Raw genomic sequence first — 57,671 nt, forward strand, 5'->3', positions numbered from 1 at the left:
GTTTTGCGGTGATGGTGGGTTTGGCGGCGGTGTGGTTGTCGGTGGGTGTTGAGCCGGATGTGGTGGTGGGGCATTCGCAGGGGGAGATTGCGGCGGCGTGTGTGGCGGGTGTGTTGTCGTTGGGGGACGCGGCGCGGGTGGTGGCGTTGCGTAGTCAGGTGATTGCGGCGGAGTTGTCGGGGTGTGGGGGTATGGCGTCGGTGGCGTTGGGTGAGGACGAGGTGGTTGGGCGGCTGGAGCGGTGGGGTGGTCGGGTGGAGGTGGCTGTGGTGAATGGTCCTTCGTCGGTGGTGATCGCGGGTGATGTTGAGGCGTTGGATGAGGTTGTGGGTGTGTTTGAGGGTGAGGGGGTTCGGGTTCGTCGGGTGGCGGTGGATTATGCGTCGCATTCTCGGCAGGTGGCGGAGGTCGAGGGCAGGCTTGTTGACGCGTTGGCGGGGGTTGAGGCGCGGGCGCCGGTGGTGCCGTTTTATTCGACGGTGACTGGTGGTTGGGTGGAGGACGCTGGTGTGTTGGATGGTGGGTATTGGTATCGGAATTTGCGTTCTCGGGTGCGGTTTGGTCCGGCGGTGCTGGATTTGCTCGGTCAGGGTTATCGGGTGTTTGTGGAGGTGAGTGCGCATCCGGTGTTGGTGCAGTCGGTGAGTGAGGTGGTTGAGGGTGATGTGGTGGTTGTGGGGTCGTTGCGGCGTGATGACGGTGGTCTGCGGCGGTTGCTGACGTCGATGGCCGAGCTGTTCGTCGAGGGCGTACCGGTGGAGTGGGGTGCTGTCTTGCCGGAGGCGGTTGGGCGGGTGGATTTGCCGACGTATGCCTTTGACCACCAGCACTACTGGCTCCAGCCCACCGAATCGGCGACTGATGCTGTGTCATTGGGACTGGCCGGGGCGGATCATCCGATGCTGGGTGCGGTGATGCAGTTACCGCAGTCCGACGGTCTGGTGTTGACCTCGCGCCTGTCCCTGCGGTCGCACCCTTGGCTGGCTGATCATGCGGTCCGCGGCGTCGTGATCGTGCCGGGGACCGGATTGGTGGAGTTGGCGGTGCGGGCTGGTGACGAGGCCGGTTGTGCGGTGTTGGACGAGTTGGTGATCGAGGCGCCGTTGGTGGTCCCGGAGCGTGGTGGGGTTCGGGTCCAGGTTGCGGTGGGCGCGCCGGGTACGAACGGTTCGCGCACAGTGGACGTGTACTCCCAGCGCGAAGAAACCGCTGGTGCGGACGCGTGGACTCGGCACGCCACCGGAGTACTGGCGCCCGCAGGCAAGCCGGATCGTGGCGGCGCCGAATTCGACTTCACTGCTTGGCCGCCGGCCGATGCGCAGCCGGTGGACATCAGCGGCGCCTACGGCGTGCTCGCGGAGGTCGGGTACGGGTACGGACCGGTGTTCCAGGCTGTGCGGGCGTTGTGGCGGCGTGGCAGTGGTGCAGACGCCGAGATCTTCGCCGAGGTCGCGATGCCCGAGGAACAGCGCAAGGAAGCCGGCCGGTTCGGCATCCACCCCGCGCTGCTGGACGCGGCACTGCATTCGACGATGGTGAACGCAGCGTCGGCCGTCGGCGATGGCGAGGCGGACGAGCAGGAATTGCGGTTGCCGTTCGCGTGGAACGGGTTGCGATTGCACGCGGCCGGTGCGTCGGTGTTGCGGGTGCGCGTGGCGAAACCCGAGCGTGACGCACTGTCGCTCGAGGCTGTGGACGAGGCCGGTGGTCTGGTCGTGACGATGGATTCGCTGGTGGGCCGTCCGGTGTCCAATGAGCAGCTGGCGACGGCAGCGGGACCGGCGCACGCGGGTTCGCTGTTCCGGGTCGACTGGACCACACAGTCCGGTGTGGACACTGGACTGCCGGTGCCGTCGTGGGTGCCGGTGGAAACTGCGGAGCAGGTCGCGACGCTGGCCGACGACGTGCTGTCCGGTGCCGATGCCCCGGCGCTGGCCGTGCTGGACGCCGTCGGCGTTGACTCGCCGTTGGCGTTGACGTCGCGGGTGTTGGACGTGGTGCAGTGTTGGTTGGCGGGTGTTGGGTTGGAGGGGTCGCTGTTGGTGGTGGTGACTCGGGGTGCGGTGGGTGCTGGTGGTGGTGTGGTGGGTGATCCGGCTGGTGCTGCGGTGTGGGGTTTGGTGCGTGCGGCGCAGGCGGAGAATCCGGGTCGGATTGTGTTGCTGGACCTTGACCCGGCGGCGGCTGCGGCTGCAGGCGCGGAGTCGGCGGATGCCGATGCCGAGTCCGCTGGCGCGGCGGCGGGTGTCGGTGCGGAGTCCGTTGACCCGGGGGCGGCTGCCGGTGCGGAGCCCGTTGACCCGGCGGCGAGTGTCGGTGCGGAGCCCGTTGACCCGGCGGCGAGTGTCGGTGCGGAGTCCGCTGACCCGGCGGTGGCTGCGGGTGCGGAGTCGGCTGGCGCGGCGGCTGCGGGTGCGGAGTTCGTGCTCGGTTCGGTGCTGGCGGCGGGGGAGCCGCAGGTTGCGGTGCGTGCAGCGGGCCTGTCCGTCCCGCGTCTTGCGCGTGCTGCTCCGACGGATTCGCCCGCTGTGTTCAGTTCCCGCGGAACGGTTCTGGTCACGGGCGGTACCGGGTCGCTCGGGGCGCTGGCGGCCCGGCACCTGGTCGAACGGCACGGCGTGCGGCAGTTGCTGCTGGCCAGCCGGCGGGGTCTGGCTGCCGAGGGTGCGCAGGAACTGGTTGCCGACCTCACCGCCCAGGGTGCGGAGGTCGCGGTGGCGGCCTGCGACGTGTCCGATCGGGAGCAGGTGGCGGCCCTGGTGGCGACCGTGCCGGAGGAACACCCGCTGACCGGTGTGGTGCACACAGCCGGCATTTCGGACGCCGGGGTGATCGGGACTGTAGTGCCGGAACAGCTGGCCGAGGTGTTCGCGCCGAAGGTGGATGCTGCGCGGCACCTCGACGAACTGACCCGCGGCATGGATCTCGACGCCTTCGTCGTCTACTCCTCGGTTTCATCGGTGTTCATGGGTGCCGGCAGCGGTAGTTACGCGGCGGCGAACGCCTTCCTGGACGGGTTGATGGCCCAGCGGCGCGCGGCGGGCCTGCCGGGTCTGTCACTGGCGTGGGGTCTGTGGGACCAGAGCACCGGCATGGCGGCCCAGACCGACGAGGCCACCCGGTCCCGGATGAACCGCCGTGGTGGCCTGGTGGCGATGAAACCCGCAGAGGGCATGGCACTTTTCGACGCCGCCCTCGGCTCGGAGCAGGCGTTACTGGTACCGGCCAAGCTGGACCTGCCCGGATTGCGCGCCGGTGCGGCAGGGGGCACCGAAGTGCCGCCCTTGCTGCGCGGACTGGTGCGGGCGGGCAGGCAGCAGGCCTACACCGTGGGCAGCGCGGAGCGTGCGCAGTTGACCGACCGGCTGGCCGGGCTCACCCCGGACGCGCAGGCGAAGGTCCTGCTCGACCTGGTGCGGGCGCAGGTGGCTGCGGTGCTGGGCTACCACGGCGCCGACCGGATCGACGAGGACCAGGGGCTGTTCGAAATCGGTTTCGACTCGCTCACCGCGATCGAACTCCGCAACCGGCTTCGCACCGTCACCGAACGGAAAATCGCGCCCAGTGTCGTCTTCGACCATCCGACGCCGAGGCTGCTTGCCGCGCATCTGCACGAGCTGCTCCAAACGGCCACCGCGGCGATCTCGGTCTGAAAGAAGGTGATGAATGTGTTCGACGTGAGTACCTACCTGCAGCGGATCGGTTGCGACGGAGAAACCGGCGTGAACATCGAGACGTTGCGGAAGCTGCAGAAACGTCACCTCATGGCGATTCCCTACAGCAGCGTCACCTACGAACTCCGGGACGCGATCAACGTCGTCGAAATCGATGACGATGCCGTCTTCGAGACCAGCATCGCCGAGGGCAGGGGCGGCGCCTGCTACCACCTGAATCGGCTTTTCCACCGGCTCCTGCGCGAACTGGGCTACGACGTCACGCTCATCGCGGGCAGTACCACCGAAGGCAGGGAAACCTTCGGAACCGACATCGAGCACATGTTCAACCTGGTCACCCTGGACGGCGGGGAATGGCTGGTGGACGTGGGTTACCCCGGCCCAGCCTGCCTCGAACCGCTGCCGGTCTCGGCCGAGGTGCAAACCCAGTACGGAAGCCAGTTCCGGCTGGTCGAACGCGAATCCGGATATGCACTGCAACGCCGGGGCGCGGTCACCCGCTGGAGCGTCGTCTACACCTTCACGACGAAACCCCGCCAGTACCGCGACTGGAAGGAACTGGAGGACAACTTCCGGGAGCTCGTGGGGGACCCGGAACGCACCGACACCCAGGAAATCCTGTGCGGCAGGGCCACCGAGAACGGGCAGGTCTTCCTGCGGCAGCGCCGGTACCTGGTGGTCAGCAACGGTCGCGAGCAGGTGCGCACGATCACCGATGACGACGAGCACCGGCGGTTGACGGCCGGCATCCTGTCCGGCGATCTCGGCTGAACCAGAAAGGGAAACCGATGGCGAACAAGGACGGTCTGTTCGCGAGGCTCACCAGCTTCTACAAGACCGCAGATGGGCAGCACGACATCCCGCACCTCTATTTCTTCTACGGCGGCGAATACCTCCACTACGGCGGTGATCCGGTGCCGAGGATTCCCGAATTCCCGTCGTGGACCTCGCGAGAATCCCGGGAGAAGGCGCCGTGAGAACCACGATTCCGGTGCGCTTGGGGGAGCGTTCCTACGACGTGCTCGTCGGGCCGGGGGTGCGCACCTCGCTAGCCGAGGTCATCGAACGGCTCGGTGCCAACCGGGCCGCCGTCGTGTCGGCCCGTCCGGAGGAATGGGTACCGGACACCGGTGTGCCGACGCTGCTGTTGCCTGCCCGCGACGGTGAACCGGACAAGCGACTGTCCACAGTGGAGTCACTGACCGGCGAGTTCGCGCGCTTCGGGCTCACCAGATCGGACGTCGTCGTGTCCTGTGGCGGGGGCACGACCACCGATGTGGCCGGACTGGCGGCCGCGCTGTACCACCGGGGCGTTGCGGTGATCCACTTGCCCACTTCCCTGCTCGCCCAGGTGGACGCCAGCGTCGGCGGGAAGACCGCGGTGAACCTGCCTGCGGGTAAGAACCTCGTCGGTACGTACTGGCAGCCCAGCGCGGTGCTGTGTGACACCGACTACCTCTCGACGCTGCCGCGGCGGGAGATGCTGAACGGTCTCGGCGAGATCGCCCGCTGCCACTTCATCGGTGCACCGGACCTGCGGGGGCTGCCGTTGGCGGAGCAGATCGCGGCGAGCGTGACCCGCAAGGCGAGCATCGTGGAACAGGACGAGCGGGACACCGGGATGCGGCACCTGCTCAACTACGGCCACACACTGGGCCACGCGCTGGAGATGGCAACCGGTTTCGCCCTGCGGCACGGCGAGGCGGTGGCCATCGGCACGGTCTTCGTGGGAAGGCTGGCGGGTGCGTTGGGCCGGATCGATCAGCGGCGGGTGGACGAGCACCTGGCGGTCGTCCGCCACTACGGCCTGCCCGCTGCGCTGCCCGCCGACGTCGAACCTGCGGTCCTGGTCCGCCAGATGTACCGGGACAAGAAGGCGATCGCCGGATTGGCCTTCGTCCTGGACGGACCCGAGGGCGCGGAGCTGGTGCGCGATGTGCCGCCCGAGGTGGTCACGCGCGTCCTCGACCGGATGCCCCGCGAAAGCCTGGAAGACCTCGTCGGCACGCCCGCCCCGGCAACCGATGCGGCGCCGGTATGAAACGACTCGGAAGCCAGTGCGGTGAGCCGGCCGGCGCACTGCACTCCCGCGTGGTGGACCGGACGCTGGCCGGTCGGCTGAGCGCGGCGTTGGCCCGGCCTGCCGCGCAACAGCCGGACTGGCCGGACCCCGAGCGGGCGGGTGCGGTGATCGGACTGCTGCACGACGCCGAGCCGATCGTGACGCCGGACGAGACGGCGCGGCTCTCCGGCCGGCTGGCGTCGGTCGCCCGTGGGGAGGCATTCCTGTTGCAGGGCGGTGACTGCGCGGAGACCTTCGAGGGCAACACCGAACCGCACCTGCGGGGCAATCTGGGCGTACTGCTGGAGATGGCCGGCGTGCTCGCCGACGCAGCCGGGCTGCCGGTGGTCAAGATCGCCCGGATGGCCGGGCAGTACGCCAAACCGCGGTCCAGCCCCGTCGACGCGCTGGGGCTGCCCGTCTACCGCGGCGACATCGTGAATTCCCCGGAGCCGACGGCCGCGGCCAGGACACCCGACCCCCAGCGGATGCTGATGGCGCACGCCAACGCAGCTGAGGCGATGAACCTGGTCCGCCGGTTCTGCGCCGGTCGCATGGCCGAAGCTGTGCTGCCGCAACGAGACCTGGTCCGTGTCGCGCAGTCCGGTGCAGACCGTGCCGCACCGGTCGAACCGCGTTTTGCCGACGGCGACGGGGGATCGCCCCCGGACGAGTTCCACGTGAGCCACGAGATGCTCCTGCTCGACTACGAACGAGCCGTGTTGTGGGCAGACGGGCGTGGTCCGCGGGCGCGGTTGTCGAGCGGGCTGGCGCACTTCCTGTGGATCGGTGAACGCACCCGTCAGCTCGACGGCGCTCATATCGCGTTCGCGGAGCTGCTGTCCAACCCGATCGGACTGAAGCTGGGGCCGAGCGTAACCCCGGAACAGGCCGTCGAATACGTGCGCCGCCTCGATCCGCACCGAACGCCGGGGCGGCTGACGCTGGTCAGCCGGATGGGGCACCGTCGCGTCCGCGAGGTGCTGCCGCCGATCGTGGAGAAGGTGGCCGCCTCCGGGCACGAGGTGATCTGGCAGTGCGATCCGATGCACGGCAACACCCGGACCTCGCGCAACGGCTACAAGACCAGGCATTTCGACCAGGTGGCCGACGAGATCGCCGGCTTCTTCGAGGTGCACCGGCGGCTCGGCACCCATCCCGGTGGCCTGCACGTCGAGGTGACCGGCGAAGACGTGACGGAATGTCTCGGTGGTTCCTCGGAAATCTCGGAAGCCGACCTGCCTGCGCGCTACCGGACCGCCTGCGATCCGCGGCTCAACGCCGAGCAGTCGGTCGAACTCGCGTTCTCCGTCGCGAAGATGCTGCGTGGTCAGGCGTAGCGGAAAGGCAGCGATGACCGGAACACTTCCCGCAGTGCCGATCAGCGGCACCACCCGGCTCTACGTCGTGCTGGGTGATCCGGTTGCCCAGGTCCAGTCGCCCGCACTGCTGAACCCGATCTTCGCGAAACTGGACCTCGACGCGGTGCTGGTTCCGGTGCACGCCAAGCCGGAATGCCTCGAACAGGTCGTTGCCGGGCTGCAGTGCATCGGCAACCTCGACGGGATTTTCGCCACCGTGCCGCACAAAGCGGCCTTGGCCGGGCTCGCCGATCGGGCCGGCCGGATGGTGGAGATCACCGGGAGCGCCAACGCACTCCGGCGGGAAGCCGACGGCAGCTGGTACGCGGAGAACTTCGACGGCACCGGTTTCGTGGCCGGGCTGACCGAGGCCGGGCACGATCCGAAAGCACGGCGGGTGGCACTCGTCGGCGCCGGTGGTGCGGGCAGCGCGATCGCGGCCGCGCTGCTGGCGGCGGGTGCCGACGAGCTGTCGGTGTGCGATCCGGACACCGCGAAACTCAACCGGCTCCGGTCGCGCCTGGATGCGCACTGGCCGGGCCGGACGCACACCTCGGCCGAACCGCATCTCGACGGTGCCGACATCGTCGTGAACGCCACGCCGCTCGGGCTGGCTCCGGAGGATCCACTGCCATTCCGGCCGGCGCGGGTGCCCGCCGGCGGCGTGGTCGCCGACATCATCATGAAACCGCGGGAAACCCGGCTCCTGCGCGAGGCCGCGGCACTGGGCCACCCCGTTCATCACGGAATACACATGCTCGGCGGACAGCTGGACTCCTACCGCGATTTCTTCGGTCTCGGCTGAGTGCGCCGACGACTACCAAGCCGGGGGATGTGTGCCGGCGCAGGCCAACCATACTCTGGTCAAGACGCGGACGTACGTATTCTCTCGATATCGCGGCAGCAACTCGTGTCAAATGCCGATATCCGATCCGTTCCGGTGACGGAACGGTTGTTTCATTCGACCTTTCCTGAATTCGATCCAAGCGGAGATGCGGAGAAACATGAACGCGCGACAGGCACCGGAATTCCCCGCGTGGCCGCAGTACGACGACGCCGAGCGGGACGGCCTGGTCCGCGCGCTCGAACAGGGTCAGTGGTGGCGGATGGGCGGGGACGAGGTGAACTCCTTCGAACGCGAGTTCGCCGGCCACCACGGCGCGGCGCACGCGCTGGCGGTCACGAACGGCACGCACGCACTGGAACTCGCACTGCAGGTCATGGGCGCCGGACCGGGCACCGAGGTCATCGTGCCCGGCTTCACTTTCATCTCCTCTTCCCAAGCGGCCCAACGGCTCGGCGCGGTGACGGTACCGGTGGACGTCGACCCGGACACCTACAACATCGACCCGGACGCAGTCGCGGCCGCGATCACGCCGCGCACCAAGGTGATCATGCCGGTGCACATGGCCGGGCTGATGGCGGACATGGACGCACTGGCGAAGATCTCCGCGGACAGCGGTGTGCCGCTGCTGCAGGACGCCGCGCACGCGCATGGCGCGCGCTGGCAGGGAAAGCGCGTCGGCGAACTGGGCAGCATCGCCACGTTCAGCTTCCAGAACGGCAAGCTGATGACCGCGGGCGAGGGCGGCGCCGTGGTGTTCCCCGACGGCGAGAGCGAGAAGTACGAGACGGCGTTCCTGCGGCACAGCTGCGGCCGTCCCCGCGACGACCGCCGGTACCTGCACCGGATCGCCGGGTCCAACATGCGGCTCAACGAGTTCTCCGCGTCCGTGCTGCGGGCGCAGCTGGCCCGCCTCGACGCGCAGATCGCACTGCGCGACGAGCGCTGGGCGCTGTTGTCCCGGCTGCTCGATGCGATCGACGGCGTCGTGCCGCAGGGTGGCGACCTGCGCGCCGACCGCAACTCGCACTACATGGCGATGTTCCGCATTCCGGGGATCAGCGAGGATAAGCGCAACGCGCTGGTCGACACCCTCGTTGCCGCCGGGCTGCCCGCGTTCGCGGGGTTCCGCGCGATCTACCGCACCGACGCGTTCTGGGAGACCGCCGCTCCGGACGAGAGCCTGGCCGCGATCGCGCAGCGCTGTCCGCACACCGACGCCCTCAGCCAGGACTGCATCTGGCTGCACCACCGGGTGCTGCTCGCCGGGGAGCCGCAGCTGCACGCGACCGCCGAGATCATCGCCGATGCCGTGGCGAAGGCATGAGCGTCCGGGTCGCGGTGGTCGGGCTCGGCTGGGTCTGCCGGGAGCTGTGGCTTCCCCTGCTGCGTGAACACGCCGACTTCGAGGTGGTCGCCGCGGTGGACGCGGACCCGGCCGCGCGGCAGGCGTTCACCAAGGCGACCGGCATCGCCACGCATTCCTCGGTGGCCGCACTCAGCGCGCGGGAGGTCGACCTCGCGGTGGTCGCGGTGCCCAACCACCTGCACACCGAAGTGGCAGGCGCACTGCTCGCCGGTGGGATCTCCGTCTTCCTCGAAAAGCCGGTGTGCCTGACCTCCGACGAGGTCGACGTCCTCGCCGCGGCGGAACGCAGTGGCGGAATGCTGGTGGCAGGCAGCGCCGCGCGGTACCGCGGTGACGTCGAGGCGTTGCGGCAGGTCCTGCCGGAGCTGGGCGACATCCGGCACGTCACCCTCGGCTGGGTCCGGGCGCGTGGCGTGCCGCGGGCGGGCGGCTGGTTCACCCAGCGCGACAAGGCAGGCGGGGGAGCGCTGTTCGACCTCGGCTGGCACCTGCTCGACACGCTCGCGTTCCTGCTCGGCCCGGCCGCTTTCACCCGGGTGATCGGCGTGACGTCGGACGACTTCGTCAACGCAGGCGGCTGGCGTGCGGCGTGGCGGGAGGACGAACCCGACGCAGGCACCGCCGACGTGGAGGACACCGCTCGCGGCTTCCTGGTCCGCGACGACGGCATCGCGGTCTCCCTGCGGGCGAGCTGGGCCTCGCACGAGGCGCGGGACGTTTCCCTGATCAAGGTCGAGGGCAGCGCCGGTACCGCGGAACTGAGGTGCACCTTCGGTTTCAGCCCCAACCGGGAACCCGAGCCGGTGCTGACGGTGACCAGTGAAGGCACCACCAAGCGGCTTGCGTTGCCTGTCGAGCGGATCGGGGTCGAGTACACCCGGCAGCTGGCCGGTCTCGCCGGGGTGCTGGCGGAGCCCGCCAACCGTGGCAAGGCCATCGCCGAGGCCCGCCCCATCGTCCAGCTGATCGAGAACTTCTACGCGTCCGCGGGCACGGCGGGTGCCCGGCGCGCGGAGCCTGCGTACCAGTAGAGAGGTGCTCCATGGCATTCCCGATCGTCGACCGACCTGCTGCCGAGGCCGATCCCTCGGCGTCGGTCCGGCATGCGGTCATCTTCGACCTCGACGGGGTGGTCGTCGACAGCTTCGCGGTGATGAGCGAGGCCTTCGCCATCGCCTACGCCGAAGTCGTCGGTGCCGGACCCGCACCGTTCGAGGAGTACCGGCACCACCTCGGCCGCTACTTCCCGGACATCATGCGGATCATGAACCTGCCGCTGGAGATGGAGGAGCCGTTCGTCCGCGAGAGCTACCGCCTTGCCGACCAGGTGAAGGTCTTCGACGGCATCACCGAACTGCTGCTGACCCTGCGGGCCCGCGGATTGCGGCTGGCGATCGCCACCGGCAAGAGCGGGCCGCGGGCACGATCCCTGCTCGACCGGCTCGGCCTGCTCCCGTTCTTCGCGCACGTGATCGGCTCGGACGAGGTCGACCGGCCCAAGCCTGCCCCGGACATCGTGCGGCATGCGTTGCGCCTGCTGGACGTTCCGGCCGAACGGGCCATCATGGTCGGCGACGCGCCGACCGACCTGGCCAGTGCGCACGGCGCCGGGGTCGCCTCTGCTGCCGCGCTCTGGGCGCCGCCGGACGACGTGGGCGAACTGCTCGCCGGCCGGCCCGACGTGGTGCTGCAGCATCCGGCCGACCTTCTCGCGCTCTGCCCGTCGGTGCCCGCCCGCTGACGTCGTGGTGCTGCCGCACTATCTCGGCATCGACGTCGGGGGCACCAAAGTCGCCCTCCGGGTCGAGACCGACGCCGGTTGTGTCGACGAGATCGCGTTCCGGTGGGGGCCCCGGCTCGGCGCCGCACAGGATCTCGCCCAGCTCGGCGACCAGATCGCGCAGCTGCGGGCGAGACTCGGCGGGCCACTGCGTTCGGTGGGTGTCGCGATGCCCGGCACGGTCGGAGCGGACGGCCGGATCACCGCATGGCCCAGCCGTCCGGAATGGACCGGACTCGACCTGGATGCGTCGCTGCGTGCGCTGCTGCCCGAAGCGGCGCTCGCCTGGGCGGACGACGGCGACCTCGGCGCGCTCGCCGAGGCCGATGCCTCGAACTGTGCCGATGTGCTCTACCTCGGGGTGGGCACCGGGGTGGGCGGTGGCCTGGTCCTGCGCGGCGCGCTGTGCCCCGGGCTCGGCCGCGGTTCGTTCGAGATCGGGCACCTGATCGTCGAACCGGGTGGTGCGCAGTGCGTGTGCGGCCGCCGGGGATGCCTGCAGGCAATCGCCTCCGGACCGGCCACGCTGCGTCGTGCGCAGCAGCTACGGGGTGCGGCCGTGCCGTTCGACGAGCTGCGGCATGCGTTGAGCGACAAGCAATCCTGGGCCGTCACCGCGGTCGGGCAGACGTGCAGTGCGCTGGCCGCCGCGGTCACCGGTGTACAGGAACTGGTGCACCCGCAGCTCGCGCTGATCGGCGGCGGCTTCGCGGCAGGCCTGCCCGGGTTCGTCGGAAAGGTGTCCGGTCACCTCGCCGAGCTGGCCCGTCCGGGCCACCCCCCGCTGCCGGTGCGGCCGGCCACGCTGGGTGGCCTGTCCTCGCTGCGCGGCGCGGTGGCACTTGCCCGCTCGATCGCATCCGGGAAACCGGCGTGAAGACGGTGCCGGATGCGTGGCCGCCGGCCCCGATTTACTGCTCACTTGCGGGATCCACGCTGCACTTCGCTTGCGTAGGTTCGCCCGCATGGGCACTCTCGTTTCCTTTCACGCACACCCCAATGACGACACCACCACCTGCGGTGGCGTGCTGCGCAAGGCACACGAGGACGGTCACCGCGTCGTGCTCGTGCTCGCCACCCGCGGTGAACTGGGCTACGAGCCGGCGGGCTTCCTCGACGACGGCGAGGACCTTGGCCACCGCAGGGCGATCGAGGCCACGGCGGCCGCCGACGTGCTCGGCGTCGACCGGATCGAGTTCCTCGGCTACACCGATTCCGGGATGGCCGCCGTGACCGCAGGCGGCGCCGGCACCACGTTCCGCACCGCGGACGTCGAGGAAGCGGCGGCGAAGCTCGCCGCGATCCTCCGCGAGGAGAGCGCGGACGCGCTGACCGTGTACGACGAGAACGGCACCTACGGCGACCCCGACCACATCCAGGTGTACCGCGTCGGCACGCGGGCGGCCGAGCTCGCGGGAACGCCGAGGGTCTACCAGTCGACGCTCAGCCGCGAGCACATCCGGGCGAACCAGGCCGAGTACGCCGAGAGCGCCGGTGTCGAGCTGCCCTCGGGGCCGGAGTTCGGCACCCCGGAGGCGGAGATCACCTGCCGGGTCGACGTCTCCGCCTACACCGAGTACAAGCGCAAGGCGCTGCTCGCCCACGCGAGCCAGGTCACCGAGCAGTCGAGGCTGTTCACGGACCTGCCGGAGGAGAGGTTCCGGTCCATGTTCGGCACCGAATGGTTCATCCGCGCAGGCCAGGGTCCCGGAATCACCGAGACGGACCTGCTGGGATAAGTGCCGGCCGAGCCCGTGACCGGGACGCCGGTCGACCGGGACTGTCTGCTGTACCAGAACTTGTAGTACGCGCTACCGGGGAGTTCTCTTTGCGAAACGCGCACGCCACGGTGACCGAGACCCGAAATCCGCGGCGCTGGCTGATCCTTGGCGTCATTTGCCTGGCGCAGGTCGTCGTCCTGCTGGACAACACCGTGCTGAACCTCGCGATCCCCAAACTGACCGAAGATCTCGGCGCGACGACCGCCGACGTCCAGTGGATGATCAACGCGTATGCCCTCGTGCAGTCCGGGCTGCTGCTCACCGCCGGCGGCCTCAGCGACCGGTACGGCCGCAAACGTTCATTGCTCATCGGGCTCCTGCTGTTCGGTCTCGGCTCGCTGGCCGCGGCTTTCAGCCAGTCCGCCGTCCAGCTGATCGCGGCAAGAGCAGGCATGGGCATCGGCGGCGCGCTGCTGACGACCACCACGCTGGCCGTGGTCATGCAGGTCTTCGACGGCAGGGAGCTGCCGAAGGCGATCGGGTTGTGGACCGCGGTCAGCTCACTCGGCTACGCCACCGGCCCGCTGATCGGCGGGGTACTGCTCGCGCACTTCTGGTGGGGTTCGATCTTCCTGATCAACATCCCGGTCGCGCTGCTCGGGTGGCTCGCGGTGGCGAAACTGGTGCCGGAATCGAAGAACCCGGAGGGCGAGCATCCCGATCTGATCGGCGCACTGCTCTCGACGATCGGCATGGTCGGGGTCGTCTACGCGATCATTTCCGGTCCAGGGCACGGCTGGGGATCCGCCAACGTCCTGGTCGCGGCCGGAGTGGGACTGGTCGCGCTGGCTGTCTTCGTGCGGTGGGAGCTGCACGTCCCGCACCCCATGCTGGACGTGGGGCTCTTCCGCAACCGCCGGTTCAACGGGGCGATCGCCGGTGGTCTGCTGGTTGCCTTCGGGATGGGCGGCTCGATCTTCCTGCTGACCCAGCAGCTGCAGCTGGTGCTCGGCTACGGCCCGCTGGAGGCCGGTCTGAAGACCGCTCCGCTGGCGCTGGTGGCTGTTGCGCTGAACGTGGCAGGACTCGGCGCGAAACTGCTCGAAAAAGCCGGCACCGCCATGACGATCACCATCGGAATGGTGCTGAACGCGAGCGGTCTCGCCGCAGTGGCGCTGCTCGGCACGGCCGGGCGCGGGTACGAGTGGATGTTGGTGGGCCTGCTGGTCATGGGCAGTGGCATCGCGTTGGCCATGCCTGCCATGGCCAACGCCGTCATGAGCGCGATCCCGCCTGCGAAAGCGGGGTCGGGAGCGGGGATCCAGGGCACCGTGAGCCAATTCGGCAGTGGGCTGGGCGTCGCTGTGCTCGGCGCCGTGCTCAACTCGCGGTTCGCCGCGTTGCTGCCGGTCGGGATCGGCGCCGGTGCGGCGGGTTCGCTGTACGAAGCGCTCGCCGCCGCACCTACTCCGGAGCTGAAAGCACAGGTGCACAACGCCTTTGCCGACGGGGTGCGCGACAGCCAGCTCATCGGTGCACTGGCCGTTGTCCTCGGTGGCTTGCTTGCCGGTCTGCTGTTGCGCCGTGCCGCCAGGTCGGATGCCGCGGCAGCGCTGCCGGCGGAGTCCGGCCGGGGGTCGCGCTCCGGTTCCTGAGCGCGGCACCCGCGGCCGGGCGCGCTGCTCAGCGATCGGTGCCGATCAGGAGGGGCCGATCAGGAGGGGGAGCCGATCGATTCCGGTCATGATGGCGATGTCCCTGAACGTCGGAACGTCCGCGGGGTCGGTGCGCAGGTTCGGGAACCGGTCCAGCAGCAGGTTCAGCGCGATGCGGCCTTCGGCCCGTGCCAGCGGAGCGCCGAGGCAGAAGTGGATACCGCGGCCGAAGGAGAGGTGGTGGTTGGGGTCACGAGCCGGATTGAAGGTGTACGGGTCCGCGAACGCGCGTTCGTCGTGGTTGGCGGCCGCGAGCCACACCATCACCACCTCGTCGGCCGGGATGTGCTTCCCGCCCAGCTCCACGTCTTCGGTGGTGACGCGCGAAAGGGCGGTGAACGGCGGCATCATCCGCAGGGATTCCTCGATCACGCTCGGCAGCATCGAACGGTCGGCACGTGCCTTTGCCTGCCATTGCGGGAATGCATCCAGGCAGAGCACCGCGTTGCCCAGCAACATGGTCGTGGTCACGTATCCGGCCAGCAGCAGCACGAAGCCGAAGTTCACTACCTCGGCATCGGTGAGGTGTTCGCCGTCGACCTCGGTCTCCACGAGCTTGGTGAGCAAGTCCTCGCGCGGTCGCACCCTGCGCTCGGCAACGTGCTCACCGATGTAGCGGAGCACTTCGGCAGCCCCGCCCAAGATCTCCTGCGGTGTCTGCTCGCCTTCGGCGACCGAGACCTCCTGGTGGTCCCGGAACATCATGTCCACCCACTGCTGGAACAGCGGGCGGTCCGCACTCGGCACGCCAAGCAGTTCGGCGATGACGATCAACGGCAGCGGGTAGGCCAGTTCCTGGACCAGGTCGAACTTGTCGCGCCCGCAGACGCGGTCGAGCAGTTCGCCGGTCAGCTCGGCGATCCGCGGTTCCAGCCCCACCACCGATTTCGGCGTGAACACCCGGCTCACCATCTTGCGGAGCCTGGCGTGCGGCATCCCGTCCATCTGAAGAAGATTCGCCACGTTGATCCGCGAGTCGACGGCGATCTTGCGCTGGATCTCCGACGAGAACACCGAGGGCGTGTTCAGCACCTGCAACGACTCCGCGTGGCCGTAGACGCCCCACACCTTCGTCGCCGGATTGAACGCGACCAGCTCGGGCGGGCTCTCCCCGCGCAGCCAGAACTGCGAGGGGTGCGCCCCCCGGATACCGGCGACTGCGACCATTTTGTTCTCCTCCGGATGCACTCGATTCGAAACCGCCTGAGAGCACGACCAACGGATCGCCACCACGCGGTGACCGGCATCCAAGCTTGGCTTCCGTTCGTGCCCGGGACATCCCTCGTCCTGGTGGCATTGCCAAGTACGGTCCCGCCGCGCGGCGATGTCCCCCGGCTACCCACGTTGGTGATGTCTTCGACCAGCGATCTGGGCAAGACTGATGATCCGGGAAACTGCCGCCGGTAAGACGTCGCCTGCCGAGTGACGGGGCCGTTCCGGCACTGTGTTGCCGGCGTTGACGAAGGAGTTCCGATGGAGGTCAGGGGAAGCGGCTTCCTCGCTGCCAACCTTGCGCCGCTTGCGGACTCCCATCCAGCGGTCGTGGCCGCCGCCTTCGGGGTGTCGATTGCCGCCGGGATTCCCGAAGCCGATTTCGCCAGGGAAGCCGACCGGCTGTACGAGCTGATCTCCCATTGTGTGCAGCGGCAGGAAAAACTCGTGTTCTTCTCCACCGCGTCGGCGGCCATGTACGCGGTGCCGGGGAAAGCGGGGGAGGAGGACGGCCCGGTTTTCCCTTCGACCGCATACGGCAGGCACAACCTGGCTCTGGAAGCGGTTCTCGCTGCCTCCCCCGTCGACTACCTCGTCCTCCGGCTGACCCATGTGGTCGGTCCGGCGCAGCATGCGCAGATGCTGGTGCCCAGCCTGGTGCGGCAGGTCCGGTCGGGCGCGGTGCGGCTCTACCGCGGCGCACGACGGGACCTCATCGACGTCGCCGACCTCGTCACGGTCGTGGACCGGCTGCTCACCGCGGGGGTCCGCCGCACCGTGGTCAACGTCGCCTCCGGAAGGGCCGTGCCCATCGAAGCGCTCGTGGACCACGTCGAAGCCGAACTCGGGGTACGGGCGGATCGCGAATACGTCAGCGACGTGGCGCACCAGCCGGTGTCCGTTGCCCGATTGCACCGGCTCGTGCCGGAGATCGCCCGGATCGGCCGCGAAGACTACTACCGGCGAGTGCTCAGCAAGTACCTCTGGGAGTACGCCGGTGACAAGACGGCCGTGACCGGTTAAGCACCCGCCCTCGACACCACAGGGACGACCTCCATGACATTCGCCGTTGACGCCAAGCGACAGCCCGGTGAGGCAACGCTTGACCGGCTCGAGCGCGACCGGTTCTACACGCAGCTGGGCCGGACCGGCCTGCGGATCAGCAGGCTCGCGCTGGGAACCGTGAACTTCGGCGGCAGGGTCGAGGAGCCCGAAGCCCGCAGGCTCATGGATCACGCACTGGCGCGCGGCATCAACTTCGTGGACACCGCGAACACCTACGGCTGGCGGGTCTACAAGGGACACACCGAGGAAGTCATCGGACGGTGGCTGGCGGCGAGCCCGTCGCGGCGCGACGAAGTCATCCTGGCCACCAAGGTCGGCAACGAAGTCGGCCCCGGTCCCAACGACCACGGCCTTTCGGCCCGGCACATCATCGCCGCGTGTGAGGCGTCGTTGCGGCGGCTCGGCACCGATTGGATCGATCTCTACCAGATGCACGTGGTCGACCACACCAGCAGCTGGGACGAAGTGTGGCAGGCGATGGAACAGCTGGTCGGCCAAGGCAAGGTCCGGTACGTCGGCTCGTCCAACTTCGCCGGCTGGAACCTCGCCGCGGCACAGGAGTCCGCCCGGAACAGGAACTTCCTCGGAGTGGTGGCCGAACAGTGCGGGTACAACCTCGTGACGCGGTTCCCCGAGCTGGAGGTGCTGCCTGCGGCGCAGGCATACGGCATCGCGGTGCTCGTCTGGTCTCCGCTGCACGGTGGACTGCTCGGCGGCGTCCTGCGCAAACTGGCCGAAGGGACCGCGGTCAAGTCCGCGCAGGGCCGCGCGGCGGCCACATTGGACGGCTGGCACGACACCATCGCGGAATACGAACGGTCCTGCCGCGAAATCGGCAGGGATCCCGCCCAGGTCGGGCTCTCCTGGGTACTGTCCCGTCCGGCGGTGACCGGTGTGGTCATCGGGCCGCGTACCGAAGAACACGTCGACGGCGCGATCGAAGCACTGGAAAAACCCCTGTCCGAGGCGGAAATCGGCACGCTCGACGACCTGTTCCCGCCGGCAGGCGGGGGCGGTCCGGCACCGCAAGCCTGGATTTCCTGACGTCGAAGGGAAAGCTCATGCCCGAACACAAGAACCCGCGAATCCTGCCGCATGAATCAGCGCAGGAAAAGGACGTGCGGGAGCGGCTCACGAAACTGCTGACCGAGACGCCGATACCGCCGGTGTACCTGATCGACAACCTTCCGGTGTACTTGCGCCGTCATCAGCTCGCCGACCTGCTGACGATGGATGCGCTCTACCGGGAGTTTCTCGAGATCCCCGGGGTGATCATGGAATTCGGCGTCCTGCACGGGCGTCATCTGGCGACTCTCGCCGCACTGCGTGGTATTCACGAGCCGTACAACTCCTTCCGCCGGATCATCGGTTTCGACACCTTCACCGGGTTCCCCGACCTCTCCGAGCTCGACCAGGTGAGCCCGAGTGCGGCCGTCGGCCGGTTCGCGGTCCCCGAGAACGAGGTGGACCACCTGCGTGAGGTGCTCGCCGCGCACGAAGCGGGCGATCCCGTCTCGCACGTCGAGCGGACCTTCGTCGTACAGGGAGACGTCCGGGAAACCGTCCCTCGCTACCTTGCGGACAACCCCGAGACGGTCATCGGCATGGCCTTCTTCGACCTCGACCTCTACGAGCCGACCCGTGAGGTGTTCGAAGCGATCCGTCCGCATCTGGTCAAGGGCAGCGTCATCGCCTTCGACGAGCTCGGACACCCACGGTGGCCCGGCGTGACCACCGCACTGCGCGAAACGCTTGGTCTCGAGAAGCTGCGGTTGCGGCAGCTGCCGCACCGGGAGCAGCCGGTGATCTACGCGAAATGGGGCGAATGACCGCTCGTGCGAGCTTGCGCCGCCCCGGGTCCCGCGGTCAGGGCAGGTCTGCGGGGTGGCGCCGGTCGACGGCCACCGCCGACACGCTCACGTACCCGTCGAGCAGGGCTTTCGTGTCGCTGTCTTGTTCGAGTTCCGGCGGTGGCGTCACCGGGTTGTAGGACAACTGGTACGTCCCGTCGCCCGCCGCCGTGTAGGTCACCCAGCCTTGTGCGACCCGTCCGACTGAGGTCCAGCGCACCGGCGAAGGCCCGGAGCCGGCCTGGACGTCCGGTTGGTTGATGTTCAACAGGACCTTGTCGTGCATGACCGACCACAGATGAGGTGAACTGAGGAGCCGGATGGTCACATCGGCGGCGGCCTCGTAGGTCTCATCCGGTGGCGGTGGCGCGACACGGGTACCGGCACTGACCGCGGCGGCGGCCACACCCCGCTCGGCGGCAGCCGTGGCGGCGCCGAGCGTGCCGGATGCGTTGACCTCGACATCGGTGTTCGGACCGGCGTTGATCCCGGAGAGGACCAGGTCCGGTCCCTGCGGCCAGCCGAGGCGTTGTGCCGCCACCGCGGTCAGGCCAAGCTCGACCGCGTCCGCCGGGGTGACCGATTGGCTGTCGGGACCACAGGGTGCGCTGCCCTGGCACACTCCCAGCGCCAGCCCGTGCCCCGGTGCGTTCGCGCAGTCGGAGGAGAACTCGGCAGGTACCGCGGGCGGTGCGGTGGCCGACACCGAAGCGGCGCCCGAGGAGGACCGGCTTTTCCTGCCCTGTGACGCCCACGGCCCGACGATCGCCACGTCGGCTCCGGCACCGCACAAGGCGTGCCGGAGCATGTACAGCCCTCGCCCGTCCGATCCGTCGGGCTTCGCTGCCTGGACCGAATCGTCGTTGACCAACAGGATTTTCTTGCCCGCCAGGGAGACCGGCGGTTCATCCCGCGGGGCGGCCTGCGCGGGTCCGGCCACCGCGGACAGGACCACCGTCGCGGTGACCGCGACTCGCAAAGCCTTGGACCGCATCGCTACCTCCCGATCGGGATCGTCTTCGTGGCTGCTGCGGTGTGCTGCCTACGCTGCGCGGACGAGCCATTCGATCCGGCGGACCACCTCGGAGGGCAGTGGTAACCCGGCGATCTCCTCGGCCAGTCCTGCCGCGGCTGCGGCGTAGCTCGGATCGGAGAGCAGCTCCTGGCAGCTCTTGGCGATGAGCTCGGTCGTGGCCTGTTCGGGGGAGAGCGTCAGCGCGGCGCCTGCCTCGACCAGGCTGCGTGCCATCTCGGTCTGGCGGAACTGTCCGGAATCGGGGATCAGGATCTGCGGTACTCCCCGGCTCAGCGCCGTCATCATCGTGCTGCCGCCGCTCTGGTGCACCAGAACATCGCAGGTGGGGGTGAGGACGTCGAGCGGGGCCCAGCCCACGTGGATGTCTTCGGCAAGGCGTTCCCGCAGGACCGGGGTGGCCGCGGCGGGGACCGCCACCGCCACTTCCGCGTCGGCGGCGGCGACGTTCTCGACGATGCCTTGGACGAAGTCGTACTGGTCGTAGTCCGCCACGCTCGTCCCGATGGTGACCCCGATCCGGGCGTCCGCGCCCTTGGTGTACATCCACGGTTCCATCCGGCACTGCGCGTTGCCCGGGATCCACCGCATCGCCTGCGCCGGCTTGGCATCCGGTGCGCGCAGGCTCGGCGGCGTGATGTCGATCATCAGGTCGGGTTCGGGAAGGCCGTCGAAGCCCAGCTCCGCCAGCTCCTCGCGCAACTGGTGTGCCGCACCGCCGTCGAACAGCTTCGTGGGGTGGATGTCCCAGCCCTGCCGCACGTACGGGACACCGAGGCGGGCCGCCAGCAGCGGTGCGCTGTAGGCGAGCATGCCGCCGATGACGACGTCCGGGTGCCAGCTCTCGGCGAACGCGAGCAGGGCGTCGAGCGGCTTGGTTTCGATCAGCGCGAACCACCGGCCTGCCATGTACTCGCGGTCGACGGCGTCCTCGGGCACCCCGCCCAGTCCGGCGTCGGCGACCATCTGGTGCCTGGTCAGCCCCGGCTCCATGACCGGAAGGGCGGGCAGCCCCGCCGCGGCGATGACCGGGATCACGTCGTCGTCGGCGGCGGTCACCATCACCTGGTGCCCCGCGTCCCGCAGCGCGGTCGCGAGTGAAACGTGCGCGAAGAACGTCGACGGGGCGAGCCCGGAGAGAATGATGACCTTCACAGCGTCCTCCTGCCGGCACTCTGCGCCGGCTGGTTCACGGGCTTCGCCCGCACCGTGACGGGCCTGTCCTGGCGGATCGGCAATCGGGCGATCCGCCGGGTTTGCGCGGGCGCGCTGCGGCGCCGCTGCGAACGGTAGCGAAGGGGCGGCCGGGCGGACATCCCTCAACCTGATAGGACCTGGTCGCCGCCGGACGTGCCGGTCGTCGGCTGCCGCTCTACCAAACCGGGGGATGTCGGGTGGCTCCGGTCCGGCTAATCTGACGTGCGGAAATGAGATATCGCGGGCGACCCGGGAACTGCCGGCGAACGCGCAGGCGTGCCAGGTATTTCGTGCTCGATTTCATTCCGGGGGTTGGCATACATGACCGGTGCAATTTCCTTCGACACCAACGAGCTGCACGTCTGGATACGGGGGGAACGGCCGCAGGCGAGGGTCTGGTTCGACGAGGACACCGGCATCCAGCACGTGTACGGGCATCGCGAGGCAATGGAGGTCATGGGGGATCCGGTCACCTTCTCCAGCGATTTCCAGCGCCTGTTCCCGACCAAGTTCAAGTTCGGGAAGGACCTGACCGACGGGAACATGGTCCGGATGGATCCGCCGGAACACAGCAAGCTGCGCAAGATCGTCAGCCACGCGTTCACGCCGCGGGTCATCGCCGACCTGGAGCCGCGCATCGCCGCGCTGACCAACGAGTTGCTGGACGAGGTCGCCGAGCACGACCGGATGGAACTGGTGGACCGGTTCGCCTACCCGCTGCCGGTGATCGTGATCGCCGAGCTGCTCGGCGTCCCGGCGTCCGACCGGGCCTGGTTCAAGCAGCTGATGCGCACTGAGCTGGAAAGCGCCCGGGACGCACTGGTCGATTTCGAGAGCGAGCTGGAGCGGCGGATCGCCGACATCCGGCAGATCCGTGCCTACTTTGCCGAGCACGCGGCCGAACGGCGTCGCGCCCCGCGGGCCGACCTGCTCACCAGGCTCGTCGAGGCCGAGGTGGACGGCGAACGGCTCAGCGACGACCAGGTGGTCAACTTCGCCAACCTCCTGTTGATCGCCGGGCACATCACCACGACGTCGATGCTCGGCAACACCGTTCTGGTGCTCGACGACAACCCCGCCCAGGCCGCTCGGGTCCGCGCGGACCGGACGCTGGTGCCGGGTGCGATCGAGGAATCGCTGCGGCTGTACCCGCCGTTCCAGCGGATTCTCCGGACCACCATGCGCGACACCGAGATCGGCGGGCACCGGATCCCGCGTGACCGGCTGGTCTCGGTGTGGCTGGGCGCGGCCAACCGCGACGAAAGCGTTTTTTCCGATCCGCACGTGTTCGAACCTGCCCGCGATCCCAATCCACATCTCGCCTGGGGGCGCGGCGTGCACTTCTGCCTCGGCACACCGCTGAGCAGACTGGAGGGCCGGATCGCGCTGAACATCCTGTTCGACCGCTATCCGAAGTTGCGCACCGATCCGCAACGACGGCCGACCTTCCTGCCCTCCCCGGATTTCACCTCGGTGCGGGAACTGCCGGTCCTGCTCCGGTAGCAGTGCCACCGACGGACGGCACCGGCAGCCGGCGCGGTCAGCCGCGTCCGCGGCCGCGCCGAGCGGTCTGCACGTGTTCCTGAAGGCGAACGCCTTCCTGATCGGTGAGGACGTTCGAGGTCTTGCCGTAGTCGACGCTGCGCCAGCGGTCCGGCGTCATCCGGATGATCACATGGCCGGGGTTGAACGCCTCGACGAATTCCCTCGCCTGGCGCTCGGGCAGGTAACGCGCGGCGACCGAGAGAGCGGCTTCGACGGTGGCTTCCTCCCACGCGGTGACCGGGCCGGACACCGACACGTAGCGGTAGGGCGGGTCCTCATTCTGCACGACCAGGGTGAAGGCGCCGTTCTTCTTGATCAGACGGCCCTTCAGGGTGTCCTCGCCGTCGGTCCAGAGGAGCACGTCGCCACCGGGCCGGTACCCGTACCACATCGGGACGGCGAGCGGCGGACCGTTCCGCCGCCGTACCGCCAGCACGCCGATGTGCTTGGCCGCGAGGAATTCCTGTTGTTCGTGTTCGGTCATGCTCAGGTCCACCGGGTGCCTCCCGTCGCTCCTGCTGCGATTCACCACAGGCCACTTCGGACGGATCCGATCCGTCCGAAGTGGCCTGTGGTGTGGATCGGCTACCAAGCGACCGGAAGCTCGGCCAGCCCTTGGAAAGCGTCCCCCGGCTTGACCCGGACCTCGTCGGCAGGCACCGCGAGGCGCAGGCCGGGCAGTCGTTCGATCAGCCGCTGGAAAGCGATTTCCATGATGGCGCGCGCATGGTTCATCCCCGCGCACTGGTGGGTGCCGAACCCGTAGGTCAGGTGGTCGCGGAAGGTGGGGCGGTGCCAGTCGAGGGAATCCGCCTGGTCGTACGCTTCCTCGTCGCGGTTGATCAGGGAGAACAGGAAGAATACGCCGTCACCCTTGCGGATGGTGGTGGTCGCGTCGACCTCGATGTCGTCCGCGGCCACCCGCTGCAGGCCGTCGGGGACGACCACGAACCGCGTCAGCTCGTCGACGGCGGCGGGCATCAGCGACGGGTCGGCGCGCAGTTCGGCCAGCCGCTCGGGGTGCTGGAGCAGGGTGTAGGCACCGAGCGCGATCGAGCTCGAGGTGGTGTCGTGCCCGGTCACCAGCACGATCAGGAACATCTGGAGGATCTCCTCGTGGTCCACGTCGCTGTCTGCGTCGCGTTCCGCGAGGAGGGCTTCGAGAAAGCCCTCGTCCGGGCTCTGCTGAGCCTTGTCGATCAGCTTGGCCAGGTAGGCCATGAGCTCGTCGTAGGCACCGCCTGCATCCGGGCCGAACAGGATCTGGTGTGCCTTCTTCTCGAAGTACTCCTGGTCGTCGTGCGGGATGCCGAGCAGATCGCACAACGCCATCAACGGCACCGGCGAAGCGAACTTGCCGACCAGGTCCGCGGGAGCACCGCCGGCGATCATCTCGTCGATCTGCCGGTCGACGACCTCCTGGATCTTCGGCCGGAGCGAGTCGATCCGCTTGACCGTGAACCCCGCCTGAACCAGCTTGCGCCGGGCCCGGTGCGCCGGGCCGTCGACGCCGACCAGCGCGGTGAGCAGCTTGATCACCTTCTGCTGGACGTCACTGAACTCGACGGCCGCGGCCGCGCTGACCATGGGCCACGCGGGATCGGTGCGGTCGCTGGAAATGCGCGGATCGCACAGGAGCTTCCTGGCCAGCTCGTGGCCGGTGACGGCCCAGGCCTTGCGGCCGTCGTAGAGGGTGATCTCGGCGATCGGACGGCGATCGGCCAGCGGCTCGTAGCCCGGCGCCGGTTTGTAGGGGCAGGTGCGGTCTTGCGGAAAGGCGACGGTGTCGGTCAAGGAATCCTCCTTGGGCGGCGGAGCGGCTTCAGGACGCAGGCGGGACGAGGCGCACCGGGAGGTCCTTGGTGCGGGTGAAGCCCGGCCGCAGGATCCACGGGATCTCCGCACGCGGGACCGCGAGGTCGAGGTCGGGGAACCGGGTGAACAGGCCGCGCAGCGCCACTTCCGCTTCCAGATAGGCGACGTGCTGGCCGAGGCAGCGGTGAATGCCCTTGCCGAAGCCCAGGTGGCTCTCGCTGCCGACCGCGAGCCGGTCGATCTTCAGCTTGTCCGGCTCCGGGAACTTCCGCGGGTCGGCGTTTGCGGCCATGATCAGCGGCACGATGGGCATCCCGCGCGGGATCACCGTGCCACCCACCTCGATGTCCTCGGTGGCAAACCGCGGCTGCCCGAACTGGATCGGCCCGAGCCGCTGCAGTTCGCGGATGGCCTGCGGCCACAGCGTCGGGTCCGCCTTGAGCCGAGCGAGCTCGTGCGGATGCTCGAGCAGGGCGAGCACGGAGTTGCCGATCAGGTAGGTCGTGGTCTGGTGCCCCGCCGTCACAAGGCTGAACAGGACCCCGACCAGTTCGTCGTCGGTGACCAGGCCCTCGTTCTTTTCCTGCGCCTGCACGAGTGCGGTGACCAGATCGTCCTTCGGCTCCGCACGCCTGCGCTCGATCATCCGGCGCGCGGCGGCGAGGGTGGCGCGCACCTCGCCGGGCAGCCGTTCGCCGTCCAGCGTGGCCATCGCATCGCTCCAGGCCCGCCACTGTGGACGGTCCTGCTCGTCGACGCCGACCAGTTCACAGATCACGGTGACCGGAAGCGGGTAGCAGAAGGTCTGGACGAGGTCGATCGGCGTGCCGTCACCGCCCTGCGCGGCCAGCTTGTCGAGCAGGGTCGCGGTGAGCTCCTCGACCCGCGGCCGGAACTTGCCGACCCGGTGCGAGGTGAGCGCGTAGGAGACCAGCTTGCGCAGCCGGGCGTGCTCCTCGCCGTCGGAGGCGTTGATGAGGTTCTTCAGCCAGGGGATCAGGTCCTCGGGCATGTTCAGGTGCCGGAACACGCCGTTGCGGATGTCCTCGGCAGGCGAATCCGGCAGCGGGTTGGTGAGGAACCGCGGGTCCATCAGTACCTGGCGCACGTCCTCGTAGCGGGCGGCGAGGAACATCGGCGGCCCGCCCATGAAGCCGCCGATCTGCAAGGTCGGCGCCTCACGCACTTTCGCGTGCGCTCCCCACGGGTCGGCGACCACTTCTGGTGCGAACAGGTCGACCGGTTCAGCCGAAGTGTTGGCCGTGGTGGTCATGGGCCCTCCCTTTCATGTCGAAAAGCCTGTGCTCCGCTGACTGGGGACAGGCGCGTTGCGGCCCCGTTTCGTCACGATAGGCAAGCCCGGCTCGGCTGAGCATCCCTCAACCTGATAGGTGTGCCGGTGGCCGCGTTCGATGCCTGCCGTGGGAAGGGATTCCCCCCGGCGCCCGGTCAGTGCGTTGCGACGAACTCCTTGAGCGTGCCTAGTACGTACTCGATCATTTCCGTGCTGATGCCCGGGTAGACGCCGATCCAGAACGTCTGCTCGGTCACGATGTCGCTGTTGGTCAGCGGGCCGGGGATGCGTTGTGGCCGTCCGAGGTAGGCGGGGTGGCGGGTGAGGTTGCCTGCGAACAGCCGACGGGTGCGGATGTTGCGGGCTTCCAGGTAGTCGACGATCTCCGGGACGGTGTAGCCCGCCTCCGGCTTCACCGTGATGATGAAACCGAACCAGCTCGGGTCACTGCCCGGCGTCGCCTCGGGCAGGATCAGCCCCGGCAGGCCGTCGAGTCCTTCACGCAGCTGACGCCAGTTGCGTTTGCGGGCCTCGATGAAATCGGGCAGTTTGGCGAGCTGGCTCAGCCCGAGCGCGGCGTGGATGTCGGTGCTCTTGAGGTTGTAGCCGATCTCGGAAAAGACGTACTTGTGGTCGTAGGACGCGGGCAGCGTGCCGGACTGCAGGTCGAACCGCTTCAGGCAGCGGTCGTCCTCACCCGGCTCGCACCAGCAGTCGCGGCCCCAGTCCCGGAACGACTTCGCCAGTTTGGCCAGCTTGATGTCCGAGGACAGCAGCATGCCACCTTCGCCCATGGTCAGGTGGTGTGCCGGGTAGAACGACACCGTGGAGAACCGGCCGAAGGTGCCGGTGAGCTGTCCTTGATAAGTCGAGCCGACGGCGTCGCAGTTGTCCTCGATCAGGTGGAGGCCGTGCTGCGCGGCCAGTTCGGCGATTTCCGCCACCGGGAACGGGTTGCCCAGCGTGTGCGCGATCATGATGGCGCGGGTGCGCGGTGAGATCGCCTGCTCCACCCGGTCGACCGTGGTGTTGTACGTGCCGAGTTCGATGTCGACGAACACCGGCACCATGCCGTTCTGCAGGATCGGGTTCACCGTGGTCGGGAACCCGGCGGCGACCGTGATCACCTCGTCGCCGGGTTTGAGCTGTTCGGCACCGAGCGTCGGCGAGGTCAGCGTGCTCAACGCGAGCAGGTTCGCCGACGAACCGGAATTGGTCAGCACCGCCTTGCGCCGCTTGAGTTTCCTGGCGAAGGACGATTCGAACTTCGTTGCGATCGCGCCGGAGGCGATCCGCAGGTCGAGTGCGGCGGCCACGAGTGCCTCGCGGTCGGCTGCGTCCAGCACCGCGCCGGACGACAGGATCGGCGTCTGCCCGGGGATGAACGGGACCGGTCCGGCGGACTGGGCGTCGTGATAGCCGCGAACCTGCTCCAGCAGGTGCGATCGGGCGGAGTCGACCATGTCGTCTCGGTCCCCCTACAGTCGGGTGCGGGCCGGGAAATGACGCTAGGACTGCGGCGATCACCCGGCATCCCCCAACGTGGTAAGGCCGCCGCAGCCGGTCGGAACTACCCGCGTTGGTGATGGTTGCGTCCGCTCCGGTCGGCAAGCTGGAGCCGGTACGAGCCGACACCTGGAAGGACGAATCGTGAAGGTTCTCAATCTCGCCGGGGTCGCCCCGTCGACGGTGTTCAGCCACGTCCCGTTGGCGAACGCCCTGCGCAACGCCGGGCATCAGGTCATGACCACTGCGTCGGTGGACTCGATGCTCGAGTCCATCGCCGGCGTCGGGTTGTCCGCGGTGCGGACCACCGACCCGGCGCTGTCCCCGAAGCAGATCATCACCGACAGCGGCCTGACGTACGTGCCGGAAGACCCGGTGGAGCGCGAGGTCATGGCGGGCCGCTGGTACGCGCACATGGAGTATGTGACCTTCGGTGCCCTGCGGGAGTTCACCGAGGACTGGCGTCCGGACGTGATCATCAGCGGTGTCACCTCCTACGCGGGCCCGCTGCTTGCCGCCGAACTCGGCATTCCCTACGTCCGCCACGCCTGGGACATCCACGATCCGCGGCTGATGGACGGGGGCGCGGAAGAGCAGCTGCGCGAGCAGCTCAAGGAGCTTGGCCTGGACGGCCTGCCCGAGCCGGCGATGACGATCGAGATCGCGCCGCCGAGCCTGCGTCCGAAGGACGCCGCGCCCGCGCAGCTGATGCGGTGGATCCCCGGCAACTCGCAAGCAGTGCTGGAACCGTGGATGTACACCAAGGGCGCGGACACCCGGATCGGCGTCACGGTCGGCACCGGTGTGGCGACCTACAACCAGTACGACTTCCTGCAGGGCATCGTCGAGAACATCGCCACCTTGGACGCGGAAGTGCTGGTGGCGGTGGGCGAGGACGCCGCGCCCGAGCTGCGTGCACGGCTGGAGAACGTGCGGGCGGGCTGGATTCCGCTCGACGTCGTCGCGCCCACTTGTGACGTACTGGTGCACCAGACCGGCGGCAGCACCATGATGACGGGGCTGAGCTTCGGGGTGCCGCAGGTGCTGATCCCGGACACCAGCATGTACCGCGCCGCCGACATGGCCCGCCGCCTCGCCGAGACCGGCGCCGCGGTCGTGCTGTCCCCGGAGGAGGCCACGAGCGAGGTCATCGCGAAGACCTGCCGGGAAATCCTCGACACCCCGAGCTTCGCCGCCGCGGCGGCCGGGCTGGCGGAGGAGATCGCGGCACTGCCTGCACCCGCGGAGGTGGCGCAGGGGATCGAGCGGCTGGTCCGCGAGCGGCACTGAGGACACCGGCTCGCCGCTTCGGCCGGGCGTGGGCACAAACCGGAAAGGCATCCACCGGACATGAGCACTGGCAGGGTCAGCACCCGCAGCATGAGCGTGCGGCCGCTGGACATCGACGGCGCCTTCCTCGTTTCGTCCCGGTCGTTCGGTGATGCCCGCGGCGACTTCTTCGAGGTCTACCGCGAGGACGTGCTGGCCGAAGCGCTCGGGTACCGGCCGAAGTTCCTGCAGGCCAACGTCTCGACCTCGTGCCGCAATGTCGTGCGCGGTGTGCACGGGGCGAGCACCCCGCCCGGCCTCGCCAAGTACGTCACCTGCCTGCGGGGTTCGCTGCTCGACTTCGTCGTCGACGTGCGGACGGGCTCACCGACCTTCGGACAGTGGGACATGATGGTGCTCAACGCCCACGGCGGCACCGCGGTCTACGTGGAGGAAGGGCTCGCCCACGCCTTTGTGTCACTGGAGGACGACACCTGCGTCCAGTACCTGCTTTCCGATCTCTACCGGCCGGCGGAAGTGCTCACCGTGCATCCGCTGGACCCCGAGATCGGCCTCCCGTTGAAACTGCCCGGCGAGCCCATCGTGTCCGACCGCGACGCGGCAGCGCCGACGCTGAGCGAGGCCGGCGCACTGGGCCTGCTGCCGGAGTACGACACGTGCCTGGCTCTGCGGGATGCCCGGGTACGGCTGAGCGCGGCGTCCGCCGCCTCGTAGGAGTGCACACCGAAAAGGCCCGGGACCGGAAAGTCCCGGGCCTTTTCGGTGTGCCGGCCGGTCATTCCACGCCTTCGCCGAGCCGGTCCAGTGACGTGCGCAGTGTCTCGCCGAGGAAGTCCAGATCGGCGTCGGTCGCGTTCAGCGGGGGTGCCACCAGCAGGCCCTCTCCGCCGCCGCCGGGGCGGAAGCCGACGTAGGGATACAGCAGCAGGCCGCGGCTCCTGGTGATACGCATGACGTCGCCGATGGTGCCCTTGGCCAGTTCGATGCCGTAGAAATAGCCGAGACCGCGAACGTCTTTCACCAGCGGCTGATCGCGCACCGCGGCGGTCACGAGCCTGCTGAGGGCGCCGCCGCGCACCTCGTCTCGGTCGAGGGCGCCGAGGTCGTCCAGCACCGACAGCACGGCGAGCCCGGCCCGCCCCTGCAACGGGGTCGCGGACATCGTGCCCATCAGCGGCAGCCAGGTGCCGCCGGACAGGATCTCCTCGGCCAGCTCCGCTGCGATCATCGTGGCGGCCAGCGGAACGTAGCCGGCACCGAGTCCCTTCGACAGCGTGACGATGTCCGCCGCCGAGCCCGGCGTGTGGTGCGAGGCCAGCGGGAGCCCGGTGCGGCCGAGTCCGGTGAGCACTTCGTCGTGGATGACCAGAACGCCGTATTCGTCGCAGACTTCGCGCAGTGCACGCAAATATCCTGCCGGTGGCACGTATCCGCCACCGGTCGTGCCGTTGACCGGTTCCATCAGCACCGCGGCCACGCTTTCCGGGCCCGCCTCGACGATCGCGTCACGCACCGCTTGTACGCATTCGACCCGGCAGACGGGGAACGGGCAGTCGAGGTGCTGGCCGGGGTAGGGCGGGTTGAAGGCGGGTGCGAGGCCGAAGCTGTCGTCCTCGTGCGGCCGCCGGGAGCGGTGGCCGGACAGTGCGAGCACGAAGGCGCTGTTGCCGTGGTAGCCCAGCGAGGAGGTCAGTATCTTGTGCCGGCCCGTTTCGCCCCGTGCCCGCTGCACCAGCCGTGCCAACGCAATCGCGGACTCCGTCGCGTGCGTGCCGGTGGGGGTGAACATGACCCGGTCGTCCGGCCGGTGCACAGCCCGCGCCGTGGCCGCGGCCAGTTGCTCCATCAGATCGGGTGCGAACGTTCCCGGACTGGCGTAGGTGCAGATGCCCACCTGGTCCCGTAGCGCATCGACCACCGTGGGATGGGCATGGCCGATGTTCACATTGACGATTCCGCTGGCGCCGTCGAGATAACGCGTGCCGTCGGAGGCATACACCCAGGAGCCGGCGGCGTGGCTGTAGGGGATCGGGGGAATCTGCAACCGCGCGGCCAGCAGCTGGGACGGAGCCTTGTGCACAGTCATCGTCACGATCGGGATCCTCCTGGCATCAGCCCACCGGTTCGGTGGCGTGATCGACGTAAAGCCTTGCCTTGGTGCGTATGTCGTCGACGAGTACCGCCTGCCGGAGCGCACCTTCGTTGTCCGGCAGCAGTCCCGAACGGACGGCCGCCACGAACCGCTCGAGCGTGTTCGCCACTTGGTCGTCGGGCGGCAGCGGAATCCGGTCGACGCCCGAGTGCCGTTCCAGGCGGACCACCGGGATGTGGTCGGCGGGCGGGGTGAACGCGTGCTCCAGGACGATCCGCCCGGCGCTGCCCCACAGTTCGTACTCGGACCGGTAGGCGTGGTCGTGGCCGAAAGCCACCTGCGCGCCCACCCCGTCTCCGGTGCACAGCAACGCGTGCCCGGCGGAGTCGACGGGTTGCCCGTGCCGACGGGCGAGCACTGCCGAAACGACGTCCAGCTCTCCGCCGAGGAAGGACAGCGCGGCCCGCACCGGGTAGACCCCGGTGTCCATGAGTGCGCCGCCGCCGAGTTCGGCGCTGTGGCGGATGTCGCCGGGTGGCCGCCGCGGTACCGCGAACGAGGCCTGGAACGCCCGCAGCTCGCCGATCGCGCCGTCCTCGAACAGTTCCCTGACCGCCGCGTGTTGGCTGTGCTGCAAGAACATCATGTTCTCCATCAGCACCAGTCCGGCCGCCTGCGCCGCGCCGATCAGTTCGCGGGTTCGGGAAACGCTGGTGGTCAAGGGTTTCTCGGCGAGCACGTGCTTTCCTGCGGCCAGTGCGTGTTCGATCCAGCCCGCGTGCACCGCGTTCGGCAGCGGGAGGTAGACCGCCTCCACCTCGTCGAGCTCCAGCAGCGCCGGATATCCCTCGACCGCTCGGCAGCCGTAGGCGCGGGCGGCCTCGTCGGCCTTGTCGGCGCTTCGGCTGGCAATCGCCACGATCTCGGTACCGGGCAGCGCCGCCATGGCCGGGAGGGTCTTCCGCAGGGCGATGCTCGCGCATCCCATGATCCCGACGCGCAGGGGGGTCACAGGAGCTCCTTCCCTGGCGGGCCACGATTCCGGCACTTCTCGTCGCTACGCTAGGACACCGGTGTTCTCCCGGGCATCCCTCGTTTTGATAGCGCTCCGGCCGGCCTATCGGCGGGCGAATAATCTTGTGATTATTGGTACCTTGCCGGTATGACCGCTGGGACGAAGCCGTTCAGGTTCGGGGTCGACCTGATCACCCCTGCCCCGCGCACCGCCTGGGTCGAAAAATGCCGCAAGGCCGAGGATCTCGGCTACGACGTCATCGGGGTGGGCGATCATCTGGGAATGCCCGCGCCGTTTCCGGCGCTGGTGCTCGCTGCCGAGAACACCGAACGCGTCCGGCTCAAAACCTTCGTACTCAACGCCGGTTTCTACAATCCGGTGCTGCTGGCCAGGGAGGTCACCGGCACCGATCAGCTCACCGACGGCCGTTTCGAGCTCGGTCTCGGCGCGGGATACGTCAAGGCGGAGTTCGACGCCGCCGGGATTCCCTTTCCGTCTGCCCGGCAGCGGCTCGACCACCTGGCGCGCACGATCGAGGAAATCAAGAAGCGCTGTGCCGATCCGGACCACCAGCCGCGGCCGGTGCAGCAGCCCGGTCCGCCGCTGCTGCTCGGCGGGCGCGCCGACGGCTTGCTCACCCTCGCCGCCGAGCACGCGGACATCATCGGTCTCATCGGCGCCGCCGCCTCGCACAAGATGCTGCTGGCCGACGCCACCGAGATCGCCGAACGGGTCGAGTTCACCAAGGCCGCACTCGGCGCCAGGGCAGCCGAGGTCGAACTGAACATCCTCGCCAACTTCGTCACCGTCACCAATGCCCGGCAGACCCGGCTGGCGGAGCTGCACCAGCGGATGCCGGAGCTGACCACCGAACAGCTCGGCGTGCTGCCGACCGTACTCATCGGCAGCGCCGGGCAGGTCGCCGAGCAACTCGAGGCCCACCGAGAACGCTACGGGATCAGCTACTACACCGTGATCGAACACAACCTCGATGCGCTCGCCCCGGTGATCGAACTCTTGCACGGGAAATAGCACACCGGTAGGCAGCGACACCGAGGTCTGAGCGGCACCGGCGCCGAAGGGAGCCCGCAGATGGCACACCGCCCGATGAAGTTCTCCACCTTCCACCTCTTCCACCAGTTCGCCGGGCAGAGTGCGAGGGAGGTGTACGACTACCACCTCGAGCTCGTCGAACTGCTGGAGGAACTCGGTTTCGACGGGGTGTGGATGGCCGAGCACCACTTCCACGAATTCGGCACGGTGCCCAACACCCTCACCATGCTCGCCAACCTGGCGGCGCGCACCGAAACGCTCCGGCTCGGCTGCGGGATCGTGGTGCTGCCGCTGCGCAATCCGATCCACGTGGCCGAGGAAGCGGCGATGGTGGATCTGCTTTCGGGCGGCAGGCTCGAGCTAGGGATCGGCCGTGGCTACCAGAACATCGAGTTCGAGAACTTCGGGCTCGATCTCGCCGAGTCCCGCGACCGGTTCGACGAATGCCTCGACATGCTGCTCGGCCTCTGGACCACGGATGACTTCGAGTACCGGGGCCGGTTCCACGAGACCACCCACCCGCTGACACTGATGCCGAAGCCGGTGCAGCCGCATCCGCCGCTGCACGTCGCCGCCATCAGCCCGGAGACCGTACGGACCTATGCCGCCCGCGGCATCCCGATCCTGGCCGACCCGGCCGCCCCGTTCGAGCAGATCGCCAGGGCCGCCGACACCTGGTACACCACCGCGGCAACGCACGGGGTCGACGCCGAGAACGCGGAGCTGGTCGCCAGCCGCGTCGTGTACGTGGCCGAGTCCAACGAGCAGGCCCGCGCACAGCAGGCGCGCTTCGAGGCGGCGTTCGACCGCACCCGGGTCTTCCTCGCCGGCAACGCACCGATCGACCCGCAGACCGGTGCGGCAGTAGCGGGTTACGAGTACCACCTCGACCGTCTCAAGGACCTCGCCGCGGACGAGGACTTCGGGTGGAACCAGCTGGAGGTGATCGGCGATCCCGACCGGGTCATCTCCCAGATCCGGTCCATTCAGGACATGGGGTACCGCAATCTGTTGTGCGACTTCGGTTCGACCAGGCAGATGCCGATCGAGGAGAGGAAGCAACTGCTGAAGTTCTTCGCCGCCGAAGTCATGCCCGCGTTCCGCTGACAAAACCGCTGCCCTGCTGCGCCGGTCCGTCCGGCGACCGCCACCGACGCCTGCCGTCGCGCCCCGGCCAAGGATTTGCTCGCCGGCCTTCGCCGGCTCGACGCACGGCTCAAGGCCGACGAAACCCAGATCCGTGCCGCGCTTGCGCACACGCAGAGGCGCTATCAGGTCGAGGGATGCCTGTCCCCGCACGGCTGTCCTACGCTCCGCAGGAACCGGGCACGGCGCGTGCTTCAGCTCGCATCCGAGGAAGGGAGTGTCGTGGTCTACAGCGCAACGCACATGGACGGGCGCTCCGAGGTGGTGGCGGGCGGCGCGGTCATGTCCATGGCGGACTTCCACTCCTGGTTCAACGCACGGGCCCGCGCGAACAGCTTCCGGGTGGACCGGATCCCGTTCGCGGATCTGTCCGGATGGGACTTCGATCCGGACACCGGCAACCTCGTGCACGCCAGCGGACGGTTCTTCTCGATCGAGGGCCTGCGGGTGCGCACCGACCGGCGGTGGGTGAGCGAGTGGACCCAGCCGATCATCGTGCAGCCGGAGATCGGCGTGCTCGGCATCCTCGTCAAGCGGTTCGACGGCGTCCCGCATTGCCTGATGCAGGCCAAGATGGAGCCGGGCAACATCAACGGCCTGCAGATCTCGCCGACGGTTCAGGCCACCCGCAGCAACTACATGAAGGTGCACGGTGGCGCGGCCACCAAGTACCTGGAGTACTTCCGGCCGGACTCCGGCTCCACGGTGCTGTTCGACGGTCTGCAGTCCGAGCAGGGTTCGTGGTTCCTGCACAAGCGCAACCGCAACATCGTCGTCGAGACCGAGGACGAGGTGGCGCTCGACGAGGACTTCTGCTGGCTCACCTTCGACCAGATCCGCCGTCTGCTGCGGTTGGACCATATGGTGAACATGGACTCGAGGACCGTGCTCTCGTGCGTTCCGCCTGCCGTGGCACGGCGGGACGAGCGGGACGCCGGCGACGACTCGTTCGGCGACGCGGTGCTGCGCTCGCTGGCGGGACTCGGCAGGCCGGTGCACGAACCGGCGCGGATTCTCAGCTGGCTCACCGAGGTGCGGGCCCGGCAGGAACTGGTGCAGCGCCGGGTGCCGCTCAAGGAGGTCGTCGAGGACGGCTGGCGCCTCGGTCCCGAAGTCATCGACCACACCGACGGCAAGTACTTCGACGTGGTCGCGGTGGATGTTCAGGCGAGCAACCGCGAGGTCGCCTCGTGGACCCAGCCGCTGGTGGCTCCCAAGCAGTCCGGTCTGCTGGCGTTGCTCGTCAAGCGGATCGACGGCACCCTGCACGCGCTGGTACAGGCCCGCAGTGACGCGGGCACGCTCAACATCGCCGAGCTGACCGCCACCGTGCACTGCCAGCCCGGCAACTACGCCGACGCACCGGCGCAGTACCGCCCGCCCTACCTGGACTACGCGCTGGCCGCAGCCACCTGCCGGGTGCGGCTCGACGTGGTGCATTCCGAGGAGGGCGGCCGGTTCTACCATGCGCAGAACCGCTATCTGGTGATCGAGGTCGAGGACGACTTCGCCGCCGAACCGGACGATCGGTACCTCTGGACCACACTGAGCCAGCTGATGTCGCTGCTGTCGCACAGCAACTACCTGACCGTGGAACTGCGCAGCCTGATGGCCAGTATGCGCAGCTTCTGATCTTCCGGATCTGTGCGGCGAAGCACTGGGCCGGGTCCACGGACCCGGCCCATTCCGTTGTGGACAGCTCAGCCGGCCGGAACCGTTGCGTGCAGCCGATCCCGCAATTCGTCGATCAGTGCTTCGAGACCTTGCGGGCCCTCGGCGCTGCCGAAGACGTGGTAGTCCGGACGGACGAGCAGTGAAGTCGCTCGGTACTGCGCCAGGTACGGCAGGTAGACCTCATCCACATCCACGCCGTCGTCCAGCCGGAGGACGTGCGCGTCGATCCCGGTGAGGAAGGACGAACGGTTCTCGTCGATTTCCTCGGTGGTGAGCAGGACGAAACCCCGGCCGACGACATCGTCGAACAGTCCGGTCCGGTTGTTCGTGCACACCCGTCCCTGCGGGACGACCTCGCCCGCCCCCGGGCTTTCGTGCAGCAACCCGCCGGTGAGCGGTTTCGCCGGTTCCGGGGCAGCCGGCGAGCTACCGCGGCGGCCGGCCAGCACGGTGGCGTCCCGCTCCTTGGCGGCCGCCGGATCGGTCACGCAGATGACCCTGCCGAGCTGGACCGACGCCAGAATTGCGGCTTTCGCCTGTGCCCGGCGCTCTTCCCGATAGGTATCCACAATGGACTCGTCGGCGAGACCGCGGAGCGTGAGATCCAGTTTCCACGCCAGATTGGTCACGTCGCGGATGCCCGAGCACATGCCCTGTCCGGCGAACGGCGGCATGAGGTGCGCCGCGTCGCCGGCGAGCAGGACATGGCCCACCCGCCACTCGTCGGCCCATCGGGCCTGGAAGATGTAGGTGGTGCTGCGCAGCAGCGTGGCGGTGTCCGGGGTGACGCCGAACGGCGCCATCAGCCGCCACGCCGTCTCGTCGGAGTTCAGCTCGGCCGTGCTCTCGCCCGGCAGGCGCATGAACTCCCAGCGCCGGCGCCCGGGTCCGCTGCCCACCAGCGTGGTGGGCCGGGCCGGGTCGCAGATCTGCACGTTCGTCGGCACGAACTCGCGCGGTTCGTGGAGCTGCACGTCGCAGAGCAGCCATTCGTAGGAGAAACCGAGATCGGTCACCGGCACGTCGAGGTGCTCGCGGACGAAGCTGTTGGCGCCGTCGCAGCCCACGACCCACCGTGCGGACAGAGTTCGCGTCGTGTCGTCCTCATCGAGGGTGCGCACCCGCACCTGCCCGGCTTCCTCGGCGATGTCCACGACCTCGTACCCGCGCAGCACCGAGAGACCGGGCAGCTGCTGCGCACGGGCCGCGATGAGCTCCTCGAGCGCGGGCTGGTGCATGGTGTTCGCGTCCGGCCAGCCGTACCGGCCGGACGTGCGGAAGGCGATGTCCAGCAGCGTCCGGCCGTCCGCGGTCTGCCACTGGTACCCGGTGGCCGCCGAGGTGATCCGGCCGAGGTCGGGGCCGATGCCGGTGGCGGCGAGCAGCCGGGCCGTCTCGCCGTCGAAGCTGGTCGCCCTTGGCAACCGGTAGGGCCTTGGCCTGCGTTCGAGCACCGTCACCCGCCAGCCGCGCTGCGCCAGCAGTACCGACAGGGTGGCGCCGATCGGGCCGTTGCCGACGATGAGCACGTCCGGATCGGTCACCGGAACCTCACCGGTCACGGGTCAGGCGGGTGAACTGTTCGCGCAGGCACTCGAGGCGCCCCGGCAGCGAAGGATCGCCATCGGGCCAGCCCAGATCGATGCCGATCCGGCCGTCGAAAGTGCTCAGCACGTAACCGCCGAGCGCGATCGCCTCCCGCATCCGGGAGGCGGAGTGCAGATCGGTCGCGCGCAGGCCCTCCGGCGTGCGGATCGGCGGCGCCACTCCCCAGTTCATGATGCTGACCACCGTGCGCGCAAGGTTCGGGTCCCACGGCTTGGCCACGGCGGGCCTGCTGAACATGTCCAGGATGCTGCGCTGCACGGAACCGTCGGCCAATCCGGCCTGCAACTGCTCGCCGATCGCGCGGCCGAGTGCGACCGCGGTGCGCTCGGTCCCGTCCGCTGCCTTGAATCCCACGCCGCCGAGCACGTTCGTGCCCGCGGTCGCCTCGACCGGGGGAGCCAGGCGGCTGCGAAGGTTGACTGAGTACCGGTACACCAGCTCGGTCACCGGCAGCTCGCGGATCTCGGCCTCGGCGAGCAGGATCGCGCCCGACACCAGGCCGTTGATCGTCACGTGCTCGCGGTGGCCGAGTTCGGTCAGCGCCGCGGTTTCGGCCGCGCTCAGCCGGTGCCGGGTCACGTGGCGGATCACCGGGTCCGGCGGGGACGCAGGCGGCCCCGGTGCCGGGGCGCCCGCCGCGGCCGGAGCACTCGCATGGATGCCGCGCTCGGCCAGCAGCTCTTCCAGCGACCGTGGGTACGGGTGCCGCGGCAGGTCGAGCGGCCGCCCTTCGACGACGTCGGTGTAGCAGGACCAGAGTGTGGCCAGGATTGCGGTGGCGTGGTGCGCGTCGGCGACGCTGTGCTGGATCGCCAGGCAGACGGCGGCCTCGTCGCCGTCCTGCACCACGTTGAGCGCGCTGAGCGACCGGTGCTGGTCGAGTTCCAGGCCCGCCAACGGTTTCTCGAGATCGCCCGCGGTGAACCGGATTTCCGGCCGGGCGTCGGACTCGGTGAGGAAGATGTCGTCACCGGTGCGCTCCACCCGGCCCGAAAGCTGCGGGTAGGCCTGGTGCACCGCCTCGAATGCGGTGGTCAGCGCGGCCGGATCCAGCCGTCCGGTGACCCGCACCGTGTAGCCGATGTAGGCCTCCTTGACGGCGTGGATCTTCTCGCTCGGCGACAGCGCACGCCGGAAACCGGTTCGCGTCACGAATTCGCTCCAGTCCTGGGTCCGGTCAGCGTGGCGAAAGCCAGCTTTTCGGCCATCGTCTCGATCAGGGTGGCGGCCTGCTCGCGCAGGAAGAAGTGCCCGCCGGGCAGAACCTGCAGGTCGGCGGTCCCGGTGGTGTGCTCGGCCCAGGCGCCGGCCTCCTCGACCGAAACCCGCGGATCCGCATCGCCGGTGAACACCGTGATCGGGCAGTCCACCGTCCGGCCGGGCGCGTGCCGGTAGGTCTCGACCGCCCGGTAGTCGGCGCGGATCGCGGGCAGCACCATCGCCAGCACTTCGGGGTCGGTGAGCGCGGCCGGATCGGAGCCGCCCAGCGCGTGGAGTTCGGACACCAGCCGTTCGTCCGATGCGTCGCGCACGTCCTCGTCGCGGTAGCGCGACGGCGCGCGGCGGCCGGAGGCGAACAGGTGCATGGGCGAGATCGGTCCGGTCTCGGCCATGCGCAGCACCATCTCGTAGCCGATCAGCGCGCCCATGCTGTGCCCGAAAACCGCGAGCGGACGGTCCGCGAACTGCCCCAGCACCGCCACGATCTGCTCGGCCAGACTGCCGATGCTGTCCACCGGTGGCTCGTGGCGGCGGTCCTGCCTGCCCGGATACTGGATCGCGAGCACCTCGATCTCCGGGGCGAGCGCCTTGGCCACCGGGAGGAAGAAACCGGCCGCTCCACCGGCATGCGGCAGGCACACGAGGCGCGCCCGCGCGTCCGGTGCCGGGCGGAACCGGCGTACCCACTTTTCGACCTGTTCCGCGGACTGCTGCACGCCCCGGACCTCCTTTTCCGTGTGTCGCCGGGCTCAGCCGAGGTTCAGCGGGAGCGTTCTGGTCCGGGTGAACGCGGGTCGCAGGATCCACGGGATCTCTTCCCGCGGTACCGCGAGCGACACCTCGGGGAACCGGCTGAACAGCCCTTCCAGTGCCACCTCCGCCTCCTGGTAGGCCAGGTGCTGGCCGAGGCAGCGGTGGATGCCCTTGCCGAAGCTGAGATGGCTCTCGCTGCCGACGGTCAGCCGGTCGATGACCAGCTTGTCCGGCTCGGGGAACTTGCGCGGGTCGGTGTTCGCGGCCAGCAGCAGCGGCGCGACCGGCGCTCCCCTCGGAATCGTGACGCCGCCCAGTTCGATGTCCTCGGACGGGAACCGCGCCTGGGTGAACTGAAGTGGCCCGAGGCGCTGCAGCTCGCGCACCGCCTGCGGCCACAGCGTGGGGTCCGCCTTCAGCCGGGCCAGCTCGTCGGGGTGCTCGAGCAGGAAGAGCACCGAATTGCCGATCAGGTAGGTCGTGGTCTGGTGTCCGGCGGTGACCAGGCTGAACAGGATCCCGACGATCTCGTCGTCGCTGACCCGGTTGTTGTCCTCGGCCTGCGCCCGCACGAGTGCGGTGACCAGGTCGTCCTTCGGCTCGACGCGCCGGCGCGCCATCAGCTCCCTGGACAGTTCGATGCACTTGCGCAGTGCGGCGGGCAGCCGTGGTCCGTCCATTGTGGCCATCGCGTTGCCCCACGCGTGCCAGTCCGCGCGGTCCTGCTCGTCGATCCCGACCAGTTCGCAGATCACCGTGACCGGCAGCGGGAAGCAGTACTCCTCGACCAGGTCGACCGGCGATCCGTCGCGGCCGTGCTCGGCCAGTTTGTCGAGCAGATCGCTGGTGATCTCCTCGACCCGCGGCCGCAGCTTGTGCACCCGGCGGGCGGTCATCGCGTAGGAGACCAGCTTGCGCAGCCGGGTGTGGTCCTCGCCGTCGGAGGTGTTGAGCAGGTTCGCCATCCACGGGATGAGGTCCTCGGGGAAGTCCATCTGCTTGAACACGCCGGCCCGGATGTCGGCCAGCGGCGAGTCCTCGGGCGGGTTGGTGCGGAACCGCGGGTCGGTGAGGACCTGGAGCACGTCCTCGTAGCGGGTGGCCAGCCACATCTGCGGCCCGCCCATCATCGTGCCGAGGTTCAGCGTTCCGGTGGCGGGCAACGGTTCCTCCCGCAGCCGGGCGTACCAGCCGAACGGATCGGCGACCACTTCCGCGGAGAACAGGTCGACCGGAGCGGCCGAGGTTCCGGTGGTGGCGGTCATGGCTCCCCTTTCTGGCGGCGAAGCGGGCGATCCGCACGGGTGCATGGGTACGCCGCGACCCGGTTCGGACGTTAGGGAAGCGGCGCCCGGCTGAGCATCCCCCAACCTGATAGGGCTTCGGCCGCGCGCTCCGGTCCGCAGGCGGCGCTATCAGAACGAGGGATGCCCGGCGCCGGATGCCCGGCCTAGCCTGCGAAAGAACGATGTGGCGTCTGCGTCGACCGGCCAGCGGTCACGCGAAAACGAGCTTGAGGGGTATTGGTGACGAAGCCGACTCCTGACGAAATCGGCCAGGGATATGACGCATTCGCGGATTTGCTCGACCAGCTTTGCGGCGAGAATCTGCATCACGGGTATTGGGACGATCCATCCGGCGACATGTCGCTGGACGAGGCCACCAACCGGCTGACCGACCGGCTGAGCGGGATGCTGCCCATCCGGGCGGGCAACCGGCTGCTGGACATCGGTTGCGGGATCGGTGAACCGGCGATCCGGATGGGCACCGCGCACGACATCATGGTCACCGGGATCTCGATCAGCGAGCGGCAGGTGGAGCGAGCCAACGACCGCGCGCTCAAGGCCGACGTCGACGACCGGGTGGTCTTCGAGTACGCCGACGCGATGGATCTGCCGTTCCAGGACGAGTCCTTCGACCTCGTCTGGGCGCTGGAGTCCTTGCACCACATGCCGGACAGGTGGACGGCGCTGCGGGAGGCGGCCAGGGTGCTGCGGCCGGGCGGCTGGCTTGCGCTCGGTGATTTCCTGCTTGTGCCCGGTCCGGACGGGGCACCGGCCGCCGCCGCACGGGTGCAGGAGGTCGCCAAGGGCGTGCTGTCGGTCGTCGACGTCGACGAGTACCGGGAGGGGCTGCGGGCAGTAGGTCTGGTGCCGGCGGAGGCAGAGGACGTCGGCGAGTACACCCGGACGACGTGGTCGAAGGCGGCGGCGCGCTTCGAGGACCTGCGGGAGCAGGCCTTGCAGCACATCGACGAGGCGCAGTTCGAACTCACCCTCTCGCGATTCCGCGGGTTCGGTGCCGAACCGGCGCTGGGGTACGTCCTCATGACCGCAAGGAAGCCCGGCTGAGGGAGCGCGGAAACCAATGCAGATGACAGAAGAGACACTTCGCGGTCTTTTCGCGAGGATGGTCGGCGACGAGAAGCACGGGTGGGCCGCGGCGTCCACCCTGCACGCGATCTGGGTGCTCTACGAACGCGTGCTCAACGTGTCGCCGGAGAACATCGACGATCCCGACCGGGACCGGTTCTACCTCTCCAAAGGACACGGCCCGATGGCCTACTACGCGGTGCTCGCCGCGAAGGGCTTCCTGGCGCCGGAGGCGCTGGACACCTGGCGGAAGTGGGATTCGCCGCTCGGCATGCATCCGGACCACAATCTGGCTCCCGGCGTGGAGATCAGCAGCGGTTCGCTCGGCCACGGACTTCCGCTGGGCGTGGGGACCGCACTCGCGCTGCGCGCACAGGGGCGCAGCGCACGGGTGGTCGTGCTGATGGGCGACGGCGAGTTCGACGAGGGCAGCAACCACGAGACGATGGCGATCGCGGGGCGGCTCGGCCTGGACCGGCTGACCGCGGTGGTGATCGACAACAAGTCGGCGAGTCTCGGCTGGCCGGGCGGCATCGCCGGGCGATTCGAGGCGGAGGGCTGGCACGCGAGCACCGTGGACGGTCGCGACCACGACGCACTGTACCGGGCGTTCACCGGGGAGTCCGGCGGGCGGCCGCGGGTCGTGGTGGCGGAGATCCTCCCGGTCGAGGAAGGGAGCGCGGCATGACCGCCCAGCTGGCCAGGAAACAGATGCGGACCGTCTGGGCGGACACCGTGGTCGAGTCACTCGACACGGACCCGAGGCTGGTCGTGCTGACCGCGGACATCTCGTCGTGGTTCTTCTGGGACGCCAAGAAGGAGCATCCGGACCGGGTGCTCAACTTCGGCATCCGCGAGCAGGCGATGATCGACATCGCCGGCGGTTTCGCGCTCACCGGGATGCGGCCGGTCGTGCACACCTACGCGCCGTTCCTGATCGAGCGGCCGTTTGAGCAGATCAAGATCGGTCTCGCACACCAGAACGTCGGTGCGGTGCTGGTCAGCGTCGGTGCCTCCTACGACGATCCGTCGTGGGGCCGGACCCACCAGGCGCCCGGCGATGTGGCGCTGCTGGACACCCTGCCGGGCTGGACCGTGCACGTGCCTGGGCACGAGGACGAGGTCGCACCGCTGCTGCACCAGGCGATCGCCAGTGACGAACGGGTGTACGTGCGGCTGTCCGAGCGTGCCAACAGCGAGGCGGTGCCGGTCTCCGACGGGTTCACCGTGCTGCGCCGTGGCGGCGCGGGCGTGGTGATCGCGGTCGGCCCGGTACTGGACGAGGTGCTCGCCGCAACGTCCACAATGGATGTCACGGTGCTGTACGCGTCGACGATCCGGCCGTTCGATCATGCCGGACTGCGCGCCGCGGTCGGCGCCGCCCGGCCGGACGTGGTGCTGGTCGAGCCGTACCTGCGGGGGACCTCGGCGTTCGAGGTGAGCGAGGCACTCGCGGACGTGCCACACCGGCTGCGGACGTTCGGTACCTGGCGGGACCGGGAGGCCAGGGTCTACGGCACGGCCGAAGAGCACGACCGGCTGTTCGGCCTTGACGCGGCAGGCCTGGCCGAATCGATCACCGGTTTCCTCGGCTGATTGCCCAATTTCCGGCTCCGCATCCGCTTCGGCAGCGACGGGTGCGGAGCCGTTTTTTCGGTCGCGGTGCGCAAATCTCGGGTTTGAAGAGTGCCTTCAAGAGAACACAGTGGACGGGCAGGTGCGGTGTGCACCTGCCCGTCCACTGTGTGAGGTACGGGGACTGTGTCTGGTCAGTGCGCGTCCCATGCGACCGGCAGTGCGTGCACGCCATAGGTGAGCATGTCGTTGCGCAAGGGGACTTCCTCCGGCGCCACCGCGAGGCGGAGGCCGGGCAGCCTGCGCAGCAGTTCGGTGTAGCCGACCTGCAGTTCCATCCTGGCCAGCTGCTGGCCGAGGCACTGGTGCACGCCGTGCCCGAAGGCCACGTGCGGGCCGCGGACCCTGGTCACGTCCAGTTCCGCGGGACGTTCCCAGCGCTTCTCGTCCCGGTTGGTGGCGACCACCGAGACCACCACGCTCGATCCGGCCGGAATGTGCTCACCGCAGATTTCCAGGTCCTCCTTGGCGAACCGGAAGAGCCCGGGATTGATCACCGACAGGTAGCGCAGCATCTCCTCGACGGAATCCCCGATGCCGGCGGGGTTCGCGCGTAGCGCGGCGAGCTGGTCGGGGCGCTGCAGCAGCACGAAAATACCCAGCCCCAGCATGCTCGCGGTGGTGTCGTAGCCCGCGATGAGCAGCAGGTTGGCGATGTTGACCAGTTCGTCGTCGGTGAGCGCCTGCTCGGCCTCGGGGTGGTGGATCAGCCCGGAGAGGATGTCGTCGGCGGGATTCTCCCGCTTCTGCGTGACCAGCCGCTGCATGAACGCGCGCAGGGCGTCGGCGTTCGCCACCGCCTCCTTGAGCGATGCGTCCACCTGCAGCAGGGCCGCCGCGCGCTGCTGGAACTCCTCCCGGTCCGCGTAGCGCACCCCGAGCAGTTCGCAGATCATCAGTGAGGGGACCGGGAACGCGAACTCGGCCATCAGATCGGCGGTGTTCCCCTTGGCCAGCATGGCATCCAGCCGTTCCGCGACGATCTCCTCGATCCGCGTGCCGATCGCGCGGATCCGGCGGACGGTGAACTGCCCGGCGAGCAGCTTGCGGTACCGGCTGTGCTCCGGCGGATCCATGTTGATGAACGAGCCTGCCCGCGCCTTGTCGTCGCGCAACCGCTCCCGTAGCCCTTCGGGCAGCTGCTTGAACCTGGGGTGGTACTGGAACCGGTCGGAGGAGAACCGGGAATCCGACAGGACCGCGCGGGCCTCTTCGTACCCGGACACGAGCCAGAACGGGTCGCCGCTCGGCAACTGCGCCTTGGCGATCGGGCCTCGGGCGGCGACGGCAACCAGTGCGGGCGGCAGCGTGAACGGATCGTCGCGCTGGACGAACTCCCGTGGCAGTGGTGAGCCCAGCAATTCGTTGCCGGGTGGGTTCTCGGTCACTTCGGTCGTCACTGCGCGGACTCCATTCCCGAAATCGCCTTGTCCGGACGGCGATCGGCGGTGGATATGCATACCGATCCCGCGGCTCGCGTGGTCACCGTGGAGCGTAGGTCGGGCGCTGCCGCGCCGGCATCCCTCGGTCTGATAGGTCTGCGTGCCCGCATGAACGATCGCGAACTATCAAGGTGAGGGTGGTGCCCCGCGAACGACCTGGACAGCATGGAGTGGTCCGACCGGTGGCTGCGTGCGTGAGGTGGGGGTCCCTGTTGAGTGCGGTGCTTCTCTTGAACGGTCCCAATCTGGGTGTGCTGGGTCGTCGCGAGCCGGAGATCTACGGCACCGACACGCTCGCCGACATCGAGAAAGCGGTTGCCGAGGAGGTGCGCGCCCGCGGTTGGCAGGTCGTGTCCGTCCAGCACGACGGTGAGGGCGAACTGGTCGGCGCGATCCACCGGCACCGTGATGCGACGGTCGGCGCCATCGTCAATCCCGGCGCGCTGATGATCGCGGGCTGGAGCCTGCGCGACGCGCTGGCGAGCTATCCGTCACCGTGGATCGAGGTGCACCTCAGCAACGTGTGGGCACGCGAACAGTTCCGCCACGACTCGGTCATCGCCCCGCTGGCGAGCGGGGTGGTCGTCGGCCTCGGCGCGTTCGGCTACCGGCTGGCGGCTCAGGCGCTGATGCACCTGTGTGCGGAACCGTCGGAGCCGGCGGCGATCACCACTTCGACACGAGGAGGACCAGCACCCGCCTGAACGCGCTATCCGATCTTGGCCGCCTCGCGACCTGCTGCCGGGGCCGGCTGACCCGGTTGTGCTCGTCTGGTACGCGGCGCGTGCCGTGGCCGCGGGTACCGGGCAATCGCGTGCGAGCCGGCCGCATGCGGGGCGGCCACTTGCGAGCCGGCCGCATGCGGGGCGGCCACTTGCGAGCCGGCCGTGTGCGAGCCGGCCGTGTGCGGGGCGGCCGCTTGCGAGCCGACCGCTTGCGGAGCGGCCCCGTGCGAGCCGGCCGCGTGCGAGCCGGCCACTTGCGGAGCGGCCACTTGCGAGCTGGCCGCTTGCGGGGCGGCCGCGTGCGAGCCGGCCGCGTCCGAGCCAGCCGCTTGCGGGGCGGCGGGAAGGCATCGGCGCCGTCCGCCGCAGGGCGTCTGTGCACAGTGGATACACACTGGCGTGGCGCACTGTTCGTGAAACACGAATTTTACAGCCAATCAGTTGGTCATAATCTCCCCTAGTCCATCCGGATGATCCACATGTTGGTAAACCAATGAATCCCCAGGTGAGCGGTGAAAAAGGAGTCTCGAATACCTGTTACGACTGTGATGCACGTCACACTTGAGAGAGTGTGGAGCGAGGTTCGCGCTATCGTGAGTTACAGAACGTAAGGTTCTGTCTGAAAATTTTTTACTGGGGTTCTTGTGTTGCGCTACCTATCTTTGCCGGCTTGCTTTCGTACACCGATCGAGTCCGCTGGGGCACGCTGCGATTTTAGTGCCGATAGTGGCATCTGCTGGGCTTCTCGTCCGGTACTGAGCGGACTTTCCGCTCACGCTCGGCGTTCTGGGAGCCGGTCGCCTCGTTGTGCGCCGCACTATTGATTTTTGTACCGGTATCGATGACTGGGGGCTGGCTGATCGATGTTCGGTGTACCGAGTTTACAACCGCCACGAAACCCTTTTTCCGGATTTCGCGACGATTTGATGCGGGGGGAATCCGATACTGCTGAATTGATTCGCCATTCTGCCTTTTCCTGGTTTGACGGAAGGCTTGACGCGGGATTGCGGTATGCCGAGGAGGCGGCCGCAGGAAGTGCTCCGGAATCCTGTGAGCTCGGTCAACTGGCCCAGTTCTGGTACGTCGGGTTGCTCATCAAGGCGAGGGACCTGGAAACGAGCCGCCGGGTGTTCGAAGCGGCGGAGGCGGGCAGGCGCACGTCCGGCTCCGAGCGTATGACCGCCGTGTCGCACAACATCCGGGGAAGCCTGCTGTTCGCGATGGGCAACGTGAACGAGGCGATGACCGAGATCGATACCGGACTGCGGCTCGCCGAGCAACGCGGTGACCGGTCCCTGCGGGCTCCCAGTTACGTGGTTCTGGCGCTCGGCGCGCTGCGCCGGGCGGATATGCGGGCGTGCCGTCATTTCGTGGAGAAATTGGCGGACGAAGCACTGCTGGGCTATTTCGGGCAGGCTCCGGGTGCGTGGGTGACCGCACAGGCCGCGGAGGCACGCTGCGGGGTGGAGAGCGCCGCGAGCCTCATCGCGGGAATTGTCCGGAACCCGGTGGTTCTCCGTCAGCTGCTGGCCTCGGAGCCCGCGGCGGCCGCTTGGCTGACCCGGGTGTCGCTCAAGCTGGGCGCCGACGACCTGGCGAACAGCACCGTGGCCGCGGTCTGCGCGATGGCGGCCGAGCAGCCGGAGTTCAGCGTGCTCCGTGGCTCGGCGGAGCACGCCTCCGGACTGCTGGACCGGGACCCCGGCAAAGTGCGTGCGGCGGCCGAGATGCACCCGGACCGGTGGTGCGCGGCCTCCGCGCGGGAAGACCTGGTCTGCCTGGTCGCCGAGCGGGGACCCGACCGGGGTGAGGCCATCCGCGTCCTCGAATCCGTCCTCGGCACCTACACCGCGGTCGGCGCCACCCGGGACGCCGCCAGGGTGGTGAACAAACTCCGCGAGCACGGCGTCCGCCGCGGCGCGATCCGCACCGTGGAGTCCGAGGCAACCCGCCCGCACGGACTCACGAACACCGAGTTCGCCGTCGCCGAACTGGTGAGCCAGGGCCACACCAACTGCGAGGTCGGCAGGCAGCTGTTCATCTCGAGGCACACCGTCGCGTTCCACCTGAAGAAGGTCTTCCAGAAACTGAACATCACCTCACGAGTCGAACTGGCCGCCGCCTGGAAGGTGCTCTCCTAGACCCGATGCCCGGAACCCAAGGCGCCAACCCCCACCGTCGGTGACGACGGAGCCCCCCGCCAAGCAACGGAGTCCCCCACCCGGCAACGCAAAGCCGCCCCCCGGAACAGCCAGCACGCGCAGCGCGCCGGAACTGCCCCCGGGAACGCGGAACTGCCCCCGGGAACGCAGTGCTGCCCGAAGAACGACGTCACCCACGGCCACCAGGCCCGGACGGGCATGGCCTATACCGAGGCCACCGCCCCCGCGCCGCGCCCACCGCACGCCCAGCCGCATCCGGCAGCCCGCGACATCCCGTGGCCCCCGACATCGCGCGGCCCGCGACATCCTGCGGCCCGCGACATCGCGCGGCCGACCACATGCTGCGGCCGACCACATGCCGCGGCCGACCACATCGCGCCGTCCGCCAGATCCTGCGGCGGTCACCGCTGCTGGCCGCTTTGAGGTGCTCCGGACTCCGTCCCCGCACCGCCGCTGCCCGCGCAGTGGCTGTTGGCTGTCCGGGGTTGCTGTCCGTTTCGGGGTGTCTTCGGGTCGTTGGTGACGGCGAGGTGCTCGGCCTGATCGTCGGTCGACCGGGCCGCCGCTGGTCGCTCGTCACTTCGGGCGCCCGGTCCGGTGGTTGGTCGCTTAGGGTCGCCGCTCGCTCCGGGATGCGCGGTTCGGCCGTCGGTTGCTTCGGCTGCCCTGGCTCGGCCGTCGGCTGGCTCCGGCCGCTTGCCGCTGGGGGCCGCCCGGGTCGTTGGTCGCCGCGGGCTGCTCGCGTCGATCGGGTGAGCGGCGTTGGTGCCGGGGCGGTCGGTCGTCGGTGTGCGTCCGAGCTGGCCCGGCTCTCCGGCGCCATGCACGTCCCGCGCAGTCCTGACCAACTGTCATCGGTGGCCGAGACGACCGCAGCCGGACCGACCCCGGGTGCCCCACGGCCACCGGGCCTCGGCGGCACGCGGTGGCGGCAGTGGGGTACCGAACGCCCTCCATGCACCCTTGGCCCGCGGGCCGTCCGAGTTACCGCGGGCTCGCCGGACACCACGGCCACCCGGCCCGTGCTCGCGCCGCGGTAAGTCGGACGGATGCCGGCACGGGGGACCATCCGGCAGGAAGTCCCGGGTTGCCGCGGGGACTCCGGCTGCTCGTGCGAGGTGGAAGGGCGTTTCCTCGCTGCGCCAACCGGCGGGACCGTGGAGTGGCGTCTTGACTACGGGCTCCGGTGCGGTCAGGCTTACTTCCGACAGCGGCACCGGAGGCCCTCGGGAGTGGGTCGGCGGTTCACTGGGAGAAGTGCCGGAAGGCGTCGTGGAGCAGGCTGGGCCCCGTCTGGAGAGCCCCCTGGACAGTTCGCGTCGCTAGGGCTAGACTGCATGTTTGCGCTGCCCTCTTTCAGGCTGCCCGGAGCCGGTAGCTAGGATGGTGGGCACACGGCACCCCTGACAGTCGCGACAGCTGTTGCCATCGCGGCTGCTCACCGCTCATTGTCCCCGGAAGGACGCATCTTGGCAGTCTCTCCCGCGAACCAGGCCACTGCTGCGACCACCTCGGCTGTAACTCGCTCGGAGTCCACGGAAATTCCCGGCGCGCCCAAGCGGGTCTCCTTCGCAAAGATTCGCGAACCCCTTGCTACTCCCAACCTGCTCGACGTGCAGATCCAGTCGTTCCAGTGGTTCACCGGTGACGAAGCGTGGTACGAGCGTCGCGTCGAGGACGGTGAAGAAAACCCGATCGGCGGCCTCGAGGAGGTCCTCAACGAGATCTCGCCGATCGAGGACTTCTCCGGTTCGATGTCCCTGTCCTTCTCCGACCCGCGCTTCGACGAGGTCAAGGCCTCCATCGAGGAGTGCAAGGACAAGGACATGACGTACGCGGCCCCGCTGTTCGTCACGGCGGAGTTCGTCAACAACAACACGGGTGAGATCAAGAGCCAGACGGTCTTCCTCGGCGACTTCCCGGTGATGACCGACAAGGGCACGTTCGTCATCAACGGCACCGAACGTGTCGTGGTGTCCCAGCTGGTCCGCTCCCCGGGCGTGTACTTCAACCGCAATGTCGACAAGACCACCGACAAGGACGTGTTCGACGTCCGGGTCATCCCGAGCCGCGGCGCCTGGCTGGAGTTCGACGTCGACAAGCGCGACACCGTCGGCGTCCGGATCGACCGCAAGCGCCGCCAGCCGGTCACCGTGCTGCTGAAGGCGCTCGGCTGGAGCACCGAGGCGATCCGCGAGCGCTTCTCCTTCTCCGAGACGCTGCTGGCCACCCTCGAGAAGGACCACACCGCGGGTACTGACGAGGCGCTGCTCGACATCTACCGCAAGCTGCGCCCCGGCGAGCCGCCCACGAAGGAGAGCGCGCAGACGCTGCTGGAGAACCTGTTCTTCAAGCCGAAGCGCTACGACCTCGCCAAGGTCGGCCGGTACAAGCTGGACAAGAAGCTGGGCGTGACCACGCCGTACGACACCGGGACGCTGACCGAAGAGGACATCGTCACCATCATCGAGTACCTGGTCCGGCTGCACGCCGGCGAGGAAAAGATGGCCACGGCGAACGGCGAGGGCGAGATCCCGGTCGAGACCGACGACATCGACCACTTCGGCAACCGCCGTATCCGTACCGTCGGTGAGCTGATCCAGAACCAGATCCGGGTTGGCCTTTCCCGCACCGAGCGCGTCGTCCGCGAGCGGATGACCACGCAGGACGTCGAGGCGATCACCCCGCAGACCCTGATCAACATCCGCCCGATCGGCGCGGCGATCAAGGAGTTCTTCGGTACCTCGCAGCTCTCGCAGTTCATGCAGCAGACCAACCCGATCGACGGGCTGACGCACAAGCGCCGGCTGAACGCGCTCGGGCCGGGCGGTCTGTCCCGGGAACGGGCCGGCATGGAGGTCCGCGACGTCCACCCGTCGCACTACGGCCGGATGTGCCCGATCGAAACGCCGGAAGGCCCGAACATCGGCCTGATCGGCTCGCTGTGCTCCTACGCGCGGGTCAACCCGTTCGGCTTCATCGAGACGCCGTACCGCAAGGTCGTCGAGGGCCAGGTCACCGACCAGGTCAACTACCTGACCGCGGACGAGGAGGACCGGTTCGTCAAGGCGCAGGCCAACGCGCCGCTGACCGACGACGGGCACTTCGTCGAGGAGAAGGTCCTCGGCAGGCGCAAGGGCGGCGAGGTCGAGCTGATCGACCCGCTCGAGATCGACTACATGGACGTGTCGCCGCGGCAGATGGTCTCCGTCGCCACCGCGATGATCCCGTTCCTGGAGCACGACGACGCGAACCGTGCGCTGATGGGTGCGAACATGCAGCGGCAGGCCGTGCCGCTGCTGCGCAGCCAGGCGCCCTACGTCGGCACCGGTGTGGAGCTGCGGGCCGCGATCGACTCCGGTGACATGCTGGTCGCCGAGCAGGGCGGCGTGGTCGAGGAGCTGTCCGCGGACATCGTCACGATCATGCACGACGACGGCACCCGCAAGAGCTACGCGCTGTACAAGTTCCGCCGCTCCAACCACGGCACCTGCTTCAACCACCGCCCGATCGTCAACGAGGGCGACCGGGTCGAGGCAGGCCAGGTCATCGCCGACGGCCCGTCCACCGAGAACGGCGAGATCGCGCTCGGCAAGAACCTGCTCGTGGCGGTCATGCCGTGGGAGGGCCACAACTACGAGGACGCGATCATCCTCTCCGAGCGCCTGGTGCAGGACGACGTGCTCACGTCGATCCACATCGAGGAGCACGAGATCGACGCCCGCGACACCAAACTGGGCGCCGAGGAGATCACCAGGGACATCCCGAACGTCTCCGAGGAGGTGCTGGCCGACCTCGACGAGCGCGGCATCATCCGGATCGGTGCCGAGGTCCGCGACGGCGACATCCTGGTCGGCAAGGTCACGCCGAAGGGCGAGACCGAGCTGACCCCGGAGGAGCGGCTGCTTCGCGCGATCTTCGGCGAGAAGGCCCGCGAGGTGCGCGACACCTCGCTGAAGGTGCCGCACGGCGAGACCGGCAAGGTCATCGGCATCCGGGTGTTCTCCCGCGAGGACGACGACGAGCTGCCCCCCGGCGTGAACGAGCTGGTCCGCGTCTACGTGGCGCAGAAGCGCAAGATCCAGCCGGGCGACAAGCTCGCCGGACGGCACGGCAACAAGGGTGTCATCGGCAAGATCCTGCCGCCCGAGGACATGCCGTTCATGGAGGACGGCACCCCGGTCGACATCATCCTGAACACCCACGGTGTGCCGCGCCGGATGAACATCGGCCAGATCCTCGAGCTGCACCTGGGCTGGCTGGCCTCACAGGGCTGGACGATCGAGGGCAATCCGGAGTGGGCCGCGAACCTGTCCGAGGAGCTCTACGACGTCGCGCCGGGCACGAACACCGCCACCCCGGTGTTCGACGGCGCCAAGGAGGGTGAGCTCACCGGGCTGCTCGGGGCGACCAAGCCGAACCGCGACGGCGAGCGCATGGTCAAGGAGAACGGCAAGGCATCGCTGTTCGACGGCCGCTCCGGCGAGCCGTACCCGTACCCGGTGTCGGTCGGCTACATGTACATCCTGAAGCTGCACCACCTGGTCGACGACAAGATCCACGCCCGCTCCACCGGTCCGTACTCGATGATCACGCAGCAGCCGCTGGGTGGTAAGGCGCAGTTCGGTGGCCAGCGCTTCGGTGAGATGGAGTGCTGGGCGATGCAGGCCTACGGCGCTGCCTACACGCTGCAGGAGCTGCTCACGATCAAGTCGGACGACGTGGTCGGCCGCGTCAAGGTGTACGAGGCGATCGTCAAGGGGGAGAACATCCCCGAGCCGGGCATCCCGGAGTCGTTCAAGGTGCTCCTCAAGGAGCTCCAGTCGCTGTGCCTGAACGTCGAGGTGCTTTCCAGCGACGGTGCGGCGATCGAGATGCGCGACTCCGACGACGAGGACCTCGAACGCGCCGCGGCGAACCTCGGTATCAACCTGTCCCGCAACGAGTCGCCCTCGGTGGACGACGTCGTGCACTAGTCCGCCTCTCCGGCATTTCCAAGTGTGGTCGCCTTTTCGAGGACAGTCGCGCTGGGAGGGGTACCGTGGTCGGCCGCCGTCACGGTACCCCTGAGGTGCGGTTGGTCCCGGGGCCGCAAAAGCTTTAATCCTCAAGGAAAGAGGGAAGAAAAGACGTGTTGGACGTCAACTTCTTCGACGAACTCCGGATCGGTCTTGCTACTGCCGACGACATCCGTCAGTGGTCCTTCGGCGAGGTCAAGAAGCCGGAGACCATCAACTACCGCACGCTCAAGCCGGAGAAGGACGGACTCTTCTGCGAGAAGATCTTCGGTCCGACCCGGGACTGGGAGTGCTACTGCGGCAAGTACAAGCGAGTCCGCTTCAAGGGCATCATCTGCGAGCGCTGCGGAGTCGAGGTGACCCGTGCCAAGGTGCGCCGGGAGCGGATGGGCCACATCGAGCTGGCCGCGCCGGTCACCCACATCTGGTACTTCAAGGGTGTTCCGTCCCGCCTCGGCTACCTGCTCGACCTGGCGCCGAAGGATCTCGAGAAGATCATCTACTTCGCCGCGTACGTCATCACCGGCGTGAACACCGAACTGCGGCACAACGATCTGCCGACGCTCGAGAACGAGATCGGCGTCGAGCGCAAGAACCTCGAGACCAAGCGCGACACCGACATCGAGACCCGTGCGCAGAAGCTGGAAGCCGACCTGGCCGAGCTGGAGGCGGAGGGCGCCAAGTCCGACGTGCGCCGCAAGGTCAAGGAGGGCGGCGAGCGCGAGATGCGTCAGCTGCGCGACCGGGCCGGCCGTGAGCTCGACCGCCTCGAGGAGGTCTGGACGACCTTCACGAAGCTCGAGCCGCGCCAGCTGATCGCCGACGAGCTGCTGTACCGCGAGCTGATCGACCGGTACGGCGAGTACTTCACCGGTGGTATGGGCGCGGAGGCCATCCAGAAGCTGGCCGCCGAGTTCGACGTCGCCGCGGAGGCGGACAGCCTGCGCGACACCATCCGCAACGGCAAGGGGCAGAAGAAGCTCCGCGCGCTGAAGCGGCTCAAGGTCGTCGCCGCGTTCCAGGCGACCGGCAACGATCCGCGCGGCATGGTGCTCGACGCCGTCCCGGTCATCCCGCCGGACCTGCGCCCGATGGTGCAGCTCGACGGTGGCCGGTTCGCCACCTCGGACCTGAACGACCTGTACCGCCGCGTGATCAACCGCAACAACCGGCTCAAGCGGCTGATCGACCTCGGCGCGCCCGAGATCATCGTGAACAACGAGAAGCGGATGCTGCAGGAGGCCGTCGACGCGCTGTTCGACAACGGCCGCCGCGGCCGTCCGGTGACCGGTCCCGGTAACCGTCCGCTGAAGTCGCTGTCCGATCTGCTCAAGGGCAAGCAGGGCCGGTTCCGCCAGAACCTGCTCGGCAAGCGCGTGGACTACTCGGGCCGTTCGGTCATCATCGTCGGCCCGCAGTTGAAGCTGCACCAGTGCGGGCTGCCGAAGGACATGGCGCTCGAGCTGTTCAAGCCGTTCGTGATGAAGCGGCTGGTCGACCTGAACCACGCGCAGAACATCAAGTCCGCCAAGCGGATGGTGGAGCGCTCGCGGCCGCAGGTGTGGGACGTGCTGGAAGAGGTCATCACCGGCCACCCGGTGATGCTCAACCGTGCGCCGACCCTGCACCGCCTCGGCATCCAGGCCTTCGAGCCGCAGCTGGTGGAAGGCAAGGCCATCCAGCTGCACCCGCTGGTCTGCGAGGCGTTCAACGCGGACTTCGACGGTGACCAGATGGCGGTGCACCTGCCGCTGTCGTCCGAGGCGCAGGCCGAGGCCCGGATCCTGATGCTGTCGGCGAACAACATCCTGTCGCCGGCGTCGGGCCGACCGCTGGCCATGCCGCGGCTGGACATGGTCACGGGTCTGTTCCACCTGACCCGGCTCGACGAGAAGGCCGCAGGCGCGGGCAACGCGTACTCCTCGCCCGCCGAGGCGATCATGGCCTTCGACCTCAAGGCACTGAGCCTGCACGCCCCGATCAAGATCCGCGTCGCCGACCGCCAGCCGCCGAAGGCGGACGAGGCGCGGCTGGCCGAGGCTGGCTGGGAACCGGGCAAGGTGTGGCTGGCCGAGACGACGCTGGGCCGCGTGCTGTTCAACGACCTGCTGCCCGCGGACTACCCGTTCGTGAACGAGCCGATGCCGAAGAAGCGGCAGGCCGCGATCGTGAACGACCTCGCCGAGCGGTACTCGATGACGCAGGTGGCCCAGACGCTGGACAAGCTGAAGGACGCCGGCTTCTTCTGGGCGACCCGTTCCGGCGTCACCGTGGCGATCTCGGACGTGCTGGCCCCGGTCGGCAAGAAGGCCATCCTCGACGAGTACGAGGGCAAGGCCGACCAGGTCGAGAAGCGGTACCAGCGTGGTCAGCTGTCGCACACCGAGCGCAACAACGAGCTCGTCAAGGTGTGGACGCAGGCCACCGAAGAGGTGCACAAGATCATGGAGACGGCGCTGCCGGACGACAACCCGATCGCGATGATCGTGAAGTCCGGCGCGGCGGGCAACATGACGCAGGTCCGGTCGCTGGCCGGGATGCGTGGCCTGGTGTCGAACCCGAAGGGTGAGTACATCCCGCGGCCGATCAAGTCCAACTTCCGTGAGGGCCTGTCGGTGGCGGAGTACTTCATCGCCACGCACGGTGCCCGGAAGGGCCTTGCGGACACCGCGCTGCGGACCGCCGACTCGGGTTACCTGACCCGGCGTCTGGTGGACGTGTCGCAGGACGTCATCGTCCGCGAGGTCGACTGCGGCACCACGCGCGGTATCAGCATGCCGATCGGCGAGGACATCGGCGACGGCAAGGTGCTGCGTGACCAGCACGTGGAGACCAGCGTGTACGCGCGGAACCTCGCCACGGACGCGGTGGACGCCAAGGGCAACGTGGTGCTCAACGCCGGTGACGACGTGGGCGACCCGGCCATCGAGAAGCTGCTCTCCAGCGGCATCTCGAAGGTCAAGGTCCGCTCGGTGCTCACCTGCGAGTCGGCGGTCGGGGTGTGCGCGACCTGCTACGGCCGTTCGATGGCGACGGGTCAGCTCGTCGACGTCGGCGAGGCCGTCGGCATCGTTGCCGCGCAGTCGATCGGTGAGCCGGGTACCCAGCTGACGATGCGTACGTTCCACCAGGGTGGTGTCGCCGGTGACGACATCACGACCGGTCTGCCCCGGGTCACCGAGCTCTTCGAGGCTCGCGTGCCGAAGGGCAAGGCGCCGATCGCGGACGTCGACGGCCGGGTGCGGATCGAGGAGAGCGAGCGGTTCTGGAAGATCACCCTGATCCCGGACGACGGGTCGGAGGAGATCGTCTTCGACAAGCTGTCCAAGCGGCAGCGGCTCGCCAACACCCCGAACGGCCCGCTCGGCGACGGTGACCACGTGCACGTCGGTCAGCAGCTGCTCGAGGGCACGCCGGACCCGCACGAGGTGCTCCGCGTGATGGGCCCGCGTGAGGCGCAGATGCACCTCACCGACGAGGTGCAGAAGGTGTACCGGGCACAGGGTGTGTCGATCCACGACAAGCACATCGAGGTCATCGTGCGGCAGATGCTGCGCCGCGTGACGATCATCGACTCCGGGGCGACGGACTTCCTGCCGGGCGAACTGCCCGAGCGCACGAAGTTCGAGGCCACGAACCGGGCCGCGGTCGCCGAGGGCGGCGACCCCGCCTCCGGTCGCCCGGTGCTGATGGGCATCACGAAGGCGTCGCTGACCACGGACTCGTGGCTGTCGGCGGCCTCGTTCCAGGAGACCACGCGAGTCCTGACCGATGCGGCCATCAACGGCCGCAGCGACAAGCTCGTCGGCCTCAAGGAGAACGTGATCATCGGCAAGCTGATCCCGGCCGGTACCGGCATCAACCGGTACCGCAACATCCAGGTGCAGCCGACCGAGGAGGCCAGGGTCGCGGCATACGCGATCCCGTCCTACGACGACGGCTACTACACCCCGGATGTCTTCGGCTCGGGCACCGGCGCCGCAGTTCCGCTGGACGACTACGACTTCGGTCGCGACTTCCGCTGAACCACGCGTAGCTGAAACGCAAGGCCCCCACCGGGTTTCCGGTGGGGGCCTTGCGTTTCTCGGATGGCGTTTCAGGCAGCGGCGGCGAGGCGCCGGCGCATCTTGCGCACCCGCCTCGGCGGGCGGGGCCGGTAGGTCCGCCGGGCGAGGTACAGCCCGAGGAGCGGGTAGAGCAGGCACAGCACGAACTCGTAGAAGGCGTCGAACCAGCTGCCGGTCTGGTAGCCGGGGTGACCCCACAACGGGCCGACCATGATCTCGACAACGTCGCTCCGAGACGGCAGCTCACCACGCCAGATCGCCGTGGTCTCGAGGGTGGCGCCATCCGATTCGTAGGTTCCTTGCACCGAAGGCCGGTCCGTGGAACAGGAAATGCCGCCGGTCGTGTTGATGCAATGACGGGTGCCGCCCGCGCTCATGCCGGTGACGGTCAGTTGGACGTGCGGAGCCAGACCCGTCAACGCGGCCGCCGAGTTGCCCACCGGCCCGATGCCCATGGCCAGCAGTCCGAGCGCGATCAGCGAACGCGCGGTCAGTGAAACCGAAGTCACCGGCTGCCGGTCGGCAGCTTCGCGCCTGCGGTTCACCGGTGTGCGGACGAAACCGCCCCGCTTGCCGAACCAGGCGTCGTAGCTCGTGTCGGAGCGGGCGGCGACCTCGTGGAATTCCCGGTCGTCTGCCCACACTTCCCATACCTGAGCAGGTACGGCGGCGACCAGCATCGCGAGCCGGCGGGAGTTGCCGAACAACCGATCCTCGGTCAGGCCGCCGGTGTCGGTGGTCCACACCGCGTCGTTGTGGAAGGCGACCTGGTGCACGCGGAACCACAGGTCGTTCATGATCATCTCGCGGACCTCGCCTGCCAGCACCACCGCGGCGAACTCCGGATCCGAGGTGTGCACGGAGAACCGGCGGTCGAACTCCGGGTCGACCTCGACGCTGTGCATCGTCGCGTCCGGCTGCAGCCAGCCGAACACGTTGCGGGTGATCCGGGCATCCTCAAGCGGGGTAAAGAAATCCGGCTCGAACGCGCCCGTTTTCGGTGAGACGGTCAGCGCCGGCATCGCCGGGATGCGCAACTCGACGACCGCGTTGATCGAGTCGAGCTCCTCGGCCACCCGGCCGACCTGCGCGAACGCCTCCCCTTCCCGCGGCGGGTTGCTCGAGTACTCGATGCCCAGCACGCGGTGCCCCTGGTGCCCGAACTCGACCGTCGTCCGCCGGGGCCCGGGATCGGGATGGTCCAGGCGCACCGCATGACCCCGGTGGGGCAGGACGCCGAAGGTCGGCTCCGCGGCCGCGCCGAGGCGTTCGATCCAGTTGCGCTGATGCCATCCACGCCATGCGATCAGTGCCGTGACGACCAGCGGGAACGCGTACCACAACAGCTGCGGCAG

43 protein-coding genes (1 of these 43 running past the window's edge) are annotated in these 57,671 nt (G+C 68.6%); 28 read left to right on the forward strand and 15 right to left on the reverse strand.

Annotated features, from left to right (window positions below):
• From ABD793_RS10465 to ABD793_RS10520, 12 genes are all read left to right on the forward strand, one after another.
• Positions 1 to 3,653: type I polyketide synthase (locus tag ABD793_RS10465; protein WP_425548680.1), on the forward strand; the 3,653-nt coding region annotated here is incomplete at its 5' end.
• Between the two features lie 9 nt (positions 3,654 to 3,662).
• Positions 3,663 to 4,445: an arylamine N-acetyltransferase gene (locus ABD793_RS10470; protein WP_344858143.1), complete on the forward strand. Its 783-nt coding sequence runs from the start codon at positions 3,663 to 3,665 to the stop codon at positions 4,443 to 4,445.
• Between the two features lie 17 nt (positions 4,446 to 4,462).
• Complete coding sequence (locus tag ABD793_RS10475; RefSeq protein ID WP_344858144.1) at positions 4,463 to 4,651, forward strand: hypothetical protein; 189 nt, start codon at positions 4,463 to 4,465, stop codon at positions 4,649 to 4,651.
• Positions 4,648 to 5,715, forward strand: coding sequence for a 3-dehydroquinate synthase family protein (locus ABD793_RS10480; protein ID WP_344858145.1), 1,068 nt, complete (start codon positions 4,648 to 4,650; stop codon positions 5,713 to 5,715). Before ABD793_RS10475 ends, ABD793_RS10480 begins: the two co-directional genes overlap by 4 nt.
• Positions 5,712 to 7,076, forward strand: a complete 1,365-nt coding sequence (locus ABD793_RS10485) for a 3-deoxy-7-phosphoheptulonate synthase (protein ID WP_344858146.1) — start codon at positions 5,712 to 5,714, stop codon at positions 7,074 to 7,076. The genes ABD793_RS10480 and ABD793_RS10485 overlap by 4 nt, the downstream gene beginning before the upstream one ends.
• Positions 7,077 to 7,089: 13 nt before the next feature.
• Positions 7,090 to 7,902, forward strand: coding sequence for a shikimate dehydrogenase family protein (locus ABD793_RS10490; protein ID WP_344858148.1), 813 nt, complete (start codon positions 7,090 to 7,092; stop codon positions 7,900 to 7,902).
• 199 nt (positions 7,903 to 8,101) lie between these two features.
• Positions 8,102 to 9,268, forward strand: a complete 1,167-nt coding sequence (rifK, locus tag ABD793_RS10495) for a 3-amino-5-hydroxybenzoate synthase (protein WP_344858150.1) — start codon at positions 8,102 to 8,104, stop codon at positions 9,266 to 9,268.
• Complete coding sequence (locus tag ABD793_RS10500; protein WP_344858153.1) at positions 9,265 to 10,341, forward strand: Gfo/Idh/MocA family protein; 1,077 nt, start codon at positions 9,265 to 9,267, stop codon at positions 10,339 to 10,341. The genes rifK and ABD793_RS10500 overlap by 4 nt, the downstream gene beginning before the upstream one ends.
• A gap of 11 nt (positions 10,342 to 10,352) precedes the next feature.
• Positions 10,353 to 11,051, forward strand: a complete 699-nt coding sequence (locus tag ABD793_RS10505; RefSeq protein ID WP_344858155.1) for an HAD-IA family hydrolase — start codon at positions 10,353 to 10,355, stop codon at positions 11,049 to 11,051.
• Positions 11,052 to 11,055: 4 nt separating this feature from the next.
• Positions 11,056 to 11,967: an ROK family protein gene (locus ABD793_RS10510; protein WP_344858158.1), complete on the forward strand. Its 912-nt coding sequence runs from the start codon at positions 11,056 to 11,058 to the stop codon at positions 11,965 to 11,967.
• Between the two features lie 88 nt (positions 11,968 to 12,055).
• A complete protein-coding gene (locus ABD793_RS10515) occupies positions 12,056 to 12,829 on the forward strand; it encodes a PIG-L deacetylase family protein (RefSeq protein ID WP_344858160.1) in 774 nt (257 codons plus the stop codon).
• Positions 12,830 to 12,939: 110 nt separating this feature from the next.
• Positions 12,940 to 14,466 (forward strand): MFS transporter, encoded by a 1,527-nt coding sequence (locus tag ABD793_RS10520; RefSeq protein WP_344858163.1) that lies wholly within the window; start codon positions 12,940 to 12,942, stop codon positions 14,464 to 14,466.
• A gap of 45 nt (positions 14,467 to 14,511) precedes the next feature.
• On the opposite strand, the gene ABD793_RS10525 is transcribed toward ABD793_RS10520, so the two are convergent.
• Positions 14,512 to 15,693 carry a cytochrome P450 gene (locus ABD793_RS10525; RefSeq protein ID WP_344858165.1) on the reverse strand — a complete coding sequence of 394 codons (1,182 nt, stop codon included), beginning with the start codon at positions 15,691 to 15,693 and terminating at the stop codon, positions 14,512 to 14,514.
• Positions 15,694 to 15,999: 306 nt separating this feature from the next.
• Here ABD793_RS10525 and ABD793_RS10530 point away from each other — a divergent pair, with 306 nt between their 5' ends.
• From ABD793_RS10530 to ABD793_RS10540, 3 genes are read left to right on the forward strand one after another with little or no spacing between them, the layout of a single operon-like run.
• Entirely contained in the window at positions 16,000 to 16,761 is a 762-nt protein-coding gene (locus tag ABD793_RS10530; protein WP_344858167.1) for an NAD-dependent epimerase/dehydratase family protein, read from the forward strand.
• 33 nt (positions 16,762 to 16,794) lie between these two features.
• Positions 16,795 to 17,847 (forward strand): aldo/keto reductase, encoded by a 1,053-nt coding sequence (locus tag ABD793_RS10535; RefSeq protein ID WP_344858169.1) that lies wholly within the window; start codon positions 16,795 to 16,797, stop codon positions 17,845 to 17,847.
• A gap of 17 nt (positions 17,848 to 17,864) precedes the next feature.
• A complete protein-coding gene (locus ABD793_RS10540; protein WP_344858172.1) occupies positions 17,865 to 18,632 on the forward strand; it encodes a class I SAM-dependent methyltransferase in 768 nt (255 codons plus the stop codon).
• A 37-nt stretch (positions 18,633 to 18,669) separates the two neighbouring features.
• Here ABD793_RS10540 and ABD793_RS10545 read toward each other — a convergent pair whose 3' ends face one another.
• Positions 18,670 to 19,647: a 5'/3'-nucleotidase SurE gene (locus ABD793_RS10545; protein ID WP_344858174.1), complete on the reverse strand. Its 978-nt coding sequence runs from the start codon at positions 19,645 to 19,647 to the stop codon at positions 18,670 to 18,672.
• Between the two features lie 48 nt (positions 19,648 to 19,695).
• On the reverse strand, positions 19,696 to 20,841 hold the full coding sequence (locus ABD793_RS10550; RefSeq protein WP_344858176.1) for a glycosyltransferase: 1,146 nt from the start codon (positions 20,839 to 20,841) through the stop codon (positions 19,696 to 19,698).
• Between the two features lie 363 nt (positions 20,842 to 21,204).
• Between ABD793_RS10550 and ABD793_RS10555 the strand changes: the two genes are divergently transcribed.
• On the forward strand, positions 21,205 to 22,386 hold the full coding sequence (locus ABD793_RS10555) for a cytochrome P450 (RefSeq protein WP_344858178.1): 1,182 nt from the start codon (positions 21,205 to 21,207) through the stop codon (positions 22,384 to 22,386).
• A 37-nt stretch (positions 22,387 to 22,423) separates the two neighbouring features.
• Here ABD793_RS10555 and ABD793_RS10560 read toward each other — a convergent pair whose 3' ends face one another.
• From ABD793_RS10560 to rfbH, 4 genes are all read right to left on the reverse strand, one after another.
• The gene (locus ABD793_RS10560; protein WP_344858181.1) at positions 22,424 to 22,912 is read right to left on the reverse strand and encodes a pyridoxamine 5'-phosphate oxidase family protein; all 489 of its coding nucleotides are present in this window, start codon (positions 22,910 to 22,912) and stop codon (positions 22,424 to 22,426) included.
• Between the two features lie 101 nt (positions 22,913 to 23,013).
• On the reverse strand, positions 23,014 to 24,222 hold the full coding sequence (locus ABD793_RS10565; RefSeq protein WP_344858183.1) for a cytochrome P450: 1,209 nt from the start codon (positions 24,220 to 24,222) through the stop codon (positions 23,014 to 23,016).
• A gap of 28 nt (positions 24,223 to 24,250) precedes the next feature.
• Entirely contained in the window at positions 24,251 to 25,516 is a 1,266-nt protein-coding gene (locus tag ABD793_RS10570) for a cytochrome P450 family protein (RefSeq protein WP_344858186.1), read from the reverse strand.
• Between the two features lie 176 nt (positions 25,517 to 25,692).
• Positions 25,693 to 27,000: a lipopolysaccharide biosynthesis protein RfbH gene (gene rfbH / locus ABD793_RS10575; RefSeq protein WP_344858188.1), complete on the reverse strand. Its 1,308-nt coding sequence runs from the start codon at positions 26,998 to 27,000 to the stop codon at positions 25,693 to 25,695.
• A 187-nt stretch (positions 27,001 to 27,187) separates the two neighbouring features.
• On the opposite strand from rfbH, the gene ABD793_RS10580 reads away from it, so the two are divergent.
• Together ABD793_RS10580 and ABD793_RS10585 are read left to right on the forward strand one after the other, a co-directional pair.
• On the forward strand, positions 27,188 to 28,333 hold the full coding sequence (locus ABD793_RS10580; protein WP_344858190.1) for a glycosyltransferase: 1,146 nt from the start codon (positions 27,188 to 27,190) through the stop codon (positions 28,331 to 28,333).
• A 90-nt stretch (positions 28,334 to 28,423) separates the two neighbouring features.
• A complete protein-coding gene (locus ABD793_RS10585; protein ID WP_344859172.1) occupies positions 28,424 to 29,047 on the forward strand; it encodes a dTDP-4-dehydrorhamnose 3,5-epimerase family protein in 624 nt (207 codons plus the stop codon).
• A gap of 61 nt (positions 29,048 to 29,108) precedes the next feature.
• On the opposite strand, the gene ABD793_RS10590 is transcribed toward ABD793_RS10585, so the two are convergent.
• Positions 29,109 to 30,419, reverse strand: coding sequence for a class-III pyridoxal-phosphate-dependent aminotransferase (locus ABD793_RS10590; protein WP_344859174.1), 1,311 nt, complete (start codon positions 30,417 to 30,419; stop codon positions 29,109 to 29,111).
• Between the two features lie 25 nt (positions 30,420 to 30,444).
• The gene (locus ABD793_RS10595) at positions 30,445 to 31,437 is read right to left on the reverse strand and encodes a Gfo/Idh/MocA family protein (RefSeq protein WP_344858192.1); all 993 of its coding nucleotides are present in this window, start codon (positions 31,435 to 31,437) and stop codon (positions 30,445 to 30,447) included.
• A 150-nt stretch (positions 31,438 to 31,587) separates the two neighbouring features.
• On the opposite strand from ABD793_RS10595, the gene ABD793_RS10600 reads away from it, so the two are divergent.
• From ABD793_RS10600 to ABD793_RS10610, 3 genes are all read left to right on the forward strand, one after another.
• Positions 31,588 to 32,472, forward strand: a complete 885-nt coding sequence (locus ABD793_RS10600; protein WP_344858194.1) for an LLM class F420-dependent oxidoreductase — start codon at positions 31,588 to 31,590, stop codon at positions 32,470 to 32,472.
• 60 nt (positions 32,473 to 32,532) lie between these two features.
• Positions 32,533 to 33,600, forward strand: coding sequence for an LLM class flavin-dependent oxidoreductase (locus ABD793_RS10605; RefSeq protein WP_344858196.1), 1,068 nt, complete (start codon positions 32,533 to 32,535; stop codon positions 33,598 to 33,600).
• Positions 33,601 to 33,861: 261 nt separating this feature from the next.
• Positions 33,862 to 35,271 carry an NDP-hexose 2,3-dehydratase family protein gene (locus ABD793_RS10610; protein ID WP_344858198.1) on the forward strand — a complete coding sequence of 470 codons (1,410 nt, stop codon included), beginning with the start codon at positions 33,862 to 33,864 and terminating at the stop codon, positions 35,269 to 35,271.
• 68 nt (positions 35,272 to 35,339) lie between these two features.
• Here the strand turns inward: ABD793_RS10610 and mhpA are convergent, their stop codons facing one another.
• Genes mhpA through ABD793_RS10630 form a run of 4 tightly spaced genes read right to left on the reverse strand, consistent with a single transcriptional unit; the run spans position 35,340 to position 40,160 of the window.
• Complete coding sequence (gene mhpA / locus ABD793_RS10615) at positions 35,340 to 36,857, reverse strand: bifunctional 3-(3-hydroxy-phenyl)propionate/3-hydroxycinnamic acid hydroxylase MhpA (protein WP_344858200.1); 1,518 nt, start codon at positions 36,855 to 36,857, stop codon at positions 35,340 to 35,342.
• Between the two features lie 7 nt (positions 36,858 to 36,864).
• Positions 36,865 to 38,073 carry a phthiocerol/phthiodiolone dimycocerosyl transferase family protein gene (locus ABD793_RS10620; RefSeq protein WP_344858202.1) on the reverse strand — a complete coding sequence of 403 codons (1,209 nt, stop codon included), beginning with the start codon at positions 38,071 to 38,073 and terminating at the stop codon, positions 36,865 to 36,867.
• The gene (locus ABD793_RS10625) at positions 38,070 to 38,858 is read right to left on the reverse strand and encodes a thioesterase II family protein (protein WP_344858204.1); all 789 of its coding nucleotides are present in this window, start codon (positions 38,856 to 38,858) and stop codon (positions 38,070 to 38,072) included. The genes ABD793_RS10620 and ABD793_RS10625 overlap by 4 nt, the downstream gene beginning before the upstream one ends.
• A 33-nt stretch (positions 38,859 to 38,891) precedes the next feature.
• The gene (locus ABD793_RS10630; RefSeq protein WP_344858206.1) at positions 38,892 to 40,160 is read right to left on the reverse strand and encodes a cytochrome P450 family protein; all 1,269 of its coding nucleotides are present in this window, start codon (positions 40,158 to 40,160) and stop codon (positions 38,892 to 38,894) included.
• Positions 40,161 to 40,421: 261 nt separating this feature from the next.
• On the opposite strand from ABD793_RS10630, the gene ABD793_RS10635 reads away from it, so the two are divergent.
• From ABD793_RS10635 to ABD793_RS10645, 3 genes are read left to right on the forward strand one after another with little or no spacing between them, the layout of a single operon-like run.
• Positions 40,422 to 41,246, forward strand: a complete 825-nt coding sequence (locus tag ABD793_RS10635) for an SAM-dependent methyltransferase (RefSeq protein WP_344858208.1) — start codon at positions 40,422 to 40,424, stop codon at positions 41,244 to 41,246.
• 16 nt (positions 41,247 to 41,262) lie between these two features.
• On the forward strand, positions 41,263 to 41,955 hold the full coding sequence (locus tag ABD793_RS10640; RefSeq protein ID WP_344858211.1) for a thiamine pyrophosphate-dependent enzyme: 693 nt from the start codon (positions 41,263 to 41,265) through the stop codon (positions 41,953 to 41,955).
• Positions 41,952 to 42,863: a transketolase family protein gene (locus ABD793_RS10645; protein ID WP_344858213.1), complete on the forward strand. Its 912-nt coding sequence runs from the start codon at positions 41,952 to 41,954 to the stop codon at positions 42,861 to 42,863. Before ABD793_RS10640 ends, ABD793_RS10645 begins: the two co-directional genes overlap by 4 nt.
• Before the next feature lie 173 nt (positions 42,864 to 43,036).
• On the opposite strand, the gene ABD793_RS10650 is transcribed toward ABD793_RS10645, so the two are convergent.
• A complete protein-coding gene (locus ABD793_RS10650) occupies positions 43,037 to 44,302 on the reverse strand; it encodes a cytochrome P450 (protein WP_344858215.1) in 1,266 nt (421 codons plus the stop codon).
• A gap of 254 nt (positions 44,303 to 44,556) precedes the next feature.
• Here ABD793_RS10650 and ABD793_RS10655 point away from each other — a divergent pair, with 254 nt between their 5' ends.
• The 4 genes from ABD793_RS10655 (at position 44,557) to ABD793_RS10670 (ending at position 56,274) form a co-directional block, all read left to right on the forward strand.
• Positions 44,557 to 45,048: a type II 3-dehydroquinate dehydratase gene (locus ABD793_RS10655; RefSeq protein WP_344858217.1), complete on the forward strand. Its 492-nt coding sequence runs from the start codon at positions 44,557 to 44,559 to the stop codon at positions 45,046 to 45,048.
• 1,025 nt (positions 45,049 to 46,073) lie between these two features.
• On the forward strand, positions 46,074 to 47,210 hold the full coding sequence (locus ABD793_RS10660; RefSeq protein ID WP_344858219.1) for a helix-turn-helix transcriptional regulator: 1,137 nt from the start codon (positions 46,074 to 46,076) through the stop codon (positions 47,208 to 47,210).
• 1,490 nt (positions 47,211 to 48,700) lie between these two features.
• Positions 48,701 to 52,207: a DNA-directed RNA polymerase subunit beta gene (rpoB, locus tag ABD793_RS10665; protein ID WP_344858221.1), complete on the forward strand. Its 3,507-nt coding sequence runs from the start codon at positions 48,701 to 48,703 to the stop codon at positions 52,205 to 52,207.
• 155 nt (positions 52,208 to 52,362) lie between these two features.
• Positions 52,363 to 56,274, forward strand: coding sequence for a DNA-directed RNA polymerase subunit beta' (locus ABD793_RS10670; RefSeq protein ID WP_344858224.1), 3,912 nt, complete (start codon positions 52,363 to 52,365; stop codon positions 56,272 to 56,274).
• A 71-nt stretch (positions 56,275 to 56,345) separates the two neighbouring features.
• On the opposite strand, the gene ABD793_RS10675 is transcribed toward ABD793_RS10670, so the two are convergent.
• Positions 56,346 to 57,671 carry the 3' portion of a hypothetical protein gene (locus tag ABD793_RS10675; RefSeq protein ID WP_344858226.1) on the reverse strand. Its footprint extends 183 nt past the window's final position, so only the last 1,326 of its 1,509 coding nucleotides appear in the window; its start codon lies off the right edge, out of view — the gene reads right to left on this strand; the stop codon is at positions 56,346 to 56,348.

The sequence above is a fragment of the Amycolatopsis ultiminotia genome, assembly GCF_039536925.1.
Lineage (GTDB): Bacteria > Actinomycetota > Actinomycetes > Mycobacteriales > Pseudonocardiaceae > Amycolatopsis > Amycolatopsis ultiminotia.

Coding starts and splice junctions, on each gene's coding strand:
- ABD793_RS10470 (WP_344858143.1), top strand. CDS start 3,663: ATGAATGTGTTCGACGTGAGTACCTACCTGCAGCGGATCGGTTGCGAC.
- ABD793_RS10475 (WP_344858144.1), top strand. CDS start 4,463: ATGGCGAACAAGGACGGTCTGTTCGCGAGGCTCACCAGCTTCTACAAG.
- ABD793_RS10485 (WP_344858146.1), top strand. CDS start 5,712: ATGAAACGACTCGGAAGCCAGTGCGGTGAGCCGGCCGGCGCACTGCAC.
- ABD793_RS10490 (WP_344858148.1), top strand. CDS start 7,090: ATGACCGGAACACTTCCCGCAGTGCCGATCAGCGGCACCACCCGGCTC.
- rifK (WP_344858150.1), top strand. CDS start 8,102: ATGAACGCGCGACAGGCACCGGAATTCCCCGCGTGGCCGCAGTACGAC.
- ABD793_RS10500 (WP_344858153.1), top strand. CDS start 9,265: ATGAGCGTCCGGGTCGCGGTGGTCGGGCTCGGCTGGGTCTGCCGGGAG.
- ABD793_RS10505 (WP_344858155.1), top strand. CDS start 10,353: ATGGCATTCCCGATCGTCGACCGACCTGCTGCCGAGGCCGATCCCTCG.
- ABD793_RS10515 (WP_344858160.1), top strand. CDS start 12,056: ATGGGCACTCTCGTTTCCTTTCACGCACACCCCAATGACGACACCACC.
- ABD793_RS10525 (WP_344858165.1), bottom strand. CDS start 15,693: ATGGTCGCAGTCGCCGGTATCCGGGGGGCGCACCCCTCGCAGTTCTGG.
- ABD793_RS10530 (WP_344858167.1), top strand. CDS start 16,000: ATGGAGGTCAGGGGAAGCGGCTTCCTCGCTGCCAACCTTGCGCCGCTT.
- ABD793_RS10535 (WP_344858169.1), top strand. CDS start 16,795: ATGACATTCGCCGTTGACGCCAAGCGACAGCCCGGTGAGGCAACGCTT.
- ABD793_RS10540 (WP_344858172.1), top strand. CDS start 17,865: ATGCCCGAACACAAGAACCCGCGAATCCTGCCGCATGAATCAGCGCAG.
- ABD793_RS10545 (WP_344858174.1), bottom strand. CDS start 19,647: ATGCGGTCCAAGGCTTTGCGAGTCGCGGTCACCGCGACGGTGGTCCTG.
- ABD793_RS10555 (WP_344858178.1), top strand. CDS start 21,205: ATGACCGGTGCAATTTCCTTCGACACCAACGAGCTGCACGTCTGGATA.
- ABD793_RS10560 (WP_344858181.1), bottom strand. CDS start 22,912: ATGACCGAACACGAACAACAGGAATTCCTCGCGGCCAAGCACATCGGC.
- ABD793_RS10570 (WP_344858186.1), bottom strand. CDS start 25,516: ATGACCACCACGGCCAACACTTCGGCTGAACCGGTCGACCTGTTCGCA.
- rfbH (WP_344858188.1), bottom strand. CDS start 27,000: ATGGTCGACTCCGCCCGATCGCACCTGCTGGAGCAGGTTCGCGGCTAT.
- ABD793_RS10585 (WP_344859172.1), top strand. CDS start 28,424: ATGAGCGTGCGGCCGCTGGACATCGACGGCGCCTTCCTCGTTTCGTCC.
- ABD793_RS10590 (WP_344859174.1), bottom strand. CDS start 30,419: ATGACTGTGCACAAGGCTCCGTCCCAGCTGCTGGCCGCGCGGTTGCAG.
- ABD793_RS10600 (WP_344858194.1), top strand. CDS start 31,588: ATGACCGCTGGGACGAAGCCGTTCAGGTTCGGGGTCGACCTGATCACC.
- ABD793_RS10605 (WP_344858196.1), top strand. CDS start 32,533: ATGGCACACCGCCCGATGAAGTTCTCCACCTTCCACCTCTTCCACCAG.
- ABD793_RS10630 (WP_344858206.1), bottom strand. CDS start 40,160: ATGACCGCCACCACCGGAACCTCGGCCGCTCCGGTCGACCTGTTCTCC.
- ABD793_RS10640 (WP_344858211.1), top strand. CDS start 41,263: ATGCAGATGACAGAAGAGACACTTCGCGGTCTTTTCGCGAGGATGGTC.
- ABD793_RS10645 (WP_344858213.1), top strand. CDS start 41,952: ATGACCGCCCAGCTGGCCAGGAAACAGATGCGGACCGTCTGGGCGGAC.